This window comes from Sphingobacterium sp. UBA6645 (genome assembly GCF_002455685.1).
GTDB lineage: Bacteria > Bacteroidota > Bacteroidia > Sphingobacteriales > Sphingobacteriaceae > Sphingobacterium > Sphingobacterium hotanense.
Window position 1 is genome coordinate 1 of the sequence record NZ_DKLH01000085.1, and the last position, 57,671, is coordinate 57,671.

At 42.6% G+C, this 57,671-nt stretch carries 37 protein-coding genes; 14 read left to right on the top strand and 23 right to left on the bottom strand.

The features are described 5' to 3' along the window. Positions 1 to 96: 96 nt before the first annotated feature. The 7 genes from B2400_RS15310 to B2400_RS15340 form a co-directional block, all read right to left on the bottom strand. Positions 97 to 1,470: a putative oxidoreductase C-terminal domain-containing protein gene (locus B2400_RS15310; protein WP_286650154.1), complete on the bottom strand. Its 1,374-nt coding sequence runs from the start codon at positions 1,468 to 1,470 to the stop codon at positions 97 to 99. A 6-nt stretch (positions 1,471 to 1,476) separates the two neighbouring features. Then, positions 1,477 to 2,247, bottom strand: coding sequence for a glucosamine-6-phosphate deaminase (locus B2400_RS15315; protein ID WP_286650155.1), 771 nt, complete (start codon positions 2,245 to 2,247; stop codon positions 1,477 to 1,479). Positions 2,248 to 2,348: 101 nt separating this feature from the next. Beyond that, entirely contained in the window at positions 2,349 to 3,413 is a 1,065-nt protein-coding gene (locus B2400_RS15320; RefSeq protein ID WP_260038506.1) for a LacI family DNA-binding transcriptional regulator, read from the bottom strand. Between the two features lie 181 nt (positions 3,414 to 3,594). Continuing rightward, a complete protein-coding gene (locus B2400_RS15325; RefSeq protein ID WP_260038504.1) occupies positions 3,595 to 4,941 on the bottom strand; it encodes a Gfo/Idh/MocA family protein in 1,347 nt (448 codons plus the stop codon). Between the two features lie 11 nt (positions 4,942 to 4,952). Further along, positions 4,953 to 5,960, bottom strand: coding sequence for a Gfo/Idh/MocA family protein (locus tag B2400_RS15330; RefSeq protein WP_286650156.1), 1,008 nt, complete (start codon positions 5,958 to 5,960; stop codon positions 4,953 to 4,955). Further along, a complete protein-coding gene (locus tag B2400_RS15335) occupies positions 5,950 to 7,194 on the bottom strand; it encodes an AGE family epimerase/isomerase (RefSeq protein WP_286650157.1) in 1,245 nt (414 codons plus the stop codon). Before B2400_RS15335 ends, B2400_RS15330 begins: the two co-directional genes overlap by 11 nt. 11 nt (positions 7,195 to 7,205) lie before the next feature. Further along, complete coding sequence (locus B2400_RS15340; protein ID WP_286650158.1) at positions 7,206 to 8,675, bottom strand: sodium:solute symporter family protein; 1,470 nt, start codon at positions 8,673 to 8,675, stop codon at positions 7,206 to 7,208. Positions 8,676 to 8,876: 201 nt separating this feature from the next. Here B2400_RS15340 and B2400_RS15345 point away from each other — a divergent pair, with 201 nt between their 5' ends. Further along, positions 8,877 to 10,067, top strand: coding sequence for a M20 metallopeptidase family protein (locus tag B2400_RS15345; protein ID WP_293934696.1), 1,191 nt, complete (start codon positions 8,877 to 8,879; stop codon positions 10,065 to 10,067). Between the two features lie 26 nt (positions 10,068 to 10,093). On the opposite strand, the gene B2400_RS15350 is transcribed toward B2400_RS15345, so the two are convergent. The 8 genes from B2400_RS15350 to B2400_RS15385 form a co-directional block, all read right to left on the bottom strand. After that, entirely contained in the window at positions 10,094 to 11,158 is a 1,065-nt protein-coding gene (locus B2400_RS15350; RefSeq protein WP_286650160.1) for a dihydrodipicolinate synthase family protein, read from the bottom strand. Continuing rightward, positions 11,158 to 12,171, bottom strand: coding sequence for an NAD-dependent epimerase/dehydratase family protein (locus B2400_RS15355; RefSeq protein WP_246172499.1), 1,014 nt, complete (start codon positions 12,169 to 12,171; stop codon positions 11,158 to 11,160). The genes B2400_RS15350 and B2400_RS15355 overlap by 1 nt, the downstream gene beginning before the upstream one ends. Positions 12,172 to 12,180: 9 nt before the next feature. Next, on the bottom strand, positions 12,181 to 13,413 hold the full coding sequence (locus B2400_RS15360) for an Nramp family divalent metal transporter (RefSeq protein ID WP_286650161.1): 1,233 nt from the start codon (positions 13,411 to 13,413) through the stop codon (positions 12,181 to 12,183). An 8-nt stretch (positions 13,414 to 13,421) separates the two neighbouring features. After that, the gene (locus B2400_RS15365) at positions 13,422 to 14,861 is read right to left on the bottom strand and encodes a PQQ-dependent sugar dehydrogenase (RefSeq protein WP_293934701.1); all 1,440 of its coding nucleotides are present in this window, start codon (positions 14,859 to 14,861) and stop codon (positions 13,422 to 13,424) included. An 89-nt stretch (positions 14,862 to 14,950) separates the two neighbouring features. Next, the gene (locus B2400_RS15370; protein WP_286650163.1) at positions 14,951 to 16,657 is read right to left on the bottom strand and encodes a GMC oxidoreductase; all 1,707 of its coding nucleotides are present in this window, start codon (positions 16,655 to 16,657) and stop codon (positions 14,951 to 14,953) included. Positions 16,658 to 16,741: 84 nt separating this feature from the next. After that, positions 16,742 to 17,806, bottom strand: coding sequence for a prolyl oligopeptidase family serine peptidase (locus B2400_RS15375; RefSeq protein ID WP_293934705.1), 1,065 nt, complete (start codon positions 17,804 to 17,806; stop codon positions 16,742 to 16,744). 174 nt (positions 17,807 to 17,980) lie between these two features. Then, positions 17,981 to 19,705 (bottom strand): RagB/SusD family nutrient uptake outer membrane protein, encoded by a 1,725-nt coding sequence (locus B2400_RS15380; protein ID WP_286650165.1) that lies wholly within the window; start codon positions 19,703 to 19,705, stop codon positions 17,981 to 17,983. Positions 19,706 to 19,713: 8 nt separating this feature from the next. Continuing rightward, on the bottom strand, positions 19,714 to 22,869 hold the full coding sequence (locus tag B2400_RS15385) for a SusC/RagA family TonB-linked outer membrane protein (RefSeq protein ID WP_286650166.1): 3,156 nt from the start codon (positions 22,867 to 22,869) through the stop codon (positions 19,714 to 19,716). Between the two features lie 460 nt (positions 22,870 to 23,329). On the opposite strand from B2400_RS15385, the gene B2400_RS15390 reads away from it, so the two are divergent. The 8 genes from B2400_RS15390 to B2400_RS15425 all read left to right on the top strand — a co-directional run bounded on the left by B2400_RS15390 (position 23,330) and on the right by B2400_RS15425 (position 37,263). After that, a complete protein-coding gene (locus B2400_RS15390) occupies positions 23,330 to 24,364 on the top strand; it encodes a Gfo/Idh/MocA family protein (protein WP_286650167.1) in 1,035 nt (344 codons plus the stop codon). 32 nt (positions 24,365 to 24,396) lie between these two features. Continuing rightward, a complete protein-coding gene (locus B2400_RS15395) occupies positions 24,397 to 24,954 on the top strand; it encodes an RNA polymerase sigma factor (protein ID WP_286650168.1) in 558 nt (185 codons plus the stop codon). A 214-nt stretch (positions 24,955 to 25,168) separates the two neighbouring features. Then, positions 25,169 to 26,353, top strand: coding sequence for a FecR family protein (locus B2400_RS15400; protein ID WP_286650169.1), 1,185 nt, complete (start codon positions 25,169 to 25,171; stop codon positions 26,351 to 26,353). A gap of 166 nt (positions 26,354 to 26,519) precedes the next feature. Continuing rightward, a complete protein-coding gene (locus B2400_RS15405) occupies positions 26,520 to 29,894 on the top strand; it encodes a TonB-dependent receptor (protein ID WP_286650170.1) in 3,375 nt (1,124 codons plus the stop codon). A gap of 10 nt (positions 29,895 to 29,904) precedes the next feature. After that, positions 29,905 to 31,587, top strand: a complete 1,683-nt coding sequence (locus B2400_RS15410) for a RagB/SusD family nutrient uptake outer membrane protein (protein ID WP_286650171.1) — start codon at positions 29,905 to 29,907, stop codon at positions 31,585 to 31,587. A gap of 9 nt (positions 31,588 to 31,596) precedes the next feature. Next, on the top strand, positions 31,597 to 33,636 hold the full coding sequence (locus tag B2400_RS15415) for an FAD-dependent oxidoreductase (protein WP_293934713.1): 2,040 nt from the start codon (positions 31,597 to 31,599) through the stop codon (positions 33,634 to 33,636). A gap of 77 nt (positions 33,637 to 33,713) precedes the next feature. Continuing rightward, positions 33,714 to 35,276: a DUF4886 domain-containing protein gene (locus B2400_RS15420; protein WP_187773993.1), complete on the top strand. Its 1,563-nt coding sequence runs from the start codon at positions 33,714 to 33,716 to the stop codon at positions 35,274 to 35,276. Positions 35,277 to 35,310: 34 nt separating this feature from the next. Further along, positions 35,311 to 37,263 carry a hypothetical protein gene (locus B2400_RS15425; RefSeq protein ID WP_286650173.1) on the top strand — a complete coding sequence of 651 codons (1,953 nt, stop codon included), beginning with the start codon at positions 35,311 to 35,313 and terminating at the stop codon, positions 37,261 to 37,263. A 59-nt stretch (positions 37,264 to 37,322) separates the two neighbouring features. On the opposite strand, the gene B2400_RS15430 is transcribed toward B2400_RS15425, so the two are convergent. From B2400_RS15430 to B2400_RS15440, 3 genes are all read right to left on the bottom strand, one after another. Continuing rightward, positions 37,323 to 38,840, bottom strand: a complete 1,518-nt coding sequence (locus tag B2400_RS15430) for a RagB/SusD family nutrient uptake outer membrane protein (RefSeq protein WP_286650174.1) — start codon at positions 38,838 to 38,840, stop codon at positions 37,323 to 37,325. A gap of 17 nt (positions 38,841 to 38,857) precedes the next feature. Next, positions 38,858 to 41,968, bottom strand: coding sequence for a SusC/RagA family TonB-linked outer membrane protein (locus tag B2400_RS15435; protein ID WP_286650175.1), 3,111 nt, complete (start codon positions 41,966 to 41,968; stop codon positions 38,858 to 38,860). A 655-nt stretch (positions 41,969 to 42,623) separates the two neighbouring features. Next, positions 42,624 to 44,270 carry a sulfatase family protein gene (locus B2400_RS15440; protein ID WP_286650176.1) on the bottom strand — a complete coding sequence of 549 codons (1,647 nt, stop codon included), beginning with the start codon at positions 44,268 to 44,270 and terminating at the stop codon, positions 42,624 to 42,626. A gap of 105 nt (positions 44,271 to 44,375) precedes the next feature. On the opposite strand from B2400_RS15440, the gene B2400_RS15445 reads away from it, so the two are divergent. From B2400_RS15445 to B2400_RS15455, 3 genes are read left to right on the top strand one after another with little or no spacing between them, the layout of a single operon-like run. Beyond that, the gene (locus B2400_RS15445) at positions 44,376 to 45,761 is read left to right on the top strand and encodes a WG repeat-containing protein (protein ID WP_286650177.1); all 1,386 of its coding nucleotides are present in this window, start codon (positions 44,376 to 44,378) and stop codon (positions 45,759 to 45,761) included. 52 nt (positions 45,762 to 45,813) lie between these two features. Continuing rightward, positions 45,814 to 48,075 (top strand): ATP-binding protein, encoded by a 2,262-nt coding sequence (locus tag B2400_RS15450; RefSeq protein ID WP_293934719.1) that lies wholly within the window; start codon positions 45,814 to 45,816, stop codon positions 48,073 to 48,075. Then, a complete protein-coding gene (locus tag B2400_RS15455) occupies positions 48,072 to 48,710 on the top strand; it encodes a response regulator transcription factor (RefSeq protein ID WP_286650179.1) in 639 nt (212 codons plus the stop codon). Before B2400_RS15450 ends, B2400_RS15455 begins: the two co-directional genes overlap by 4 nt. Positions 48,711 to 48,821: 111 nt before the next feature. On the opposite strand, the gene B2400_RS15460 is transcribed toward B2400_RS15455, so the two are convergent. The 4 genes from B2400_RS15460 to B2400_RS15475 form a co-directional block, all read right to left on the bottom strand. Then, the gene (locus tag B2400_RS15460) at positions 48,822 to 49,007 is read right to left on the bottom strand and encodes a CsbD family protein (protein ID WP_286650180.1); all 186 of its coding nucleotides are present in this window, start codon (positions 49,005 to 49,007) and stop codon (positions 48,822 to 48,824) included. 77 nt (positions 49,008 to 49,084) lie between these two features. Then, entirely contained in the window at positions 49,085 to 51,214 is a 2,130-nt protein-coding gene (locus B2400_RS15465) for a catalase (protein WP_286650181.1), read from the bottom strand. Positions 51,215 to 51,362: 148 nt separating this feature from the next. After that, positions 51,363 to 53,894, bottom strand: a complete 2,532-nt coding sequence (locus B2400_RS15470) for an ABC transporter permease (RefSeq protein ID WP_286650182.1) — start codon at positions 53,892 to 53,894, stop codon at positions 51,363 to 51,365. Beyond that, positions 53,891 to 54,559 (bottom strand): ABC transporter ATP-binding protein, encoded by a 669-nt coding sequence (locus B2400_RS15475; protein ID WP_286650183.1) that lies wholly within the window; start codon positions 54,557 to 54,559, stop codon positions 53,891 to 53,893. The genes B2400_RS15470 and B2400_RS15475 overlap by 4 nt, the downstream gene beginning before the upstream one ends. 41 nt (positions 54,560 to 54,600) lie before the next feature. On the opposite strand from B2400_RS15475, the gene B2400_RS15480 reads away from it, so the two are divergent. Further along, positions 54,601 to 55,287 carry an arylesterase gene (locus tag B2400_RS15480; RefSeq protein WP_286650184.1) on the top strand — a complete coding sequence of 229 codons (687 nt, stop codon included), beginning with the start codon at positions 54,601 to 54,603 and terminating at the stop codon, positions 55,285 to 55,287. 159 nt (positions 55,288 to 55,446) lie between these two features. Here the strand turns inward: B2400_RS15480 and B2400_RS15485 are convergent, their stop codons facing one another. Next, positions 55,447 to 55,893, bottom strand: a complete 447-nt coding sequence (locus tag B2400_RS15485; RefSeq protein ID WP_286650185.1) for a hypothetical protein — start codon at positions 55,891 to 55,893, stop codon at positions 55,447 to 55,449. 204 nt (positions 55,894 to 56,097) lie between these two features. Between B2400_RS15485 and B2400_RS15490 the strand changes: the two genes are divergently transcribed. After that, positions 56,098 to 57,627 (top strand): SulP family inorganic anion transporter, encoded by a 1,530-nt coding sequence (locus tag B2400_RS15490; RefSeq protein WP_293934725.1) that lies wholly within the window; start codon positions 56,098 to 56,100, stop codon positions 57,625 to 57,627. Positions 57,628 to 57,671 lie beyond the last annotated feature (44 nt).

Genomic DNA, 57,671 nt, shown 5'->3' on the forward strand with positions numbered 1-57,671 from the left:
CTTACACCCTAAAGTTATTGCACATGCTGGGCACACAAAAATAAGCGGTCCTGAGGAGACCGCTTTATTTTTAGGTTTAGAATCGAATTACATCGTTTATCTTAATGTTTTGGCTTTTGCCAAAGCTTCTGTGGTTATATAGTATTTGGTAAGCATGAAGGATTTCTCCCATTCTGGCATCTCGCCTGCGCGCACATAATCAAAGAACTTGTTGGCGACATGGGCGAAGTGTTCTTCATGTCCTTCCAATAAATCTGCAGGTATTTCGACTACGTAGCCATTACCTTCCGGTTTCAGTGCAATACCTTTGTATTTATTAGCGATGGTTTCAAATCCCGCGGTGATTGCTTTTTTGTCATCTTCCGTAAATCCAGGAGCTGCAGCTGGCTCGATGTATAAGCGTGGTTTATAGTTTTGCTCCTTGCCCTGTTTGATCGATACAATAGATCGCGTTCCACGAATTTGTGAAAGATGGGTATCACCGGATCCTTCGGGAGCCTGATAATTCCATTGTACAGCCACCTTGCTGTGCACTCCCTTTAGGGAATAATTGATCTCGCCATTGGCGTAAACATTTAGTGTATCGTTTTTGACATCCTTTTGTAGGAAGCCCGGGAATGCGGCATCGCCAGTTGATTGCTCAAACTGTTCTAAGCTAATTTTCGTAGGATAGCGGTTCGCATTGAGCACCTCTACATCAGCCTTGTAATCAAAAACATTTTCGGGAAAGAGTTGCCATTGAATCAAGTCGATTGAATGCGTGGTAACATCGACAATACCTTCTCCCTCCTGCTCTACATCATAATACCAATCTGGACGAATCAAAGGTTTGCCCGACACCTCTTTATAAAAGTGGTGAACCGAATTCTTGATGATTGCCGGGTTATCAATTGTACCCTTCTCTAGTGTTCCAAATAGGTCGGCATTGTGGACCAACTCTTTTTGAAGAATAGAAAAGATATTATAACGCTCGGTCATGATATCATATAGCAATACTTGCTTTTCCTTCGCAACGTCAAAGGCGTCAATCAACAGGTTGAATCCTTCTTTGTTGATGGCCATGGGCTTATCCGAAAGTACGTTGAGCGCTGCAGAAACTGACTTATGGATATAATCTGTCTTTCTCTTATTGTTACCAGCTAACACGACGATGTTGCCAGGCTTTTCTTCCAGCATTTTCTCTAAGAAATCTGAATCGGTGTAAGATTCGACCTTCCAACCCGTCGGATTATCTTCACGGATATTATACTCATTCAGCAAAGCATTGTGCGCAGATACGCCTAACGACTTTGGTGCATAAACATAACATACGGAGTCAATGCCGGGCAACATACTTTTTTGAATTAGGGACGCATGAAAATGTCCTGGATCTAAAGTCATCAGCGTGAGTTTATCTGACGTTGTTTCTTTTTCTGTTTTACAGGAATTCAAAGTAGCGAGAACAAGCAAGGCGATAGCTAATTTTTTCATTTGAAATTAGTTTAGTTGTGCAGCACTATCCTTATCGATAAAGAGTGATACCTGTGGATGTGTCCGCAATATACTAGATGGTATTTCCGATGTAATTTCTCCGTTTAGGGTGGCATGAACTGCCGCCGCTTTGGTACTACCGGGCACCATGCAAAAAAGGTTTTGTCCCGCAAACAATGCTGGCACGGTCAGCGTAATTGCATGCGTTGGCACCTCCTCCAAGGTAAGGAAACATCCGTCGTTGACCTGCTGTTGTCTACTTGTTAAATCCAAGTCGACCAGTTTGACAAAATGAGGGTCTGCGAAGTCAGCTAAGTGTGGTTCATTGAATGCAATATGTGCGTTTTCCCCTATTCCCAAGCATACAATGTCGATGGGCGCTTCTTTCAATAATGCTTCATAGCGCTCGCATTCTGCCTGAGGATCCTCAGCAATGCCGTTGATGAAATGAACCTGTCCGATATTTACTTGATCAAATAGATTTTGCTCTAAGAAGCTAGCAAAGCTTTGCGGATGTTTTTTCTCGATGCCGACATACTCGTCCATATGAAAAGCGACTACCCGAGACCAGTCGATACCCTCGTCCTCACGTAAATAAGCCAGTGTTTCCAGCTGTGAAGGCGCCGAGGCAAATATCATACGAACAATTTTATCGGGTGTTTCCTGCAGTTCTTTAATTCGTGCTGCAGCTTTTTTTCCTGCATACAAACCTAGCTCCTCTCTATTTTCAAAAGTGTACACCTTTAGTGTACCAACTTCTAGTTCTTTAGCATCCATAGGTTTAGATAATTTTTGATAAATGGTTTTATTAATATTAGTGTAGGTACCCGATGAGAAAGCAAAGCATAATGAAATATGCTACCTTGCCATCGGCTTCCTTAATTCTTATAAAATTGTTGGTTTTCGCGATGTATAATATCTATCGGCATGAAATACTCTTTCTCCTGATCCTCTTCAAACATCAGAAAACGATATAGCGCTTTTATTCCGCGGTATGCCTGCTCCTGTGGCTTCTCACAGATCAGAAAATCAATCATGCCTTGATTTAAATATTCAATGTTGTTAGGCAGAAAGTCATAACCTATGAGCAAGATATCATTCTTACCGATCTCTTGCAGAAATTTTGCAACCAAAGCGACCCTAGAATTGGTCACGAAGATGAGATGCAAGTCCGGATTCGACTTTACGATCTTCGCTAAAGCCTTCTTGACAGCAGGGTAGTTCGTATCATAAAGATTTTCTTTAATAATATTTCGCGGTTTGTTATCGTTGAAATAGCTCATGAATCCTTCTTCCTTACGTAGGATGTGGTGATCGGAATCGATATCTTTCGCAATATTCAATAGCAGGAGCTGATCGGTTTCCTTCGTCAGGTAATGAATGAGGTGCGCTGCTGTTTGTCCACTATGGAATAGATTCGGGCCAAAATAACTTAAGCTTTTCTGTTGCGGGATATCCGAGTTGATGAATACAAAAGGAATATTCCTACGCTTGCATTCTTCGGTAAATGCTACGGCTTCCTCAACAAAGGCCGGCGCCAATAGCAGTCCATCGATATCCGTTTGTTTCAAAATGTTCTTCGTCTGTTCGATAAACGATTGCTTATCGTTCATGTCGTAGAAGAACTTTGATACTTTTACATTATAGAGCTTGATTTCATTTTCTGCTTGAAAAATGCCCTGCAAAGGCACGTCCCAGTAATCGGTTTCCTTGGATTTCTCCGGAATCAGCGTATAGAGATGCATCGTTTTTGACGATGCAAGGCGCCGCGCGAGTATATTGGGTTTATAATCCAACTCTTTGATGATCTCGAGAATTTTCTGTTTTGTTTTCTCCGAAACCCCCGGTCGGTTATGCAGCACCCTATCAACAGTAGCAATGGACACTTTCGCTCTTCTAGCGATTTCCTTGACCCCGTTTAACTCTTTTTGCTTTTTTTCCATATAAATCCAATGTACCCGTTTTGACGGATTGATCGACAATATAACTAAATAATCAGTAAAACATATTAACTTAAAAAACATTTTTTATGCTAATTAGTAGCTTACCGAATAGCGATTGTATATCAAATTAGCCCGATTCTGTTTGGCTTCACGCTTATGCTTTCAACAGCTCGCGTCTGTATTAGACGCGCGGCTCCCAACCTCTTTGATATTCGCGCTTCCAATATTTATTCATAGCCTCCTTATTATTAAGGATTTTACCTGTTTTCGGATCGATATCAAGCGCCTGGCCCGTACGCTGCGCTATATTACCCAACTGCACAAGTAGTGTACTTTGATGACCGCCGATAATATCGGAATTCAATGCAGAACCGTCTTTAATCGCCGAGAAAAAATTCTGAATATGGATAGCATCTAATTGTTGTGATGGATTCGTTAGGCTCGTTGCTTCAACTTTCGTTGTGTCGCGAACTTCCTTCACCAACTTGCTATTCAAATCAAAAATTTGGTAGGCATTATCGCCGTTGATCTGTAGTGAACCCTTCTCACCGTAGAAGACTACGCCTACGGTCGCGCCGTCGGTTTTCATACCATTACAGCTTCTGCCTTCCCAGGTAATCATGCTGTTGTTTCCAAATTCTAGACCGATGGTTTGTGTATCAGGCGTCTCCCAGTCATCCTTGTGTGCGAATCGACCGCCAACAGAAGTGACACGCGTCGGGTACTCGACTTGTAATCCCCAACGTGCTAAATCGACGAAGTGTGTTCCGTTGTTTAGCGCCTCACCCGTTCCCCAATGCCAAAACCAGTGCCAGTTGTAATGCAGAATATTGTCTTTATATGCACGACGCGGCGCTGGACCTTGCCATAGATCAAAATTTAACCAGTTCGGTACTGCTACTTCTTTTCCAACACCAATTGGTGCTCTATTGTTTGTGTACCATGTTTTCGCGAAGTATGCTTTTCCAATAGCTCCATTATGTACTTCACGAATTCCTGCAGCAACATTTGGCCAAGAACGGCGCTGGTTGCCCATTTGGATAACATTTTTGTATTTCTTTACCGCCTCGATTAGCAACTCGCCTTCGTGCGGGTTATGGCTACATGGTTTTTCCAAGTAAACATGCTTACCTGCCGATGAAGCAAGAATTGCAGCCGGTGCGTGCCAATGATCTGGCGCCGCAACTACCAATGCATCCACATCCTTATCTTCCAAGGCACGACGGAAATCGCCTTCCGTCTTCGGTTGATGCTTCTGGCGTTTCATCACTTCCGGCATACAGCGATCAATTGCTCCCGAGTCTACATCACAGATATAGGTAATCTGCGAGTTGGGCTGTAGGGCAAAGTTATTTGCTAAAGCCTTACCACGCGCATTAACGCCCATCATCGCGATATTGATACGTTCGTTAGCACCTATTATATTTCCATAGCTTTTTGCCGAAAACGACGGCAAAATGCCTCCAAAGGTCATGGCAGTAGTGCCGATGACCGCTTTTTTGATAAAATTTCTACGAGATTCTTCCATCTTATTTAGGTTTATGATGTTACTAATGATACAGGTTTTCCTTGTTGACGCTTGCTTTCGTCTGCCGCTTCGATAAACGCACAGATCTCTAAGGTTTCTTCGGCAGAAACAGGTGGATTTCCAGTTTCAAAGAATGCGATAATCTCCACAAGGAGGGAATCATAACCTTTAAACTGCCCCAGCGTAGTATTTCCTTTTTCACCAAAAACAGTACCGCCATAATCATGCTTACCCACACGAAGACCGCGGAACGTACCGATGCGACCATCTTTCCATTTTCCGACTACTACATCCGTACCTTCAGTATGCACGCGCGTTACGCTTTCACATCCAGTTCCCATCAATGCAAACAGGATTTCAATACCGTGGATACCATACCAGAAGAAGTCAGGGTGGTTTGGTTCTAATGCCGCAGGGCTGAATGTATCAGCACCTAAGACTTTGCCAACGCTACCTCCTTTTACTTCTTTTATTTTGTCCATAAACCGCAAAGACGAAGTAGAGAATACCGGAACATTGTTTTGTTTTGCTAAGTCGAATATCTGTTTAGCATCTTTATACGAAGCGGCAATTGGCTTATCGATAAATAAGGTTTTTTTAGCTTTGATTACAGGTATGGCTTGTTCTAAATGCACTCTTCCGTCGTTGCTCTCTAGCAATACTACGTCTACCTTCTTCAATAGAGCATTGATATCTTTAACGATTTCAACGCCATACTTTTTTACCTCTTCGATGTATTTCGGAACGCGCTCGACAGAGGATGGAATATCCTTGCTACCTTGCGCTACAGCGGCTACCACTTTATACCCTTTAAATCTAGGGTCAGGATTTTCTCCATTTAAAGATTTGGTAAATGCCGTCGCATGCGACGTATCTAATCCGATAATTCCGACGCGCTTTCCTTTTTGTACGGAGGAAAGGCCTTCAAAGAATTTGGTATTTGGACCGAGCATGCCGATTCCGAGCGAGGCCATTGCTGTAGTTTTTATGAAACCTCTTCTGCTAACATCATTTTTCATAGCTATTTAAGTTTAAGGTATTTCTGTTTATAATTTTTTGAAGGGTCAATATTCCGAATATCAAATGCCTCGGATGATGATAGTTTTCTATCCTTATTCCCTCCTCTTCTCGATTCATCTGTCTATTTCCGTTGATTTTCCAAGGTCTATAGGGTAAATGATCGAGTATAAATTGCTGCTGCAAATACTGCAGTGTTTTTTGAAACGTAAGATACGCCCATTCGTCAGAACGCTCCTCCATCAGGATTAAGCATCCCACCATAACTTCTTCTTGTGCCCAAAGCACTTTATCTAAGAGAAACCTATTTTCTTTAGCATGGTCCAAACAGTGGAAGAAACCACCAAATAAATCATCTTTCGCTACCTCAACATGAAACTTGAACCGGGATGCCGCAAGATCGAATAGTTCCTGATCCTGTCGGCGCTTCGCCTCATCCATGATCATCCATAAGGTTTCAATAGCATGCCCGATATAAACAAACTGGTCAAGACTTTCGCCCAGTCCGCTGCCCGCTTTGCTTCGCAGCTCGGGCATAAGGTTCAGTTCTGCATCATAATGTTTCTGAAGCAATGCTTCCAAACAATAATCTGCAATTTCTTCGAGTTCGGCATCAGCTTGAAGGCGAAGTAAGGTCGTACATAGATGCAATACAATCATGTAATGCCCCAATATTTCTTCTGCTTCCGGATAATCTTTCGTAGGTGAATACTCCAAAAGATAGCGATATTCTTTCGTTTGGTAAAGTGAAAATGCTTCCTGTAGAATATTTTTAGCCTCGTCCCAAGCATCTTTTTCACCACTGGCATCAGAATAGGCGGCCAAAGCTTCTGCGACAAAGAGATTTCCATAGATATCCCCTTCCCTTTCTTGGAGGTCATTGCCGGCTTGATCGTAAGCCCAAGGCCAGAAACGAGCACAAGTATCTTTGGATTTGAACAATAGTTGGAGCGTTTGCTTGGCACGCTCTAAGTATTGCGGATTAGGGTCCAAAACTTTGTATAGGTAAGAATAGACCCAAGTTCCTCTGGCGTCATACCAAGTTCGTTTGTGGCTGCTAAGCTGCTTGCCTTTATAGCTGGTATTCCAAAAATACCCACCATGCTCCTTATCATATACGTATTCATCGATAAAAGGCAGATAGTCGTCGAACAAGTATTGCTTATACTGTTCGAGCATCATATATAGCGTTTCATTTGTCAACGCTGTCTGCTTATTTATCTGTACGCTATTCATTTTATGTTCTGTTATTCTTCGTTAATGGCATCTAATAGTTTTTCTGTTTTCTCAGGAACTTCTCCTTTGGCAACAAAAGCATAGCCTATATAGAGCACCAAAGAAGCAATCAGTGGTCCTGCCAATTCCACTGCAAATCCCGTTCCTCCGATGAGTTTTAAGATGACAAACGTCGCTAAACCACCGATGATGGAGAGCAGTGCGGCTGTGCTTCCGCTATGTTTGAAATATGGTAATAGACCAAGGATCATCGGGATAGATATTGGGCCTAACAGTGCCGCAAACCAGGAAATGATCAATCCGATCACACCTCCAAATGTCTGTGCGTTAAAGGCGATGATTATCGTCATTACTAGAAAGCTAAAGGTCGTAATACGAGCAACCAGTAGCATCTTCGGTTTATCGAAAGTTTTAACCTTCTTGATCATGACCGGCAAAATATCACGGGTGATCACCGAGGAGATAGTATTCGCATCTGAAGAGGTCATGGATAGTGTTGTTGAGAATAACGATGCAACCAATAAACCTAAAAGTCCCGGAGGAAGAAACTCCATTGCCATTAAAGAATATGAGGTTTCTGGCTTTTCTAAATTCGGGAAGAATATAGGCGCCGCAAACATCGGATAGAAGAGGATCAATGGCCAAACAAGGTAGAGGATTGCTGAAAGGATGGCCGCCTTTTTGGCGTCTTTCCCTGAAGGCGATGATATAAAGCGCGTTGCGAGATTCCAGGTTCCACCACTGTAACTAAAGAAATTGATGACTAGGAATGCCATGGCAAAGCCCACTGTATACGGAGAATTGAACAGATTACTGTTTTCTGGTGGCAGACGATCCCACATCGTAAAGACGCCGGACGCACCATCGCCCAAGTGCATCAGGACGACGAAGAACATCACCAAGCCGGAGGCTACCTGAATAAGAAATGACATAAAATCATTAAGTACATCGGCCCATAGGCCTCCTAAGGTCACATAGAAAAGAGTAACTACCCCGGAAAGAATAATACCCGTAACGATAGGAATGCCCATGAAAGCGTTTAATAATATCCCTACTGCTGCCCATTTCGCTCCAACATCAAATAACTTAACGATTACTCCGCACCAAGCCATCAGTTGTTGAACCGGCAGGTTATATCGCGTTGCTAAATATTCTGTAGGCGATTGTATCCCCGTTTTAGTCCGTAGCCTTGCCCATCGAGGTGCGATAAAGACAATCGTTCCGATCATAGCGATTGCAATCGTAAATGCCCACCAAACGTACATCACAAATCCGTGGGTATAGGCAATTGACGCATATGCGACGAAGACTGCGCCGCTATAACCAGAGACATGATGTGATATTCCAGACAACCACCAAGGGAGTTTCCCTCCTGCGGTAAAGAAATCGGCGGATGAAGATACCTTGAAGTAACTGTAGATACCGATCCCAATCAGAAGGAAGAAAAATACGACAATGACGATATAATCAATGGACTGCATAAGGCTGATAATAATTTAAATTATAATTGTAGATACGTGCGACAATGATGTCTTACTGTGTACGTACCCGAATATAAGATTAATTTGAAAAGCTTGCAAGATATTTTTGAATTTATTTTTAAATTTACTTTGGCTTCGAAATACAATATACGTATTTACAAGTTCATCTACAACATTGAAAATCAGAAAACTACAAAACCCATGAACCCTATTGAGTACATTCAAAAGCAAGACAAGCATATATTAGAAAAAGTCGTTCAATGGCGCCGACACTTACATCAGCATCCGGAACTGTCTTTTGAGGAAAAAGAAACTACAAAGTATATCGCTAGTGTTCTTGATGGAATGGGAATTCCATATGAGCAGGTATCCCCTACCGGCCTCATCGGAATTATTCATGGCAACGGTTCATCAGAAAAAAGTATTGCCCTTCGTGCCGATATTGATGCATTGCCGATTACCGAAGAAAACCAACATGGATATGCTTCTTTAAACAAAGGTGTGATGCATGCATGTGGACATGACTTTCATAGTTCAAATCTCTTGGGCGTTGCTTATTTGCTAAATGAGATTAAGCATACTTTGAATGGCAATGTGGTATTGATTTTCCAAGCTGCCGAGGAAAGAATCCCAGGCGGGGCTTCCGCAATTGTGGAATCGGGTATTCTGGATCGCTATCAGGTTCAAAAAGTTATTGGTCAGCATGTGTCTCCACAGCTGCCATTAGGAACCTTTGGCTTCAAGTCGGGATATGCGATGGCATCGAGCGATGAGATTTACATTGATATTATGGGTCGCGGTGGGCATGGCGCTCAACCGCAGTTAAATATTGATCCAGTTATTATATCAGCACAATTACTGGTTGGTTTGCAGCAAGTAGTTTCTCGCTATGCTGATCCGAGGATACCATCCGTTCTATCATTTGGAAAAGTTATAGCCGATGGCGCAGCGAATGTCATTCCTACGACGGTTCATTTAGCAGGTACTTTCCGTACGACCGACGAGCAGTGGAGAGCCTCTGCGTTAGCAAAAATTGAGAACTTAATTGTTCAGACGGTGGATGCTTACGGTGCGTCCGCAAAGATCGAGATAAAAAGAGGTTATCCAACTTTATATAATAACCCTTGTCTCACGGCTGAAATGCAGCAACTTGCGACTAATCTTTATGGCGCTGAAAACAGCCTTTCCGTTCCAACCTGGATGGCATCGGAGGACTTCGCCTATTATGCGCAAAAGTATCCGGCTTTATTCTATTTTGTTGGGACGAGAAACGAAGAGAAGGGTATTGTTTCGGAATTACATACGCCGACTTTTGATATCGACGAAACGATCTATGAAAGATCGGTGGAGTTTATGTTTAAAGGAGCAGTTTCCGTCTTACAAGGATTGTAAGATGGAAACTGCAGTATTTACAAACACTAAGCGTTATCTTTCGCTAAGAAAGATTTCACGAATGTATCATCATTAAGTTCTGGGTAATTGTCGTAGACACGAGAAATCTCTTCGGCCTGTCCTTCCGACAACACTTCATCAGGGTTTAGACACCAAATGCCTTTCAATAATCCTTGACGGCGCAGTACTTCATGAATACCTGGGATGCAACCATGAAAATCATGTGCGGGGTCAAAGAATGCAGCATTGCTATCCGTAACTTTAACACCTTTGCTCAACAAAGCATTCAAATGGTGATAGTCTTTAGAAGCCTTTGCCTGCTTAACCTGCTGCATTAAATCTACAGCCTTTTTTGTCCATACCGCCCAATGTCCTAAGAGTCCTCCGCGGAAGTCAATTGACTTCGCCAATCCATCCACCTGGAAATCATAGGTCGTCAGTAGGTCAGCGACGATATTGTCGTCATTTCCGGTGTACATGGCTACATCATCCGCACGCGATGAGTTTGCCAATGCACGCATGACATCCAATGTTTGGTATCTATTGAAAGATGCACATTTGATTGCTTCGACACCTTCAATTTCAACAAATGAGCTCCAGAAGTCGTAAGAAAATATACGACCGCCCACTGAAGGTTGTAAATAAAATCCGAATACAGGAATAACTTGCGCCACTTTTCGTACGCGCTCTAGGATCGCCTCTTCGGTCCAGCCTTGTAGTCCTCCCATACTTAACAAACCTATATCATATCCTAATTCCACAGCGATTGCAGCCTCCTCAAGCGCTTGCTCTGTTGGCCCGCAGATTCCTGCGATTTTAAGGAAAGGACGATCTAACTTAGCCTTATCAATTTCATCAGCTGCGAGTTCCAAAACCTTGCGGAATAAGTTGATATTAGGATCACGAATCTCGAACTGCGTAGAGTGAACAGCTACCGCAACACCGCCCGCACCTGACTCCATGTAATATCGTGTCAAGCGGCGCTGGCTTGCTTCATCCAACGTCCGGTCTTCATTAAGCGCCAATGGATGTGCAGGAAAGACCTGCCCTTCCATTAAGAAATCTTTTAATTCTTTTGTCAGCTTTTTCATTAGAATTGTCCTCCTCTTTCTTGGAAATGCGTTGGTTTTCCAAACTCATCGCCACCGTTTTGAATCCAAGCTGCATTTAGCTCAATAACCTCTCTAATAGTAACCTTTGGATAACCAAATAAGCGATGGCATTCGGAAGCATTATTCAATAGGGCCGTTCCTTCGGCTTCATGAACAAACTTTGCTTCTTTTCCGAATATCTTAGCAAACTCCTTAGCAACCCATTTTGTAGATAGGGTTTCAGGGCCCGTCACGTTCAGTATCTTCGCAGGGGATTCACAGTGCAATAAGGAGCGGATAGCGATTTCATTGGCATCGCCTTGCCAGATCACATTTACATTCTCCGTGCGTAAATCAATAGGCTTTTCATTCCATACGGATTTACCGATCTCCATAATCACACCATAACGGAAGTCAACAGCGTAATTTAGACGGTAGATAAGCATTGGCGTATTATTCTTTTTGGCGAAATATTGGAATACGCGTTCGCGGCCTAAGCATGACTGCGCATACTCACCAATCGGTTGTGGGACTGCATCTTCGTCCACCCCGCCTTCATTTAATTTCACGAAAGGAAGTATATTTCCTGAGGAGAATGCCACGATCTTAGCATCTTTGAATTTCTCGGAAACACGGCCCGGCAAATAAGTATTCATAGCCCATGTGAAATCCTCATTTCCAACAGTTCCAAATTTATGCCCTGCCAAGTAAATTACATTGGCAACATCCGGTAAGTTAAAAAGCTGTTCGTCGTTCAATAAATCACATGCGATGGCGATTATACCGCTCTCTTCAACTTGGCTTTTTGCCTTTGGATCCGAGAAACGAGATACTCCATAAACTTTATTTTCTTTACCTGCTAACTTTAACGCATCCACAAGAAGCTTGCCCATGCTCACCCCCATCTTTCCTGCTATACCCAATAGCATGATATCACCCTCAATCTGCTTTACATCTTCAACTAATTCTCTGGAAGGTACTGCGTATTTCTCTTCCAACTTTTTTAAATCCATAACAAACATTTATGATAATACTAATACTTTAAAATTCAATACCGCTAAACCAATCACGAGAAACAGACCCAATAGTCCAACTATCTTTTGGAACATATTATTCTTATGCTCTCCCATGATATCCTCACTATTGGCAATCCAATAAATCGCTATTCCGGTGAATGGCACCAAGAAAATGGTGACACTTTGCGCTAATACGATAAGTTCTAATGGAAGCTTGCTGAACAACAGAGAAATGATAGCTCCGAAGATCATCACAGTTGCAATCAGCATCTTCACGTAATTGTTGTTCAAGTTCCCTTTCAATCCTAAAGCATCCCCGAGCATAGACCCACCAAGCGCTGCATTTCCGATAAGCGAAGAGAACGAAGCGCCAAACAATCCTACAAGGAACAGATGGCTAGCATTCGATCCAAATAGTGGCTCTAATGCCATTGCCATTTCAGATGCAGAGTTCACTTTGATACCTTGTGGATGAAGTACGGACGCCGCGCAGATTAAAACCACTGCACTCATGATTCCTAAGATCATTATCCCAATCGTACTGCTTAGTTGCGCATGCTTATCTGCCGAGAGGGGTTCACCAGGCGCAACACCATTCGCTTTTCTTTTTTCCTGCACTAAATAGGACTGATAAAATGCTCCTACCAATGAAAAACAAGATGCTATAAATGCAACGATCAATCCCGTCGAACCAGTCGGGATATGAGGAATTAAGCCATCAACGATATGGCTGAAAGAAGGCTGAATCAATATCAATGTCAGTACAAAGCTGAAAAGCATCAAGATCACCAACCCGAGCATTACTTTCTCCAATACCTGGTAGAAAGACCTGAAGAACAACAACAAGATACCGGCTAGATTGAATACAATAATCCAGATCTTCGCATCCGTATTTGTCGCTTCCCCCATCGCAATCCCGACACCCGTTGAGTTACCTGCTTGAAAGGATATGGCTACTAAAAAGATCCCCGCTCCAATGAAGACACTTCCAAACTTTCCGATCTTTTTGCGGATCAATGTTAATAGCGAGTCTGTGTTATATTGCCCGATTCTAGCACTCATGTTAGTAAAAATGAGCATGAAGAATATAGCAAGAATAATAACCCAGATGAGTTCGAACCCATAGTCTGCTCCCATTTTGGAAGTAATTGTCATCTTACTGGGTCCAAAAACAAGAGCGGCTGTTACAATCCCCGGGCCTAATATCGATAGGCCTTTTAATAACCAGTTTTTATTCATTTTTTAAGTTAATTTCTAAGTGCTTTTATCGCTTCCGGAGTCGTTGTTTTCTTATCTCCAAACTCTGTTTTTACGTAATTGATTATTGCGGCAAGCTCATCATCTTTCAGGAAAGAATAACTCGCCATATTTTGCTCATAGCTTACGCCATTAATTGGCTTCTTGTCTTTTGTTCCTTCTAGCAACAGTTTTGTAAATGCTGTTAGATCGTTTATGCGTGCAGAATTCACGAGTGGCGGAAAAGAGTTTGCGACGCCCTTTCCATCCTCCTTGTGGCAGGATGCACAGTAGTTCTTATACAATACTGCAGCATTTTGATTGCTGGAAGCCGCTGTAACTTTCGGATCCTCTTGTAAAAAAGACTGTGGCTTCTGATCGGTAATCCGCAGGCGAATAATACGATCGTCATTCTCTTTCGGGAATCCAGGCTGAGGGTTCCAATCCCTGTTGCTTGTAGAAAGTAACACATCGCCATTAGGCAGTACTAAAACCGCACGCATACGCCCAAAGTGCTTCCCAAAATAAATGTGCTCTTCCTTTATGCTATGCTGATCATCATTAAGGTTTAATACGCGCAACGTTTGGCTCTTAAGCGTTACGAGCAACAAGGAATTCTTCCATTCCGAAATCTCATCATGGTTGTAATAAGCCATACCTGCCGGGGCTATTACAGGTGTCCATGATCGGATAGGTTCAGTCATTTTGGTTTTTGCTGTAATGGCCAACTCCTGATCCGTGTCGTGTTTGCCCTCGATTAATGGCCAGCCGTAATTATGCAATGGTCGAACCCAATTGACTTCATCCTCAATGGCATCGCCATGCTCCGCAGTAAACAGATTACCATCTTTATCCAAGGTCATCCCCTGAATATTTCTGAAGCCCCAGGCATATACTAAGCTGTTGGGAATAGGATTATCCGCTGGCACAGAGCCGTCTAAATTCATGCGCAGCACCTTGCCATTTAAGGTCGTTGAATCCTGCGCCATATTATTGTCCGCGACATCCCCTGTTGCCCAATAAAGAATATTGTTCTTATCGATCAAAAGGCGCGTCCCATTATGCCCGTTCGCGCCTGCAACGCTAAGAATTTCCGTCGGATTAATGAGCTCCGTACCGTTATACTGATAGCGCATGAGCGTTGAAACCACCAAAGAGTCTCTCTTTTTCGTATAGTTTAAAAAGACGTATGGATCATCGGTTGTATTCTTTTGAATCGTTATGTCCAATAAGCCGGGGGTCGTTCTTGTAAAAACATCCTCTATCTCTAAAAGTGTCCTCACCTCTCCCGTCGTTAGATTCAGCTCTTTTACTTTCCCCGCGATCTCAGTAAAAAGAATCTTATTGTCTATATAGTCCATCCCCCATGGAACTGACAATCCTTCAGCGACTGTACTTACTTCTAAGTAGCTGTTATCAAGTTTAAGATATTCCGCATGAACATCTTTCACGGTGAAATTATGATCCGTTTGCCTGCATGCTGTAAAAAAGAGGCAAGAGAAGATTAAAATGTTAATAAATGGTTTAGGTTGAAATATCATTATAAATATCCGTTTTTCAATTGTTCCGCTGCATAATCGACAGCTCTGGCAGTCAATGCCATGAAGGTCAGCGAAGGGTTCTGATTACCAACACTAGACATACAAGCACCGTCAGTTACGAAGACGTTCTTACAATGATGCAACTGATTGTATTTGTTCAACAAGGAATACTTAGGATCCTCTCCCATACGAACGCCACCTACATCATGTACTTCCAAGCCAGGCTGCCTTCCAAAAGCGATATGCTGATCTAGCTTCTTAATATTCTTACAACCTGCTTTCTCTAAAATGGAAGTCCCTTCTTTAAAGAAATCCTCCATCATCGCTACATCATTATCCGAATAACCGATAGACGTAATGAGCTGTGGCAGGCCGTACTTATCCTTTTTATCAGGGCTTAAGCGTACATGGTTCTCATAAATAGGCAATACCTCTCCTTGCATCATCATCGAAATCTTCCATCCTCCCGGTTCCAATATGGCATCCTTAAAGGTAGCACCCAAGGTATTCAATCCCGGATTGCGACCCCAGCCATCACGATTCGCCGAATAGGCAATCAGATAAGAGCCCTTAAAGGTCTCCGCATCGCTGTGAATATTCCTGAAAGCAGGAATAAAAACCTGAGTTGGTCTGCGTCCGTAATAATAGGAATCTTCAAATCCATCGATTTCTGCCGTAATCCTTCCTCTATAATTGTGGAAGGCAATATATCGCCCTAAGAGCCCATTATCATTCCCTAAGCCATTCGGAAAACGCTCCGATTTGGAATTCAACAGGATTAAATTAGAATTCAATGTTGCTGCATTCAGAAAGATCACCTTCGCTCTGTATGTTTTCTTTTCTCTGCTGTTCGCGTCGATTACTTGTACGCCCGCTGCTTTTCCAGTCTTTTCATCGTAGATAATCGACTCGGCGATGCTATCCGTTACGATCGTTAGATTCCCTGTTTTCTCGGCATAAGGTATAGTCGAAGAGTTAGAACTGAAATATCCCCCAAACGGACAGCCACGCTCACAAAGCGATCTTGCCATACATTGACCTCTGCCCTGCTTCTTTTGTTCATCCTTAATCACAGCAAGGTTTGCAGAACGACCGATGATAGCTTTACGGTCTGTAAAGTTCTGATCGATAGAATCCGCGATAGCCTTCTCTACCTGATTCATTTCAAAGGCACCCACGACTTCCGAGTCTGGCATATTTTCAATACCATCACGGTTACCGGAGATTCCTACGAACTTCTCTACATGCGAATACCAAGGTGCCAGATCAGCATAACGAATCGGCCAGTCTATCGCATAGTCATATTTCTTCGGCGCATTGAATTCAAAGTCGCTCCAGCGTTGCGTTTGTCTGGCCCATAATAAAGATTTACCCCCTATCTGAAATCCGCGGATCCAATCGAAAGGCTTCTCTTGAATATACTCTTGATCTTCGTCTTTTATATAAAAGTGCTTAGTCGCCTCGCCATAAGCGTAGTGCTTACTGATAAGTTTATTTTCTGCAACATCAGCTTTGGTCTTTTGCCCTCGGTGTTCAAATTCCCAAGGATCCATATTCGCCGTTGGATAATCATTAATATGCTTAACCATACGCCCTCTTTCGATCAAGAGCGTCTTAAATCCCTTTTCGGTAAATTCCTTCACTGCCCATCCTCCACTGATTCCAGAGCCAATAACAATTACATCAAATTCGCTGTTTAGGTCCATGTCGTTTATTTAAGGTTGTTGATACTTACGATTCGATTCTTTCCATCGTGCTTTTCGATCTTAAATCTAGCCATTTTATCCCCCTTACTTCAAGAAATATTCAAAAAATAGGTTTGCTTGACGATTAGATTCAGCATTCGGAGAATGCTCTGGTCTATTGGTCATCGCGACTCTATTTTCATATCCCAATAATTTGTTCAACTTAATAGTGTGATTCAATGGAATCCATCTTTCGATAGGATCCGACGAACCACCGGATACCAAGAATGGTCGCGGAGCCATTAAAGCATGTAGCTCGTGCAAGTCTTGCTTCGATATCATCAGCTTAGGATATAAGCCTTTTGCTCCATCAATCATTCCGGTCTGTCTCCACGCATTTTGCCAAGGCGGTGGATAATACCCCAAATACCAAGGTTCCCAGTAATTTACACCAGAACCTTTTGTTTCATCAAATACGATCCCCGGATCCGACCACACCGCACATGCAAACTTATCAAACAAACAGGAACCAAACATCGCCCATTTGCCACCATAAGAGTGCCCCATAATTCCAATCCTGTTGGAATCGACTTCTTTATAATTTGCCAACACATACCATGCATTTGCAGCAGCATATGCTAGTGCAGACAGTGGCTGTATTTGTGCGTTATCTATCGATGGATAGTATAACGAATAAGTTTTATTGTTCGTTGTTTCGGTTGTACCGATTGATAAGGTTACAAAACCCTGCTTACATAATTGCAATGCAAAGTCACGCTCCGCTTTACCACGGCCGATGGCCGTTTCAGGCTCGTAAAACACGGTCAAAACCGCTGCTTTCTTACCTTTTGTATGTGGGACCAATAAGTATCCCTGTGTTTCTCGATTAGGCAACCAGTCAAAAGCCACTACATATTCGGTATAGCCCTCGCGAACGGTGGTATCTAAAAACTGAAGCTTCTGATCTTCTAAAAATGAAGGCCATTGCCCCATCTGATCCATCCACTTCGCCTTAATCTTTTCTCTTTGTTTTAACCAAGCTGATTTGCTCTGAATTTCGTTTCCTCCTTCATCGATGAGCACAGATGTATAATCGCCATACTGGTTCTCGAACGCCGCAGGAGCTTGGAAATATGGACTTATTTCTGCCCATACAGCTTTTTTATCCATCTTTTTCTGCGCGAGCAGAGGATGCAGCATACCAATAAATAGTAAAGTGCAAATACAATAATATGGAAACGATTTTTTCATTATACTCATTCTTTCGGTCAAAGACCAAAGTTAGGTGGCAAGCTGGCACTTACCACCGCTTTGGACATTCAAACCTATATTAAACGAAAATCTTTACCATCCTGGATTTTGTGTTAACTTGTCATTTAAGACAATCTCACTCTCCGGAATGGAGTTTAAATAATCTCTACCTAACTTAAATCCATAACCATTTGGAATTGCTTTCTGGAAAGGATCAAGGAAACCGTTTTGATCTACAGGGAATGGATTAGTTGTTATCTGACTCGCTAAGAATCCATGCGGGCGCTTGCCCACGATAACTTCATCCGCTGCAGCCCAACGTGCGATATCATCCCAACGGAAACCTTCGCCAATTAACTCGATGCGACGCTCACGTCTGATCTCGTTCAACAATGGAGTTAAAGTCGGAAACTCCCATTTAGCATCACTGGCAATGCTTCCGATCACGATATTCGGCATGCCTACGCGATCGCGCAATGGCTTGATAGTTTTGTCGATATCAGCTTGTGTAGCACTTCCCAACTCCGCTTTTGCCTCAATATAGTTCAAGAGAACTTCGGCATATCGGAAAAGAATAGAAGGTGTTTCTTCATATTGCTGTACATGATAAATCACATGTGGATCGTATCCCTTTTGAATGATATAACCTGTCGGCGCATTTAAATCCGTCTTCGTATTCAATGTATTATATACAACCGACCAATTCTGCGTTGTCCCATTGGCTGCAATCTTCCATACCTGCGCTGGTGTCGCAATAGTTTGCTTCAACCTTGCATCTCTATTTTGAAACTCTTGAGTAATCGTAGTGTAACCACCAAATAGGCTGTTACCTGTAATAGGTCTACCATCGGTCATTAAATATTGATCGATTGCTTCTTTAGTCATCGAACGACCCAATGGCTGAGACATTCTGAAGTTACGGTCATTTGTAAAGTCGGTATCTCCTCTCGAAAGATCATTATCATAACGTCTCCAGAAAAGAACCTCGGTATTCGAGGTATAATCCCGACGCGTGAAGAGATCAAAATAGTCTGATTCTGGTTTTCCAGTATTATATACGCTGTATAATCCGGAATTCATTACCTCTTCACTCGCCTTTACAGCTATCTCAAAATACTTATTCGGATCAGCGTTCTGCACTCCAAATGGAGTTCCGTTATGATATTTCTGCCAAGTGCCTTCATAGAGTGCCACACGACTTTGCATCAATAAGGCAATCCATTTGTTGATGCGACTATAGCCATTAGTACGGTCAGCATTCAAGTACATCGCAGCGGTATCTAAACATCCAAGGATACGGTCTGCAACGATATTACGCGGCGTTCTCGGACTATAGAGTTCTGGCGAAGTCGTTCCATATACCTGATCTACCCAAGGTATATCACCATATGACTTTAATAAGTTAAGGTAGGTAACAGCTTTAAAATAGTAGGCTTCACCGACATATTGCTTGTAGGTATTGAAGTCATGATTACCTTCCAGTTTTTTATACTCGGTTAAGAAATAGTTTAAGCTACGTACGTTGCCAAAACCTATGGTTCCTGTTGTGGCAACAGTTCTTGTGCCTTGTAATCTTACATCAGGCGTTGAAGCGACCATATTGTCGCTGTTGTAGTCGCCACCATGGTTAGGGTATTTTGGAAAAAATGAAGCGTTGTAATATTGGTTCATATAGATTTCCAAATCCATCGGCTTGGTGAAATAACTCCCCGCTCCCACTTCATCTAAGGGCTGACGCTCTAAGAAATCGTCGTTACAGGATAGCAAGGTCATACTGCTTGCTAATAATATGCTGGATAATTTTAGAAAGTTCTTCATAATCGTCATTACTTTAAGGTTAGGTTTAAACCGAATGATAATATGCTGTTCATGGGATAGATAACCCCACTGGTTAAGTATCCACCTTCGCGGCTATCAGAAGCGATGGCTGTTTCCGGATCGAACACTTTCGGTAAGCTTGAGAAAGTCAACAAGTTTTCACCTGAGAAATAAACCCTAGCACGACTGAACATCTTACCAACTACACTTTCAGGCAAGGTATATCCCACCTGAACATTCTTCAAGCGGATATAAGATGCATTCAACATATATCTAGATTGCGCAAGTCTGTTTTTTCCAGTCTCCACCGTAAAATAAGGCTTCGGTAGATAGGAATCGGTATTCGGGCCCAGGATATTTGTTTCATCTGCCGGTCTCCAATAGTCTAAACCTGGTGAGTTTTTGTAAAGACCTGAGCTTGCCCATGCATTCGTCAAGCCCCAGAACAAAGGTGTCGACGACTCAGGTAAGAAATCACGTTTTCCAACCCCTTGCCAGAACATATTGAAATCAAATCCTTTCCAGTTCATGCCGGCAGTAATACCGAAGTTGTAACGTGCTTGGTCATTGCCGATTACTTTTAAATCACCGTAGTCATCCAATGTACGCGTTCCGTCATTGATAATACCGTCTCCATTCTGATCCACATATTTGATATCTCCAGGTCCCCAGTTCGCATGATATTTCGACTGGTCTGCCATTGGCTCACCTTGTGTCTGAATAATACCATCCGTCTCAAATCCCCAAATCTCACCATATTCCTTACCATTATACCAAGTATCGATACGACCTACCAAGTTCAGGTATTCCAAAATCTGAGTACGGCTATCCCCTAAAGTCACTTTAAAATTATAACCGATACCGTTATTTAATTTATCGTTCCAAGTAGCCACCAATTCAAAACCCTTCGTTTGTAGTTTTGCATTATTGGTTCTTGGTGTTGTCGCTCCTAACAAGAAAGGCAATTCGATCGAAGGACCTAACATCTTGTCTGTCGTCCTATTGTACCAATCGAATGAAACGCCTAGTCTAGATCTCAAGAAAGACATGTCCAAACCTAAGTTTAACGTCGTGATATTTTCCCAAGTAATCTGATCGGAAATAATCGCCGGAATACTAGCATATTGCGGTCTAGAATCGTTAATAATCCAGTTTGTTTCAGGATTAATTGGGATTTTTGAGATATACAGATAGTTCGCAACATTCTGATTTCCTAGCGCACCATATGAAGCGCGAAGTTTCAGGTTATCGATCTTATCTCTTAACGGTTCGAAGTAATTTTCTTTAGATATCACATAACCTACCGATGCTGAAGGGAAGAATGCAAATCGAATATCCTTCGGAAATCTGGAAGAACCGTTGTAGCGACCCGCTACTTCCACCAGATACTTTTCTTGATAGTTGTAGTTGATACGGCCAAAGGCTCCTCTTGTCGCCCAGTGGCTCATATTATCGTCGGCAATAATTCCGCCCAATGAAGTTCCAATCGAAGGGTATTCATCAACAACAGGAGATGTACCTGTAGCATTCAAGCCGGAGTAAACATTCTCCTCTTGCTCAAAACCCAACATTCCTTTGAAGTAATGATCGTCTAATTGCGTTTCGTATGAAGTAACTGCGTTCAATACTTTATACACATACTCGTAATATCCGGAAGTGTAAGATGCTTGTGGCTTACCGATATTTCCGAAACCACCTGTTCCAAGCTCAACCATTACTGGTTTAGGATTCAAACTAGTTTTGGTGTTTTTGATGTTGTAGTTGTAGTTTACGGAAGTTACCCAGCCTTTAATTGGTTCCAACTCTCCACCGATTGTTGCAAGGAAATCGTTGTTACTTTTCTTATCGCGTCCTGAGTCTTGCAATAAACGCACTAAAGGACTTTGAATGGTTCCGTTAATATTGTGGAATGGCATCATCGGAGCGAACATCAACATCTCTCTGAATGTATGCTCGCGACCTACGGTCGTTTCACCCATTGGAAAATCCGTCGCTGTATGTGCCCATTTTAAACTTGAATTGATCTTAAACCAATCCGTCAACTGAGTTGACACATTCGACATCAAGTTATAGCGCTTGAAATAGTCATAGCCAAATGCGTAGGTACCATTTTGCTTATTATAACCTGCCGATAAGAAGTACTGCGTTTTCTCTGAACCGCCTGAAACGTTGATGTTATGCTTCTGACTGAAAGCATTCTTGCCCATCAAGATATGTGGCCAGTCATTATTTGCATTACCATTTCTACGGCCAGCCCAGATATTGTCGATTGGATTCTCCGGGTCATATTCGTAAGGAAAAGTTCCATCGATATATCCTTTAATACGTTCCATTTGCTCATCACTATAAACTGGCGTCAATCCTGCATTCGCATTTGCCTGATTATAAGCAGTTGCCCAAGTGTAAGAGTCGATAAAGCTTGGTAATCTCAATGGCGATGAGAACGAAAGGTTATTGCTGTAATCAAATTTCGCGCCCTGCTCTCTTCTACCTTTTTTCGTCGTAATCAAAACAACACCGAATGGTGCTCTAGATCCATAAACTGCCGATGCAGATGCATCTTTTAAAACCGATACATTGTCTACAGTTTCGGGATCGATAGCATTTAAATCCATCTCCACCCCATCAACGAGGATCAAAGGTGCGCTGGATCCAGAAATCGATCCAACTCCGCGAATGTTCCAAGAGCTTGTTGCACCAGGTTCACCACCGCGCATACCCATGCCGATATTAACGTTGGGCGATGCTCCTTTAATTAAATCAGCAACATTTGTAGCTGGACGATCCGCCAATTGCTTGCTCGAAATAACATCCACGGAAGCCGTTAACTGTCCTTTTCTTTGTGTGCCATATCCCACGACTACGACTTCATCCAAATCGGTTGCATCATCTTGAAGGGTCACATTAACCGTTGTGCGGCCATTGATTCCTACACGCAATGGACTGTACCCGATAAATGAAAAACGTAAAGAATCATTTAGGGAATTAACATCTAAGCGGAAGGCGCCTTTGTCATCTGTTTGAGTCTCCCCGCTCGAACCGATGTTGGACACACTAACGCCCATCAAAGGTACTCCTTGTGAATTCCGAACCGTACCAGTTACAGAACTCCGCTCTTGTGCTCTAGCAGTTACCTCAAACAACAGGAGGAAAACTATTAGCATTAAGGGTCTAATTGATATCATATAAGTGTTTAATTTGGTTATTGATTCACTCTTAAAATCGGCAAGAATCTCGAACTTTTGTTACAATTTCCAACTCACCGTTAACGTTTACAGTCTAGCACTCAAGACTAGGTTTTTCGCACTAATAGACACAAAATGACGTGCCGAATATGTTATTTTATTTTGATTTTAGGATTATGATTTCGACCAATATAGGGCAAATCAAAATTGATTACAAGAAATTTCTTTAAATTTTTCTATCTTTCGACCTAAATCGCTGACTAGACAATAATCTAACGTCATTACACAGGGGTACGTTAACGGAAAATGTAACAAAGTCCTTCAACCAACAAAATCCAATGTGGAAAACGATTATATTAGCCCCAAATCAGCGAAACGATTTACCTAAGTGAACATCAGCAGAACGCTGAATTTTCGAGTAACCTAAAAATATGATAAGATGGATCAAAACAATTTTGGATTTGCAATCATAGGAACCGGCGCCATTGCGGCGATACATGCCAAAGCAATAGCCGATATCCCGAACGCTACGCTGCTCGCAGTTTATAACCGCACAAAAGAGAAAGCTGAAGCTTTTGCATCGACCTATGCTTGCAAAGCTTACCATTCAATTGATGAATTGTTAGCGGATCCGAACATCCATATTATCTCCATATGCACCGCATCGGGGGCACATTTGGACGTGGCGGAGAAAGCGCTTCGCGCTGGAAAGCACTGCCTCATTGAAAAACCCCTGGAAATTACGACTGAACGATGCGATAGCATCATCTCCTTGGCTGAGCAAAACTCACTCCAAGTAGGCACCATCTTCCCCACTCGATTCTATCCGAATAGCATCAAGATTAAAAAACAACTGGATGAAGATGGCTTTGGCGACTTGGTCATCGGATCAGCCTATGTAAAATGGCATCGAAGTCCGGCATACTACCAATCAGCAGCATGGCGAGGTACATGGGAACTCGACGGCGGTGGCGCCCTAATGAACCAAGGCATACACGCTGTGGATATGCTCTTGTGGTACATGGGCGCTGTAGTACATGTTACTGCCCTTACAGCAAATAGATTGCATCAGGAAATCGAAGTTGAGGACACTGTGGTAGCGCAATTACAATTCAAAAACGGCGCATTGGGAACAATTGAGTGTTCGACCGCAGCTTATCCCGGCACCGCCAAGCGCGTGGAGATTATCGGGACGAAAGGTTCCGCTATTCTAGAAGAAAATAGCCTGACGCTTTGGGATTTTCAAGATCAGGAGTCCGATGACAGCGCTGAAGAAACTGCAGTAGTTTCAGGCGGTGTTAGCGATCCAATGGCCATTGGCCATTATGCGCATCAATTACAAATTGAAGATTTTATAGACGCTATCGAGAACAAGCGCCCGCCATTTATTGACGGTGCGGAAGGCAGAAAATCGGTAGAACTTATCTGCGCTATTTATCAAAGTGCAAAAGAAGGTAAACGTATCTACTTATAAACAACCCATAAACCGTTTCATCGAAACCGATAATGCAAAAAGAAATACAAATAGCTCAACTCATCACGGCTCTGCAAAAGGGTGACGTGACGGCTTTTGATCAGCTATATTTTGAGTATGCACCGCTCCTCTACAACCGAATTTTCAAATTGATCAAGAGCCCCGAAATTGTAGAAGAAATCTTGCAAGAGGTCTTCCTTAAGGTTTGGAATATGCGAGCACAACTGGAAGTGGACCGGGGTCTGAAGACGCTTCTTTGCCGAATCGCCGATAACCTGGCCATCGATCATTTCAGAAAAGCGAGCCGGGATAGGGCCCTACAGGAAGAACTGTGGACATCTTCCGTTGGCTTCTATTTACACACGGAGGAGTCGATTTTTGACAAAGAAAAACAACGAATCCTAAACGAAGCCATACAACTTCTTTCGCCTAAACGAAAGGAAATATTGACGCTATGCAATATTGAAAACAAAAGTTATAAGGAAGTTGCCAGCATGCTCGGTATTTCGGCAAATACCGTCAGCAATCTGCTGGTTAGTGCCATGAAAGACATTAAAAATTATATACATTCCAAGTACGAGGGCGCATAAAATCTTCGTCGCGCTAAAGCCCTTTCAAACCCAATACAAACCCCTTTCTAAGCCGTATCAAACCTCTTTTCAAAGGGCTTTGTATTGGGTTTGAAAAGGCTCTGATTGGGTACCTCCTCGAACAAGGTAAAAAAAAATGCATTTCTCAATAGTGCATTCTATATAGTCGTTCGTATATAGAGATAAGTAAGTAACCAAAACTTAGACTATCTAAATGAATGACACAAACAAAGAACGGATCAACATCCTTCTGAACCGATATATAAATGATAAGCTATCCAAATTAGAATTTGACGAACTCATGCATTTAGTCGACGCTTGCGACGATGAACCTTTCCGTGATTCTGTGCGTGAAATTATCGATCGGAATACAGCAGAACTTCCTCGCGAGTTTGTTGATAATCGGATTTCGACAGTCCATGCAAATCTCCGTAAGCTTATTGTTCAAGATATTCAGGAGCAAGAAGAGGCGCGAGTTCGAAGAATTAAACCGCTGTGGTATTGGGCGGCGGCAGCCTCGCTCGTCCTTGTAGGTTTGTTCACCTATCAACGATTCCAACAAACGCCTGTTCCAGAGCTTGCACAAACGGCACCGCTAGACGACATTGAACCCGGCAGCAATAAAGCCAGCATCATCATCGATGGTCAGGAACATATCCTGAAAGATGGGGAGCAGGGGTTGATTATTGGAGACACTAGCATCAGCTATAAAGACGGGGATGTAGCGCTTGCAGGAATACAGACCAATAAAACCATCAGAATTGTGACTCCCTACGGCGGACAGTATAACCTCGTATTATCCGATGGTTCTAAGGTTTGGCTAAATGCGGGGAGCGAAATCAGCTATCAGACAGACTTCGCCAGAGAGAACCGAACTATTGATCTGAAAGGCGAAGCTTATTTCGAGGTTCAAAAGAACAAAAACCTACCTTTTATCGTCCGCAGTCGCGAGCAGGAAATACGTGTTTTGGGAACAGAATTCAACATCAATGCCTATTCGGATGAGAAAATAATAAAGACCACCCTAAAAGGGGGCTCACTTCGGGTGAGAGCGAACAAGCAGCAAACGGTTTTAAAGCCAAATCAACAAGCGCAGTTCAATACAGGCTCCAATGCCCTAGCAACCAAATCGGTCGATGCGGATGCCGCTATTGCGTGGAAAGAAGGGATTATCGATCTGCATGGCATGAGTTTGCAGGAATGTATGCGCAATATTAGTCGCTGGTATGATGTGGAGATTGTTTACCAAAACGATATTCCGTCTATCGAAATGGGAGGTAGAATGAGCCGTGGACTCAAACTATCCACCTTTCAGAAGTTCTTGGAAAACAACTTTAGTATCCATACCAAGTTAACCTCCGACAGAAAGCTTACCGTAGCCTACGCTAATAACAAATAACCAATATAATAACCTCAGGAATTACCATGAAAACGAACGCAAACCCACCATAGAAATAATCGATAGACTAGCAAAGAAGGGAGATGTTGGCCCATCTCCCCAGATAATGTCTAGTATAATTATTGGGAGTAATAACCAAACTTAAAACATTATAGATTACAATATTATGAAAAACTATCAAGGATTGATAAATCCTTATCCAATTCGTTTTATCAATACTTTTTTATCCCGTATTCGATATCAAATTATGATCTTTAAAATCCTATGCATCTTCCTTGTCATCGGAAGTTTCCAGCTGCAAGCGAAGTCATTTTCTCAGCAGCTTTCGTATAAAAAGAAGGCCGCAAAAGTAGAAAGTGCATTTAAATACCTCGAAGACAAGACCAGCTTTGTGATCTTGTATGATCTGAAAGAGCTGAAATCACTCAAACCAATGGATATCAATATCTCCAATGCGAGTGTAACGCAGTTCCTAAACACACTGTTGAAGGATCTTCCTTATGATTATACGATTGAGGACAAAACTATTCTTATCAACAAAGTTAATAAACCAGCAAAGCGAGTGTCAACGGCAAGCAGCAAGGTTACTAATGTGGCTCCGATACAACAAACGCTTCGCGGAGTTGTAAAAGCGGAAGACGGCTCGGCTCTGGAAGCGGTTAGCATCGTGGATGTGAATAGCAAACAAGGTGCAAGCACAGACGCTAGCGGTAATTTCCAGATTACGATCAACTCCTTCCCTACTACGTTGCGCTTTAGCTTGGTAGGCTACGCTACTGCAGAAAGACAAGTAACTTCAGCTTCGCAGGTTCTTAACATCAGCTTGGCTCCACAGGTAAGCGACTTAGATGAAGTTGTTGTGGTTGGTTATGGTACGCAAAAGAAAGTAAACTTAACGGGGGCAGTTGCCGTTGTTAAAAGTGAGCAGTTAACAAAACAACCGGTCGGACAAGCATCCACTGCGCTACAAGGTGCGGCTCCGGGACTGACGGTGACACAAGGTTCCGGACAGCCAGGACGCGATGATGGCGGTCTGCGTATCCGTGGTATCGGGACTTTAGGCAATGCCAACCCATTGGTATTGATCGACGGTGTTGAAGGAAACATCAACAACGTGAATACCAATGATATCGAGAATATCTCGGTGCTTAAAGATGCTTCTTCGGCTGCTATCTACGGTTCTCGTGCCGCAAACGGAGTTATCTTAGTAACCACCAAGCGTGCGAAGAACGAGGGCGTCACAGTAGATTATAATAACTATGCGGGTTGGCAGACTCCAACACAAATGACGGACATGGTTAGCGGCTTGGATCATATGAACTTATTGAACGAGGCTTATACCAATACCGGCAAGAGCCCCATCTTTACGGAGCAGATGATCAAAGATTATACAGCCGGCATGGAAAGCAATCCTGACCGCTTCCCGAATACGGATTGGCAAAACCTGACTATGAAAAACAATGCTTTCATGCAGAACCATTATATTGCGGCGCAGGGTGGATCGGAAAAGGTAAAAGTTTTAGGATCCTTAGGTTTCTTTGATCAGGACGGTATCTTGGAAAACACCAATTTCAGACGTTATAACTTTAGATTGAACAGTGATCTGCAGATCTCCAATAAGGTAAGCGCAGCTTTAGACTTTTTCTTCACCAAATCGGAATTGAAAGAGCCGGCAGGCGGAACTACTTCCATTTTCCATTGGATGCGTCGTATTCCGGCAAATCAAGCGGGGATTCTATCGACAGGTCAATATGGCGAGGGATGGAACGGCGATAACCCAATTGCAAAAGCAAGAGATGGCGGGTTGAACCTGGAAAATCCTTTGAATTCCGTTTTTAATATCGATTTAAAGTATAAGCCTATTGACGGAATGACCGTTAATTTGGTTTATTCTCCGAAATACGAGATCAATCATGAGAAGTTGTTCTACAATACCGTGCAATCCTATTATTGGAATGGCGATAAAGCATATTTGACTCCTCAGAAAAACAGCTTGACGGAAAAATATGAACAATATTGGTACAACAACCTACGTGCAGTTGTTTCTTATGAGAAAACATTGGCTTCAGACCACAACTTCAATGTGATGGCAGGTTTCCAACAGGAAGACCAACGTGATAATTTCTTATCAGGCTATCGTGAGATTTTCTTGATCCCTGAATTACAGGAGTTGAATGCTGGAAATCAAGAAAATAATATAGCGCGCGGAACCTCCTCAGAATGGTCGCTACGTTCGGTTTTTGGACGCTTAAACTACGACTTCCAAGGGAAGTATCTATTTGAAGCGAATGCTCGCTATGATGGGTCGTCAAGATTTGCTGTAGGGAATAAATTTTCATTCTTCCCCTCTTTCTCCGCCGGATGGCGCGTTAGTCAGGAGCCTTTTATGGAATCCTTGAGCTCGGTTGTTTCCGACATGAAGATCCGCGGTTCTTGGGGTAAATTAGGAAATCAAAATATCACAGGCTTATATTCATTTGCCTCTTATTTCAATATTGGTGCTACAAACTATGCTTTTGGAGAGAATATCAGTACCGGCGCGGCATTGACGACGATGGCAAATTCGGATATTCGATGGGAAACGACAAATGTGAGCAATGTAGGTCTTGATTTGACTCTTTGGAGAAATCTGAACATTACAGCAGATTATTTCTATAGAAAAACCTCAGGGATTCTACTACAATTAGACATTTCAAGATATCTGGGTTTCTCTACGCCACCTTTCCAAAATGCTGGAGTTGTTGAAAATAAAGGTTGGGATGTGTCTGTTGCATACAACAACGCTATCGGCGACTTTAAGTACAATGTGGCAGTCAATCTTTCTGATGTGCAGAATAAAATATTGGACATGCGCGGCGTATTACGTACTGGTCTGACAGTAAACCATGAGGGACATCCAATCGGTTCGCTATATGGCTACGAAGCGATTGGTTATTTCAGCTCAGCGGAAGATGTGGCTGGCTCAGCAACACAGATCGGTAACATCGCGCCGGGGGATATCAAATATAAAGATCAGAACGGGGATGGCAAGATTGACGCAGCCGATGAGATCATTATGGGAAGCCCGATTCCTCGCTATACTTACAGTGCTAATTTAGGTGCTTCGTATCGCGGATTGGATATCGCGTTGTTCTTCCAAGGTGTAGGAAAGGCAGATGGATACTTGTATGGACAAGGAATTATGCCTTTCTATCAGGGCGGAACGATTCAAGAGCAACATAAAGATCGTTGGACTCCGGACAACCCGAACGCGGCATTCCCTCGCTTTGCTTTCAATGAGAATAACAACATTCAAAACTCTACTTTCTGGATGAAGAATGCGGCGTACCTAAGATTGAAAAACGTGACTTTAGGATATAACGTACCACTTCCGACATCAGCTAATATGCCAGTGCGTGCATTGCGCATTTTCGCTTCCGGACAGAATTTATTTACGAAAACAAACTTCTGGAAAGGATATGACCCGGAAGGTCCGATCAGTACCGGTGGATGGTATCCGCAAATGAAAGTTTACAGTTTTGGATTAAGTGCCAAGTTTTAATTAAAGAATCATGAAAAGAAAAACATTATCATATACGTTAGGACTGCTACTCAGTATTTCGCTCTACTCTTGTAAGGAAGATTACCTGATTAAATACCCTCTGGATAGCCCTTCTACGGAGACTTTTATCTCGAATGAAGAGGAACTCAATATGGCGATTACAGGCGCGTACAACGCGCTATATCAAGCGCCAAAGGCAACGCCTATGCCTTTCCCCTTGACAATAGACTATGCATCTGATATTGGTTGGGAAAGAAATACCAATGCCTTACAAATACTAGGCTTAGGAAATGCGGATGCGAACAATGATTTCACTTCTGATTTCTGGAACTTACTGTATGTGGGGATACAACGTTGCAATACCATTTTGGATAAAGCCGAAGGCTTGAATGGCGTGGTTCCGGCAGAAACCCTGAACACAAGAATAAGCGAAGTAAGATTTCTGAGAGCATATTATTATTTCTTTCTGAACGAGCTTTTCGGCGGAGTTCCATTGCTTACCACGACCATCTCGCTTGCTGACTCGAAGAATGTGACTAGAGAATCAAAGGAAGCGGTGAACGACTTCATTATGTCGGAAATAGATGCAATTGTTGGGTTTCTTCCAGAGACCGTTACAGGCAATAATCTAGGTCGCGCGACACGTGGCGCTGCGTTGGCTTTAAAATCAAGATCAGCTCTTTTCAACAAGAAATATCAGGAAGCGGCCGACGCGGCAAAGGCAGTCATGGAATTGAATCAGTATCAATTGCATAATAACTTTGAACAGCTATTTAAATATGCGGGCGAGTCTTCTAAGGAGATTATTTGGGCAATTCAATATAAGCGCGGCTTAGCGACGCATAGTATCTCATCGCAGTTTTACTCGAGATTGATGCAAGGCTTTTCGAATAAAATACCGGTTCAATCTTTAGTGGATTCTTACGAATGTATTGATGGTTTGAATATTGATAAATCACCTTTATTTGACCCTACCAAGCCGTTCAAGAATCGCGACCCTAGATTGACGCAGACCGTGGTATTGCCGCAGACACTTTCCTTAGGTGTGATCTTTGAAACGCATCCGGATAGTACCATGACTTGGGATTATAGAGAGGCAACACCTAAGCGTATTGCCAACACGGATGCGACGAACGCCTATGCGACTTTCTCAGGTTATCTATGGCGCAAATACGCGGATCCTGCGGATTTCGTCGACCGTTCGAATTCGGAGTTGAATGCGATCTTATTCCGATATGCGGAAGTACTGTTGAATTACGTAGAGGCGAAGACTGAGCTTAATCAGATTGACAATTCGGTTTATGAAGCGATCAATCAGGTTAGACAACGTCCATCTGTTGCGATGCCAGCCATCAGTACCGGCAAGTCGCAGGCACAGATGCGTTCCATCGTGCGTAAAGAAAGAAAGTATGAGCTAGCGGCTGAAGGTCTTCGCTTATTCGATATCCGCAGATGGAACATTGCGCATCAGGTGATGCCGGGCGATCTGCTAGGTCGTATCCGAACCGGATGGTTAGCTAATGCACCGACAATTGACGAGAATGGTACGCCGAACTATAGCCAGGTGACCAATAGAGCAGAGATGCGCGTCATCGAGAAACGTAATTTCAATGCAGATCGTGACTACGTGTGGCCTATTCCTCGCATTGAAACGGAAACTAATCCTAACCTTACACAAAATAAGAACTACTAATATTTACCTATGAAAAAGCTATTATTGATATGCTTTATGGTCTTCAGTATTTCCAGCTTTGTTAAAGCTGGAAATAAGACTGTAGAGGTCGACATTTGTATTTACGGCGGGAGCTCCGCTGGAATTATCGCCGGGTACACAGCGAATAAATTGGGCAAGAAAGCGCTTGTTATTGAGCCGCGCAACTACTTGGGCGGTCTTACGACCGGCGGTCTAGGTGCAACAGACATTGGGAATAAGTTCGCGATTACCGGATTAGCGCGTGATTTCTACCGCCGATTAGGCGCAGAATATAATCGCTTTGAACAATGGACATTCGAGCCGCATGTGGCAAGCAAAGTCTTTAATGATTATATACAAGCTGCGAAACTTGACATTGAAAAGAACTACCTTTTAGAAGAAGTCATCAAAGAGGGAAATACGATTAAAGAAATTGTAGTTCGTAAGAACGATGCTTCGAATCAGCAGCTTAGAATTAAGGCGAAGATGTTTATCGACTGTACTTATGAAGGTGATTTGATGGCAAAGGCTGGTGTTAGCTATGCTGTGGGTCGCGAAGCAATTTCTCAATATGGCGAAAGTCAGAATGGGGTACAATTGCAAGAAATCCACCAATTCCCTGATGGAATCGACCCTTACAAGATTCCTGGTAAACCAGAAAGTGGCTTACTGTGGGGTATCTCTAATGAGAAGCTAGCACCACATGGTTCCGCGGACAAAAAGATTCAGGCATACAACTTCCGACTGACGCTGACGCAAGATAAAAGCAATCAGATTCCTTTTACGAAACCAGACAACTACAATCCAGAGCAATTTGAATTGTTGTTAAGACAAATCGCTAAAGAGAAATGGACAACGATCTTCAGCAATCTGGATATTGTTGATCTTCCGAACGGAGAGAAAGAATACAGACATACAGGCGGCTTTTTGATTAAGTACATGCCTAACGGCAAGACCGACTTCAACAACTTTGGTGCTTTCTCAACCGACATGATCGGTGAGAATTACGATTACCCCGAGGGTGATTTTAAAACAAGAGAAGCGATTTGGAAAAAGCATGAGGACTACACAAAAAGATTGCTGTATTTCTTAAGTCACGATGAGCGAGTTCCTGCACATATCCGTGCGGAAATGAAGTCATGGGGATTCTGTAAAGATGAATTCAAAGAGACTAATGGTTTCTCCAACCAACTATATGTTCGTGAAGCACGCCGTATGATCGGACGTAAGGTCATGACTCAAAAACACTGTGAAGGTGAGGAAGTAATCGACGACCCGATCGGCATGGCGGCTTACCAAATGGACTCTCATAATATCCAACGTTTGGTAGTGAACGGCATGGTGAAAAATGAAGGTGATGTGCAGAAGCCAGTACCTGCACCCTACCCTATCTCTTACCAAGCTATCACTCCCAAAGCTGAAGAATGTTCGAACCTGTTAGTTCCTGTTTGTATGTCATCTTCACATATCGCTTTTGGATCTATCCGTATGGAGCCTGTATTCATGGTTTTAGCGCAATCGGCAGCTACTGCAGCAACACAAGCTATTGATAATAAGCAATCTGTTCAAGATATCGATGTTCAGAAATTAATCAACAAGCTTCAGACAGACCCTCTTGCAGATGGCAGCACGCCAGAGGTCTTGGTTGACAACCTAGATAAGGAAAATGTCACAGTTACAGGCAATTGGAATACGATCCGTGGAGGATATGTTAAAAACAAATATGCCTTAGATCAAAAAGATGAGAATGCTTCTATCAGCTTTCATGCGAACATCGCGGAAACAGCAAACTACCGTATCTATTTTTACATCGCTGAAGACAAGGCTCTAGCCGAGCAATTAAGCTTTGAGATTTTTGATGGAAAGTCAAAAAAACAAGTCAAAATCAATAAATCGGATATCAAAAGCCTAGGCTTGGCATCGGGTGAGTGGGTTGATTTAGGCGAATATCAAATCAATAAGAACGCAAAGAGCTATGTGAAAGTTAAGGCTGTACAGAACTCCGGCAGAGTGATTGCCGATGCGGTGATTTGGAAAAAAGTAAAATAAAGCAATAAGTTAAACTCACTTAAATATTTGATATGAAACTCAAGTGGATAGGTCTATGTATAAGCCTTTCAATAACCATGCTATCGCAAGCTGTTCAAGCCCAAGAAAAGGATAGCTTGGTGTTCCTAGGCGACACGCTAAGCCTAACACCGAAACAAATAGGTGAATGGGAAAAATCCGGAAAGCAGTATCTGCGACCGGTTAATGACCAACCTTCAAAATTTATTATCAACAAATTAGGTACCCTTTCATTCGAAGGTCAGCGATTCCAAATCGCTGACCCATTGGATGATGGAGTAACGAAGGTGCTAGTTATCGGGAATAGCTTTTCCGACGACGGTGTGGAGTATTACCTGCACGATCTGGCTAAACAAACCGGCAAGCCATTAGTAATTGGCAACCTTTTTCGTGGGGGTGCTCCATTAGACTTCCATCTAAAAAATGCACTGGAAGATATAGCCATCTACGACTACCGCAAGACCTTTATTGATGGCGCAAAGATCAATACCCGAAAGACTTCTATCCTGTCGGCATTGAAAGATGAGAATTGGGATATTATCTGCTTTCAGCAAGCGAGCGTCTTGTCAGGAGATTTGACCTCTGTTCAAAAAGATCTGCCAGAACTCTTCAATTACGTTCAAGCGAATTACCCGATCTCCAGCGTTCGCTATGCATATCATCAAACTTGGGCATATGCCAAGAATGCATCTACAAAGAACTTCGAGAAGTATAATCGCGACCAGAACTATATGTTCCAACAGATCGTCCAAGTGGCAAAGGAAGTGAAGCACATCATGCCTGTCGATATCCTAATCCCTTCAGGAACAGCAATTCAGAACGGGAGAACGTCCTATATCGAGGATAACTTCACCAGAGAAGGATATCATCTGGATCTAAAGATTGGCCGCTTCACGGCAGCATGCGCCTGGTATGAAAGTCTATTTGGCGATTTGGAAAACAATAGTTTTAAACCTTTCAATCTGAGCAAAACGCAGGCTGCGATAGCGCGCGAAGCTGCTATCAACGCCGTAAAAAATCCTTTCGTAGAAACAGTATCTGCAGAACGACTCAAAAAGATAGAGAAAATAGCATTTGCAACCATACAAGTCAACTTTGGAGCTGACTTGGTTATGCCAGGATGGAACTCTTTCTTATTTGAAAAAGCGAATACAAAGCTTTCCGACCTCAGCGATAATCAGAATAAGAATACCGATGTATCCATCCGCTTGCTGCAGAACTTTGATGCCCGAGCTGCCAATGGACCGCAACGGACAGCTACGAATTTCAAGATGCCGGCGGAAGTGTCCAAATCCTATTTTATTGTAAGAATTGATAAGGAAAATCAGAAGAGCCCATTCTTAGAAATTGCAGGACTCGACAGTTCAAAATCCTATAAAATCAACATTTACGCTGCTCAGAATAGCCAACAGAATCCTTTATTTTACTGGATAAAATCCGAAGCTATAAAAGGAAAAAAGTCTTTAAATAGCAGCTTCAATTTGGATAAAACCGCTACTTTCGAAGCAATAAAACCTACAAAGGATGGCAAACTGTTCATCGGCTTTGAATTGACAAAAGGAATTCAAGATGCAACAGCCGTAATCAATGCTTTAAGCATCACAGAATCACCAAACAAATAAGCGCTCTGACCGCTTAAGAACACGCGAAACTTACATGAAGACAAAATCAATTTTATTAGCTCTATCCCTTTGTTGTTTATTAACACCCAGCCAAGCCCAGTTTCAGAATCACGGCCCTCAGGTATTTGCGAAAGCAGTGCAAGGAAGCCATTTCATGAAGGATAAGCAGGGTAAAGAATACCTATTTACTGTTGTTCGAGGAATTCCAGGTAGAATATTGGGATATGAACTAAGTACTGGAAACAAAATATTAGAATCCGAATTAACGGGTACTGACGGCTCTTGGGACATGACGGTGTCGACGGATAATATCCTATATGCTACAGGAAATGGACATATTTATTCCTACAAGCTTGGCGATGCTAAACCTACCGCCCTACCGCTAAATGAACTCCATCAGAAAGTCGTTTGGGATTTACATCCCGCTGAAAACGGCGTAATTTACGGTGGAACCTATCCGGATGGCTTGGTATTCAAGTATCATCCCAAGACGGGTTTCGAAGAAGTTTCGGGCGGACCCATTTACGAAGGCGAAAATTACGTACGCGGATTGGTGTATAACAAAAACGATAAAAAGATATACGCTGGTACCGGATCGAATGCTAAGTTTATCCTACTCGACCCGAAGACGAAGCAAAAAACAACTTTGCTTCCTCATGTCAAAGACTTCAAGGAGTTCTTCTATGACATGGATATTGTGTATAACATCAATGGAAAGGATCTTATCCTAGGTTATATCAACAGTAATACAAACTCGCAGAACTTTGTATATGATATACAATCCAAAGAAATCCTGCGCTTCCTCCCTCCTTTCGACATGAAATCTGTGGTCAAAGATCCGAAGTCTAATACCATTTATTACACCTCGAGATCTCAAGTTTATGCCTTAGACTTAGGAAATAAGAACGCGGAACCTATCGCAATTAGCGATATCAAAGGTGCTGGCAAAGCCGGGACATGGACTAACAAAGGCGAATACCAGGTTTTCAGCAATGCGCAAATCGTCTATCGTATCCAGCCGAAAACAAAGCAAAAAGATAGCCTGACCCTGGAAGTACCAAACTCGCCTATTCATATTCAAACGATCTATTGGGGGCCGGACGATAAAGTCTGGAGTGCCGGATATCTTGCAGGGCAGCATGGAAGCTATGACCCAAAAACGGGAGAGCATCAAGAGTATCCCGGTCTCCATCAAACGGAAGGTATGAGCAGCCTGAACAACAAGCTGTATTTCGGCATCTATACCAAGGCGCATATCTATTCATATGACTTGACGAAACCATGGAAAGTAGGCTCCGGAAACCCTAAACATCTAGGACAGATCAAAGATCAAGACCGACCATTTGCAGTTATTACGCTAGCAGACCGAAACGAGCTGATCTTCGGAACAGTGCCACCATATGGCGAATTAGGCGGTACGATCAGCCATCTTGATGCAGAAACCGAGCAGATCAAGACGTTCGAAAATGTCATTCCCAACCAATCGATCATTTCATTACTTAACCATAATGGACGCGTATTTGGTGGATCGTCAATCTCCGGAGGCTTAGGTATTCTACCTACAGAAAAAAGAGGGAAGATCTTCGAATGGGATCCTGAGCGCAAGCAAGTATTATGGACAGATAGCATAGCAAATTACTGGTCTATATCCGGGTTATTTTCCGGACCGAACGGCCATATCTGGGGATTCGCAGATGGTACGTTGTTCGAATACGACCCGGACCAAAAGAAAGTGATCTATGAGCTTCCTGTCTATCGTTATCCGAAATATCCTAGTCATATTTGGCGCAACGGTTTAGGTGTTTATCATCCGAACGGGATGATTTATTTTACGCTTTCCGATAGCATGTACAGTTTCGATCCGAAAAGCAAGAAGCTTACAAAGCTAAGGGATAATGCATCCCTGATGATCCTTGGAAAGGATAATAAATTATACTTCCGAAGGGATACCGACCTCTGGAGCTATACGCCCGAGGAAAAGCACTAAAATAAAAAAAGGCAGCGACTTCAAAAGTCGCTGCCTTTTCTCTTATCTAAAGCAACAGCTTAATAGCTATAATGCTGATTCTGCTCAAGCGCTTTATTTCTATCCCATGCATCTCGAGGAATTGGGAATACGATCGGCGTGGTCTTCAACCAAGGTTTCTGCGCCACATTTAGATCCGCATAGTTAGGGCGTTCTTGTTCAATGAATTTCAAGAAGCGACCGCTACGGTTCAAATCAGAGAAACCGCCTGTAGGTTCCCAAATAAACTCCAGACGACGCTCTTTAAAGATTGCATCCAGTGTCTGGCTCTTGTTAAGGGTTGTTGGAAGGTTGTCCAATCCGGCGCGCGTTCTAATTTTATTCACCTCGCCAATCGCCTTTGCCGACTGGTTCAACTCATTCAACGCCTCAGCATAGTTCAACAAGATCTCCGCAAAACGAATAACCGGTGGATTGACCCCTGAGTTGTTTAACGTCGGCTTCTGCCAATACTTCGTCATAATAAATCCCGATCTGGACCAACCTGCAGGTACATTGGTCGGCATTACAAATGCAGGCATATCCTGATGCTTCTCGCCAGGACCAATGATAGAAGCCCAATAGCGCTTATCTTTTATTTTCCCGCTGGCATCTTTTTCATGCGCATTCACCCAGTGCTGCTGTGGTACGAAGTTACTCCATGCCGCGCCGCCGGTAAATTCCGCAGGAGCCCCACGAGGTGCCGTACGCTTCACTAAGTTATTGCCCTCTGCATCCACACCTTCTTTAAATTGCGTAGAGAATAGAATCTCCGCATTATTCTCGTTCGTCTCCATGAAAACCGAGCGATAATCTGGTAACAAAGAGTAATGCCCTTCAGCAAACAATTCCTCCGTCACGCTAACCACCTCCTGATATTTCTTCTGCCACAAATACGACTTATTCAATAATGCTTTACAAGCGCCGGACGTCACTTTACCCACATTATTGCCTTCCCATTTTACAGGCAAGTCCGCCTTTGCTTCCTGTAGATCCTTCTCGATCTGTCCCCACACATCGGTAGAACTTGATCTCGCAATCTGCAGATCCGAACTCGCATCCAGAGGCTCTAAAATCAAAGGAACACCGCCAAAATAAGTTACCAAACGATAGTAGAATAAAGCACGAACAAACTTCGCCTGCGCAATGATTTTCTTCTTCGCATCTTCCTCGCCGTCCGTCATGCTTGCCACTTTAGCTATAACCGTATTCGCGCGGCTGATCCCTAAATAGGCTGCGGTGTACACATCGCGCAAGATTGTATTTGTTGAAGGAAAAGCTAAGGAGTGCAATTCGATACGGTTTGCACTACCGTCCATCTCATACATATCTCCGGAAATAGCCCATTCTATATCTGCTGCATCGCGAACATTGGTAAAAGCTTCCTCTTTCTGCAGCGACCCATAAACACCGATCAGCGCAGCCTCCGCATCGGAGATGCTGGTGAAAAACTTATCCTCCACTAGTATATCGGTAGGTGATAACGTTAAAAAGCTATCACTGCACGCTGTTGCTGAACTCAACAAAGCAAACAACGCTATATTTCTTATTATTTTCATTGTTATTCTTCTTAAGGTTAGAATCCTACTTTCACTCCAAACATAAAGGTTCTCGGCATTGGGTAAACCCCATCATCCACACCCGATGCTAACGGGTTTGTCGACCCTACTTCCGGATCGAATCCTGAGTACTTCGTAAATGTTAATGCGTTTTGAACCGAACCATATACGCGTACGCGCTTCACCATCTTACTGTTTTCGAAGATATTCGAAGGCAAGCTATAGCCTAGCGTAATGTTGCGAAGGCGCAGGTAAGAACCATCTTCAATATAGAAAGATGATAAATTCGCATAGTTCCCATTAACATCGGTGTACTTTAAAATTGGCACCGAGTTACCCCCATTTTCAGGAGTCCAACGGTTCAATACTTCTGCGGAAGCATTGATTACCCCACTACCGCCAAAATATTTAATCGGATAGGTCGAAAACTTAGCCACATGGAAGATCTCATTCCCAGCAACGCCCTGCCACAACATATTCAAATCGAAACCTTTGTACGATAGATCCATGTTCATACCGTAGGTTAAGCTAGGCCAAGGTGTCCCCAACATTACGCGGTCTTCATCCGTTAAAGCATTATCGCCATTTACGTCGCGGTATTTAAAATCTCCAGCGGAAGCATTTGGTTGGAAAGCCTTGTCGACTTCTGCATTCGTCTGATAGATACCATCCACGATATATCCTCTAAAGTAACCTATTGGATTTCCAACTTCCGTATACGAACTGTTCATGCTCGTAAAGCCTACAATCGGTCCCGAAATTGGGTTTCCGGCACCCATTGAAATCACTTCATTCTTTAACGTTGATAGGTTCACACTCACATCATACTTAAATTCATTACCGCTAGCATAACCCAATAACAACTCAAAACCCGAGTTTCTGATCTTACCGCCGTTTACAGAAGGAGCTGATTCAAAACCCGCCTCCAACGAAACCGGTAGACTCACGAGCATATCGCGCGTATCTTTGATATAGTATTCTGCTGTTAAATACCCCTTGTTGTTCAAGAAAGTCGCATCCACACCAAAATTGATCTGCTCACTGGTTTCCCATTTCAAGTCCATATTGCCCGGACGCATCATACTCGCTCCAGTCACCAAAACTTGGCCTGGACCTAAAATATAGTTGTCTGAAACACGACCTAAGCCGTAGGTGCTCGAATACCCGAATGCTCCGATTGCATCATTACCCAACTGACCCCAGCTACCGCGAAGCTTTAAGCTGTTGATAGGCCCAGCCTGATTGAAAAAGCTCTCCTCAGAGATATTCCATCCCGCAGATACCGATGGAAAGTTACCCCACTTATAAGATGGTCCAAAATTGGACGATCCGTCACGACGGATACTTGCCGAGAAGAGATACTTATTATCGTAGGAATAATTGACACGGCCAAGGTAGGAAGCCAAAGTGTAGACCGAACCTGTACCCGACCCACGACGGTTGGCTTCGGAACTCGTATTCACGACGCGGATTGTTTCATTTTGGAATTCGCGTGCTGTGATTGAAATCCAATCGCTCGCATTGCGTTGAGCGGTTTGACCTATAATTGCCGATAGGTTGTGCTTATCAAATTGTTTTGTATAACTTAAGGTATTCTCGATCAACCAATTTAAACCTTGGGTCTGTGTTTCGCCCAATACAGCCTGCGGGTTGCTATAGAATCCGCGTTGCACCTTAGGTTCCCAAGTGCTCGTACGATTGGAATTGAAATCCAAACCTACACTCGACCGGAATTTTAATCCTTCCATAATGGTCAACTCTCCGAAAGCATTACCATAAAGACGCATATTTCTAAGGTAATTTTCATCCGTCTTCGCACGCAAATAAGGGTTATCACCCTGCGTAGAATAGTATGCTGAAGAACCATTAACCACATCCTCCAAGCCTAAGGTAGGGTAGAATTGCTGCGCGAGGTTGAAGACACCCAGACGGAAATCCTCATTCTGCTGTCCTTTCCCTTGCGTGTATGTGAAAGCCATGCTACCACCGAATTTCAAGCGCTCATTGGCTTGGATATCGACATTCGCACGACCAGTATAGCGTTTATTCCAAGTCTCCATCAAGGTACCGGTCTGATCGCGATAGCCTAAAGATAGTGCATTCTTAATCTTTTGGTTGCCCCCTGTCATAGAGACATCTAAGTTATACATTGGCGCCGTACGGAAGACTTCGTTGATCCAGTTGGTACCCTCGCCCAAAGAAGCCGGATTTGCCCATTCAGGATTAGGAGCCATATTTGAGTTCTTGTAAAGCTCATTGGCAAGCGTCGCAAATTGCTCAGCATTTAAGAACTTCGGCTTTTTCCATAAACTCTGAAATCCGGTATAGGCATTCACATCTACCGACGTCATCCCTTCTTTACCACGCTTGGTCGTAATCAAAATAACCCCGTTTGCTGCGCGAGCTCCATAGATGGAAGCGGCAGCGGCGTCTTTCAATACTTCGATGGACTCAATATCGTTGGGATTGACGATCGACATACCATCCACTTGATCCGAACTCCCACTGATCCCGATGTTGCCACCGCCTACAGGGAAGCCATCAATAACGTATAGCGGTTGGTTTCCACCCGTCGTCCCTACCCCGCGGATACGAACCGAACTCGAGCCGCCCGGTGCACCACTGGTTTGTGTAATCGTCACTCCAGGAACTTTACCCTGAATCGCAGAAGTGAAAGAGTTTGTTGCTACTTTCTCCAAATCGCTCGCCTTCACCGAGGATATCGAACCGGTCAATTCTTTTCTGCGTTGCGTACCATAACCTACAACGACTACTTCTTCTAAATTGGCCTGTTCAGATTCCAAAATAACTTGTAAATTGCTGTTATTAGCAACAGTTACTTCTTTTGGTACGTACCCGACATAGGTGAAAACCAAAGTCTTCCCTTGGAGTTGACCTGCGATCTCAAACTCGCCGGCGTTATTCGTGCTAGCCGAAGCCGAACCGTCCTTCACTCGAATAGTTACCCCCGCCAGTGGTTGATTATTTGAATCGGTCACCCTTCCCGATAGTTTCTCCTGTGCATACACCTTTAAATAAGACATCTCCGTTGCATGAGCATACAAATTGGTTTGACTTAATAAAGGAGAACTCAAAAAGAAACATAGCATGTAGATTTTTGATCTCATAATGTTGAATTTATAATGTTGATTGTATTTTTAATAACAATACCATGCTGGACTCGTTCGAAACCAGGTAATTAGCGAGCTTGATCTGAATTTATTGAGTAACAATAAAATCCTCTATCCTATCGGCTAGATCAAGACAGCTAAGTATGTAATGTTATAGGCTTTAAGTTTTTCTCAGTTAGTACAGCACGATTAGGAACCCCTAAACGCTCACAACATGACTCATCGTCAATTGGGTACGTTAACGAATATACAAGTTTTTTGTAAAAAAGAGATAATATAGCCAAATTTTTGTTCCCCTAAGGAGGAAATTTCGTCCTGAACCAGTCGAGTTTAGAAAAGAACTCCTTTTGTCTAGTTCCCTTTCAAAGCCCTTTCAGAACCCTTATAAACCCCTATCAGAACCCTTCTCAAAAGGCTTTAATTGGGGTAAACAAGGGTTATGGAAAAAGTGAGAATAGACGAAGGTATCTTTGCAACAAAACCTTCCTGTCTCCATAGTAACAGGAACAGTGATAATAGATCTTAATCGTCATTAAAAGAATATACTTTCTGAAGAACAGAAGGACACGGACGGGGCAAAATTGGAGGCAAAAAGAAATCCACGACACTAGTTCGTGGATTCGAGGTTAATTGATTTGGTTGGTGAGTATTTTTAATCTGCTTGATTTAAAATCTTTGCAGCATCTTGATCGTCGTATTGTATTATTAAATCTTTTAATGTGTTTTTTAAGCCCTGTATTGTCTTTTCGTATTTCTTCTGCCCGTATAAATTATCCAGCTCTTTTGGATCCTTCTTCAGATCGTAAAGCTCCCAAGCTTCTTGCCCTTTATAAAAACGAACCAGCTTATAGCGTTCTGTGGTTATCCCAAAATGCGGAGACACATGGTGCGGTTGCGGAAATTCATAATAATGATAGTAGCTAGCTTCACGCGTCACTACATTCTTTCCGTTCGCTTTCAATAGACCAAGGAAAGATGTTCCTTGTATATCCGAAGATACGGAAACTCCGGCAATTTCCAATAAGGTCGGTGCCCAATCTATATTTAAAACATGCTGTTTGAATTTTGTGCCTGGCTTAATGACCTTGGGATAGCGTATGACAAAAGGTGTCTTCAAGGATTCCTGATAAATGAAACGTTTGTCGAACCAGCCGTGCTCACCGAGGTAGAATCCTTGATCGGAGCCATAAATTACAATGGTATTCTCTGCTAACCCATGCTGATCCAAATAGGCCAGCAGCTTTCCGATATTGCGATCCAGCGAATGCGCAGTTGCCAGATAATCTTTTAGATAACGTTGATATTTCCATTCGGTCAATGCATTGCCCGTTAGTTTTTTTGCATCAAAATCTTTTGCAATTTCATCATAATATGCTTGCACCTTGGCAGCTTGCTCTTTATTCAGGCGTTCGTACATACCCTGATAGACCAAGCGTTCGACGACCTGCTTCTCACGATCGTTCAATACTTTATTGCCATAGCGCCGCTGTGTTATTCTTTTGCGCTTTGCCGCTGCCTGTTCATCCGACAGTCCAAACTTCGCATGTACTTTTAGATCGTCTGAAATACGCATGCTTTTTTCGATGGTCATGTCCTGATCGGCGGCCGCTTTTCTACCTTCATAAGAATCATAAAATGTTTCCGGCAAAGGGAACTCGACATCATCATAAACGCCTAAATCTTCAATTGCAGGCAACCATTCGCGATGGGTAGCTTTCTCACCCACAACCAAAAAGAAAGGCTTGTCTTTATCTCGCTTATCCATCCAATCTGTCGCAAACTCGGTTATGAGATCCGTCACATAACCCTCATATCGCGCCGTATCGTTCTTCGCATCAATGAAATCGGGATTATAATAATATCCTTGTCCGGGCAAAATTTTCCAATCATCGAATGCATCGCCAGGCAATGAACCTAAATGCCACTTCCCTATCCAAGCGGTTTGATAATCTCCTTGTTTCATCAATCGGCTGAACAGCGTTTGGTCCATATCAAACTTACCTTCATTGGCTAAGTAGCCATTTTTATGACTGTACTTTCCGGTAAGCAGATTTGCGCGCGAGGGTCCGCAGATGGAATTGGTGACCAGAAAATTTTCAAATAAGCCACCCTCTTTCGCTATCCGGTCAATGTTTGGCGTTTTCACGAGTCTATTACCATAAGCACCGATTGCCTGATAGGCATGATCGTCAGAGAAAATAAAGATGATATTAGGTTTCTTCTCCTGTGCATAGATCTGCATGACGCCGAAAGACAGTAAACTAAGAGCAGAAAATAGGAAGGAAACGTATCTTTTCATAGCTAGCGGATTGGGTTTATTTATACGAAGGTAGCAAATTAGCCATAATCAGGGATATGGAAATCTAGAAGAATTTGGCAACTTTGTTTTAGATAAATGCGAACTATGAAATCATTATTTCTTTCCCTATCCCTAAGTGTATTTTCGCTTGGGTCTACCTATGCTCAGATGCACAAATTTTTCAAATTAGACTACCAATTTGTTGCTTCTGAAATGCCGAGCGATGCCGAGATGGCCGAGATAGAAGCCTTCCAAACAGTCTATGTTAATGACAAACTGATCAAAGTAACTCCAAGCACTTTGGAAAGCCCAATTTATTTAATAAACAAAGAGTCGAACAAGGGTTCTATCCTATTCCCAGAAGAGAAACAATTTGTTGAGGTAAGCACGGGCGGTACAACGATGGAAGCGGTTGAAGGCATGAGTTTTGACTTTGTGGAGGGGAAGACCAAAAAAATTGCAGGTTATGATTGTAAACTAGCTCAGCTGCGTATTGAATCTTTCGCAGAAGGTGTTGAGGCAAGTATTATTGACTTTTGGTATACCGAAGCTATCCCATCAATCTATTGGGGCGAATTTGAAATGCTATCATTAATTCCGGGCGCGGTATTGGAATTTACGAGTGCAGGAAATGGATTTGTTGTAACGAAGGTTTCGAAGGTTGATGTAAAGCAATCGGAATTTGAAGTTCCGAAAGACTATACCCTATTAGAATTAGATGAAGAGGAAGCGAATGAAGTAGATTCAATCGGTAGTTTGACAGGCATGCAAGTGGCGGACAGCCGCTTTATCTATTCAAATGATGAGGGCACGCTATATGGTTTGGCAGACCATGATGACCAACATATCACTGGTTTGGAATTCACGTTTATCGATTACTATCGGGATGACGTTGCTATCGCATCCGATCCAAATAACAAGTTTGGTTTAATTGACATCAACGGAAAGCCTGTTGTTCCATTGAAATACGAATATGTAGCGGTGGATTATAATTCGGGAGCGTATCTTTTTAGTGAAGATGGAAAAGTAGGTTTATTGAATAAGGAGGGAAAAATATTAGTGAAACCAGAATATGATCAGATTGCAACGATGATCGATGGAAAAGCCGCAGTTTCGAAGGACGATCTTTGGGGAATCATCGATGTAAATGGTAAAATCGTTATTCCTTTTGAATACGAAATGATTACCGAACTAAATAAGACGAATTTCGTTGTTTACCACGAGGGAATAATGGCGCTATACAATTTAAAAACGAATAAATTGGTGAAAGAGGGTTACGACTATATCTCGCTATCGCAAGATTCGCCATTGATTACCGTGCAGCAAGGTGCAAAGTTTGGTTTCATCAATCCATTGGGAGAAGTTGTGATCCCGATCAAATATACGGCGGCCGGTACCTTCGCTAGCGGCGAAGCTATTGTTGCAGAGGATCCCGATGGTGAAGACCAATATATCATTAATATGAGAGGCGAGCGCGTGGAGGAAAACTAACTCAAAAAAGAAAGACTTATCTTCGCCCAAGAATAAATGCAGTTAACCGTTCATGTTGAGATATTACGCCATATTTATTAAATACGTTCCTCGGATAATCATTTTATCTGTAATGCTTTCCTTGGGGAAGTCTGTGATGGCTCAAGATCTGCTTAACAGTTTAGCATCGCAGTATCATAAAAGTGCAGAGAATAGCGCCGAACGATATTTATTGACCGGCAAATATGCGCAGGCAATGTTTTTTAATGATCAGGTCGACGAAGCATTTAAACTTTTGCATGATAATATTGCCTCGGCATCGAAACTTAAAGAGGCTAAATATGTTGCCTATCTGCAGACCGTATTGGCTATTAATTTTCAGATTGCAGAGAACCCGGCGCAGGCGAATATCCAAATCTCCAAAGCTAGAAGCAATATGGCTCGAACGCTGGACAACGAGACCAAAGGCTACGTGATGTATGGGCAAGGTTGGATTCAATCGCGACAGTTGAAGGAAGCTGAAGCTGTGCGTAGTTTTGTCACAGCGCTAGAATATTTAGATAGAGCGCCGCATTCGAATACTTTGTTAGGCCGGAAATCGTCCATCTATAAGGAATTAACGGCAATATATTCCAACTGGAATGAAACTGAATTGCAGGATAAATACTCTAAGTTATCCTTGGACTTGGCGATAAAGCAAAAAGATCCGTCTTCCATATTTGATGGGTACATGTCTTTAGGATACTTACATGAGCAGCAGTTTTTAAGAGATGAAGCAGATTTGAAGCATCGGGATCTAGCAGAAAAATACTATCTACAGGCACTAGAAACCTATCAGAATAATAAAGCTGAGATTCCTTTTTCCTCTAATTTATCCTTTGTTTCCAGCAACTTAGCACATCTTTATTTGCGGTCATATCCAGCCTCCTATCGCGCGAAAGCAAAGAAATATGCTGAATTAGCGAAGCAGCATGGGCAAGAAAGCAATGAACATAATCATGTATCATCGGCATATGGTATCATGGCGGAAATGGCGATGCAAGAGAACAACCCTACCCTAGCTAAGGAATATCTGTTGGCATCGCTTTCCGAGATCAACAACTCAAGCAATCAGGATCAGAATGTTTTGATGAGCATCTATGAAAGTCTTTCGAATATTAGCGAGAAGGAAAAGAAATTTGATGAGGCGGTAAATTATTATAAGCGGTATATCGAGATTTTCAAGCGTGTTTACGATCAGGAACAATTAAATTTAGGGAAGCGACTGGAAGCGCAGTTTGAGAAGGGTCGGCAAGAGCAACAAGTGCAGAATTTACAGTTAGAATCAGAAAAGAAAGAACAGCAATTGAGTTTAATGGCAGCTCTTGGTATTCAACAGAAGCAAGATCTGGAAAACATGAAGCTTATTCAAGATAACCAATCAAAGGAATTGGAATTAGCGAAACTAGAAACCGAGAAACAGAATCAGGAACTGCGGATGTCTAAACTCGAGGCACAAAACAGAGCCGCGGAGATTAGCAATTATCAGCAGGAAATCAATTTCAGGGAAAAAGTAAACACTTATTTCATTCTATCGTTTGCCACCATATTTCTATTGTTCTTGGTGTTGTTATATGCTTATCAGCAACGTTCCAAACATATGAAACAGAATGATGCGCTGCATCAATTAGCGCTCGAACAGGAGCGTCAGCATTCAAAAATATCAACACTGACCGCCATGCTGCATGGGCAAGAATTGGAAAGAGGCAGATTAGCTCGCGACCTGCACGATGGTTTAGGTGGGTTACTTTCAGGTACGAAGCTTCATTTATCACAATTAAATGATCGCATTACAGATAACAACAAGGAAACTATGGACAAGACCATGGGGCATTTGGATTTAGCGGTGGATGAGTTGCGGCGTGTCGCCCATAATTTGATGCCAGATCTGTTGCAAAAGTATGGATTGGGGGAAGCTTTATCAGACTATGCGACCCGCATGTCAACCGATACATTGGATGTGGATGTGCAGTTTCTACATTACGATAAGCAGCTTCCGATCGATAAACAACTTATCGTCTATCGAATTATCCAGGAACTGGTAAATAATGCGATTAAGCATGCCAAGCCAGCACAAATCTTGATCCAGGTAGTGGAAGAAGAGAACAGCTATCAGATTACGGTGGAGGATGATGGCGCAGGATTCGACCCTAAAGCATTAAAAAATAATCAGTCTGCCGGACTGCATAATATCCAATCGAGAGTAGAATTCTTAAAAGGATCAGTCCAAATTAACTCGGAAATTAATCAAGGAACGAGCATAGAGTTTCAGTTTCCCAAATCTCAAAACGTATGATAAACATTGCGATCGCGGATGACCACCCTTTATTATTAGAGGGTCTACGAAATATACTATCCAAGGAAGAGGATCTAACGGTTGTCGGATGCTACCCTAGTGCTGAGGCGCTACAAGCGGCACTAAAGTATGAAAAGATTGATATTCTCTTATTGGACATCAACCTTTCTGACACCAATAGCTTAGAACTTATTCGTCCACTGCGTGCGAGTTATCCTAGCATGCACATCATCATTATTAGTGTGCATAATGAATATGCAGTTATCAATTCTGCCTTTGAGGAGGGCGCGGAAGGGTATATTCAAAAGAACTCCTCTATTGATGAGATTCTCACAGGAATTCAGTATATCTTGCATGGTAAGCGCTTCATGTGTTCTCAAACGAAGAGCATCGTTGATAAAAAAAATCAGAGCGAACTGAAGAGCGTCCCGAAATTGACACGCCGCGAGAAGGAGATATTAATAGAAGCGGCAATGGGATTAACAACTATTCAGATTGCCGAAAAACTATTCATCAGCCACCATACGGTTGAAAGCCATCGAAAGAATTTAATTGAGAAATTCAAAGCCTCAAATTTGAGTTCGGCCATTAAAATGGCTTATGAATATGGGCTTATTTTGGAGGTCAAGTCATAAATCAAGAAGGGTTGTCCAAATTGAACAACCCTTCTCTTTTAAAAAAAACTTCTATTCGTTTTCATCCGAATTTCCGCTTTTCAATATCTGACTACTCAGAAGTCAAACTGATTACATTTCATCTAACCAAGATTCAACTTCTTCTTTAGTCTTCCCTGTTTTCTTTTGAAGTCTTCCTAATAACTCATCTTCTTTTCCTTCTGCATAAAGTAGATCATCATCAGTAAGATCTGCATATTGTTGCTTTACTTTTCCTTTGATTTCGTTCCAACGGCCTTTCCATGTTAACTTGTTCATACTTTTTCTCCTTTTTAATGTTTATTCATGTGATTTATATAGAGAACAACTCAAAAACAAAATAGTTTGCCTTTTTTTTAAACTGGTATTTTTCTATCGGCTTCTCTTTCCCAAATACGATGACCCTTCATGACTTTGATGAAATCACCTGTTAAATCGTTAGCCGATTCCAGCACGACACCTTTGTCCATGCCCTTCATTTTAATATAACTGAGATCAATCAAAGACTCCGCACCTTTCGCAAATGCCAAGGCTTTGCAATGTCTGTATCCCTCGTTAATAAATTGAATATAGTCGGGTTCCGATTTTAACACTTCTATCGAGTCTCCCTCTGGCGTATAGAAGGCATCAAAGCATACGGAAGCGTCGGTTAAGTAAGAATGCTGAACTTCTTCCGTATCTCCTTCTTTATACTTCAGCGCGCCTACTTTTGTCGATATCAAAACTGCTTGCGCTTTCTCAGCTTTCAGTGCTTTTCTCATTTTGTCAACTGATTTCTTGCTCACGCCGTCAGCGACGAGGAACGCGACTTTTCGTGTTTCAATACTGCCCTCTCCTGCTTTCGTCTCCATGCTCAACGCTGGCGATTTTTCGATTTCGGGTTTATTCGGTTTAATTGGGTAGTTTGGATGATTTTGACGGGCAAACTGCAAGGTCAATTCATCCAATTGCTGAGGGGGATCAATCCCTAGGTTTTTACCAACGCCATTTGCTAATTTCTTATCGATCTGATTTAAGATTGCCAATTCTCGCCTACGCACGGCAACCGAATTGACCTTGGACAATTCAAAGCTAAAGGCGCTGATAATATGTTGTTGCTCGGCTTCAGACTGTGAATTGAAGAATAAGCGAGCTTGCGTAAAATGATCAGCAAATGAGGTAGAACGTTCGCGGATCTTCTTCGCATCTATTTTTTCAGCATGCGACTCAAACCCTTTTTCACCTTTCAGCATCGCATGATATGGACATCCCCCACCTAAACTATTTGGAAAATAGCTGACATTGCCTTTCAGAACATCCGTTCTATGGAAGCCATCTTTTTGATTGTTATATTTCCCATTAACGGGTCTATTGATCGGAAGTTCATGGAAATTCGGTCCTCCAAGGCGATAGTTCTGTGTATCGGCATAAGAGAACACTCTACCCTGCAATAGCGGGTCGTTACTGAAGTCTATACCGGGTACTAAACGGCCTGGGTCGAATGCGATCTGCTCGGTTTCCGCAAAGAAGTTCTCCGGGTTTCTGTTCAGGGTCATTGTCCCTATAATTTGAACGGGTACAAGCTCTTCCGGGATTATTTTAGTAGGGTCAAGAATATCAAAAGAGTATTTCATCTCATCTTCTTCAGGAATCAACTGCACACCTAAATCCCATTGCGGAAAGTCTCCATTATCGATGGCTTCCCATAGATCACGACGGTGAAAATCAGCATCGTATCCAGATATCTTTTGCGCTTCTTGCCAAGCTACCTGATGAACGCCCAATTTAGGTTTCCAATGGAACTTAACGAAAGTCGCCTTACCTTGGTCGTTGATGAATTTGAACGTATGGACACCAAAACCCTCCATCATTCTTAGGGAACGAGGGATAGCACGGTCGGACATAACCCACAACGACATATGCGCTGATTCGGGCATCAAAGAGATGAAGTCCCAAAAGGTATCGTGTGCTGAAGCGGCTTGCGGAATCTCTTTGTCCGGTTCTGGTTTCACCGCATGTACGACGTCGGGAAACTGCATAGCATCCTGAATAAAGAAGACCGGGATATTGTTTCCGACAAGATCGTAATTCCCCTCTTCGGTATAGAATTTTACAGAGAAGCCACGTACATCGCGTGCTAGATCGGTAGATCCTTTAAAGCCCGCTACCGTAGAAAATCGAGTGAACAAGGGAGTTACTGTTCCTTTTTGTAAGAACTTGGCTCTTGTGTATTTGCTCATATCCGCCGTAGCTTCGAAAACACCATGGGCACCCGATCCACGCGCGTGAACCACGCGTTCGGGAATACGCTCGCGATCAAAATGGGCTAGCTTATCCTGATAGATAAAGTCTTCCAATAAAGACGGTCCGCGTTCTCCAGCTTTTAACGTATTATTATTATCATGAATAGGAACCCCATCATTGGTTGTCATGGTCCGATTTTGATTATCAACAACATGAGCATCAATCTGAACAGTCTTAGGATTTGGCTTATTCTGTTTTTTCATAGTTAAGAGGATTGAGTGTTTAATTAATACGTTGTAACAACAATCCATCATGAAAAAGGTTCATGGGAAATAAAAAAATCTAGCCTCTATATAAGTTTATCAACGTATATACAGACTAGATTTGAGGGTTTAATTGCGCGTCTTAGCTTTACGACGTTCTCAATACTTCCAGTGGCGATCTGCGCAACACCGAAAGGCTGTTCAACAATCCGATTATGACCGTCATTGCACTGACCAAAAGGATGAGCAGCAATACAAAGCCGATATTTGGAACAAATGCGCTTTCGAAGACAAAGATAGCGAGGATATTACTTGCTATCAGCGAGATAAACAGTCCAGTTATTGCCGCTAAAAGGCCGAGAAACATGTATTCGCTAATGGTGATAAGGAATATTTGTTTTCGGCTCGCTCCTATCGTACGTAATAGCACATTCTCACGAATACGCTGGTACTTACTGATCCGCACTGAAGAGATCAATACGACGATTCCTGTAAGAATGCTGAACCCACCGATAAATTGAATAATGAAACCGATTTTCTCTAGAATATTGTTTAGAATGACCAGGATCGCATTCATATCGATTACCGACACATTTGGAAACTGATTGACTACTCTTTGTTGAAACTGGCTGGCCTCCCGCTCTCCCGACACCTTGGTCATCATAAGATAAAATTGAGGGGCTTCATCGATACTCCCTTTCGCAAAGACCATACGAAAGTTTGACTGAAAGCGGTTCCAATCTACTTGCCGCAAGCTGCTCACTTTAGCGGGCAGACGCATTCCTTGGACATTCATCGTTAAGATGTCTCCGACTTTTACACCAATTCCTTCAGCGTAGCGTTCATCCAAAGATACGGAAGCCGTATCGCCGGCAGCCACCTGTCCTACCCACTTTCCGGCTGTTACTTTCTCAGATGCAGAGAGGCTATCTCGATACGTCGCCCGTATCTCTCCGCGAAATGCACGATTAGAAATCTCAATGGTCGTATCTTTCAACACATCTTTCAGAGAGGTTCCATTAACCTCTTCCATGAACATTGTTACGATTGGCACACTTTCTACAATTGGATAGCCTGCCGCCGTCGCCATATTTTGAAGGGAGTCCCGTTGAGATGGTTGAATATCAAACATCAGCATGTTAGCCTCATTCTGCTCCGCAGAAACAGAAATGCGCTTCAGTAGAATATCCTGAACGAAATATAGGGTTGAAATTAACGTGGTTCCTAAGCCAATAGAGACGATCAGAATAACTGTTTGGTTGTTCGGTCGCCAGAGATTCGAAAGTCCCTGACGCCAAAGATATGGCCATTTAGATGGAAAGAACTTACGTATAAGCCAGGTAAAACCTTTCGCTACTCCATAGAGTAAAAAGAAAGTCAAGGCTATCCCGAGGCTAAATAATAGGGTCTGTGTCCAATTCTCCATTTGTATCCTGGCAAACATAACGATGAAGCCAGCAATCAAAAGATAGATCCAACCCTTTAACGGATCCTTAAAAAGCCCCTCTTCATCATCTTGGACGCGCAAGGAATTTAGCGGAGAGATGTGCCGGACGGAAAGTAATGGCAATAACGCAAATAATACCGCGATCACTAAACCGATGATAATTCCTTCAAAAATAGCAGGCCATACGATCTGTGTAGTCAACTGAACCGGAAGCACATCCTGCATCACAAAAGGGATGGCATACTGAATCGCCGTACCGAGCACAGCGCCGATAATTCCTCCGATCAATCCTATAGCAGCAAATTGAATCAGAAAGATAAAGAATGCTTGTTTTGCCGTCGTTCCTAAGCAACGGAGGATAGCAACCGACATCAACTTTTCCCGAACGTAGATCTGCACGGCAGAAGAAACTCCAATGCAGCCCAACAACAGTGCAACAAAACCTACCAATTCCATAAAACTGGCCATGTCGGCAAACGACCGTCCGGTGTTTTCTTTTGTCGTCGCAATGGTCGAACTCCGAAGCTGAAGCGTGCTGAGTTTATCTTTCCAATCCGCTATCTTCTTATCGACAGCAAAATTCTTAGGTAACTTAAAATAGAAATGATATTCAATGCGGCTACCTTGCTGTTGTAGTCCCGCATCTTTCAACTGTTCCAAAGGGATAAATAGGCTCGGAGCCATTGCGCCCGAAAATGCACTCTGACCGGGTTGCGACGTCATACTGCCCAAAATAGGATAGCTTTTAGTCCCTAACTGTACTGTATCGCCTAGGGAAGATTCATATTGCAAAAACAGCGAGTTGTCGATGTATAGCCCTTCATGCTTTCCAAATTCTTTAAAAACGTGATCCGGATGTGTTTCTACCGCACCGTAAAATGGATATGGCCCTTCCAACGCCCTGACCTGAACAAATCGGGAAGCATTTGCCTTTGGAATGCGTAGCATCGACATGAAGCGCTCCTCTTTCGCGAATCCTAAGCTGAGATCTTTAAGCGAATCAATAAAGGCTAAGGTCTCCGCCGTAGGTTTGCGATTGCTCTCAAATGCTAAATCAGCACCGATCAACTCTGCCGCCTGATTGTCAATATCAACTTTCAGGTTGCGATTGAACGAATTCATGGAAACCAAGGAAGCAATACCTAGGATAATTGAAGATATAAATAGAAATAACCGAGATCTGTTCTTTCGACTATCTCGCCATGCCATTAAAAAGATCCATCGCCAATTCATTGAATCTGCCCTCCTTTAATGGGAATAACCTGTTGTGTTTTTGCAGCTAATTCAAGGTCGTGGGTCACAATAATTAGCGTCGTACCGGAAGCCCTGTTGAGTTCAAAAAGCATCTCTTCGATAATTTGGCTTGTCTCTGCATCCAGATTTCCAGTTGGTTCGTCGGCAAATAGAATCTTGGGTTTGTTTGCAAAAGCACGAGCAAGCGATACGCGTTGCTGTTCACCGCCGGAAAGTTGCGAGGGGTAATGATTGGCTCTTGCATCAAGACCAACTCGTTCCAGCAGCTCCATAGCAACTGCTTGATTGTTGCGAATCCCCTTCAGCTCCATCGGAACCATAACATTTTCCAAAGCTGTCAAGGTTGGCAATAGTTGAAAGTTTTGAAACACGAATCCCACATGTTCATTACGTATCTGTGCCAGCTTATCCTCGCTTAACCCAGTTAATTCTATCCCATTCAAGCGAATTGAGCCTTCGGAGGCTTGGTCAAGACCGGCACATAGGCCTAGCAATGTCGATTTACCACTGCCCGAGGGTCCTACGATAGCTACCGTCGCCCCTTCTTCCACTTGAATATTAATATCTTTTAAAACTGGAATATCCTTTCCTTCTAAGCTGTAGTTTTTGAAAACATGCTGTAATTCTAAAATCATAGTAGACATATATCACTAAAAGTATATCTTTTTTTGGTTAATTTAGTTCCATGAACTATATCAAAACGACTTTTTCGACATTATCAGCCATAATTTTACTTACGGCTTGCAATAATCCCCAAAAGCAACAAGCGACTGAACAACAACAGGATACTGTAGTCCAAGAAGCGACACCCTCTGAGAAAAAGCAGAATATTGTTTTCTTTGGTAATAGTTTAACTGCGGGCTTAGGCTTAGAAAATCAAACAGAAGCATTCCCTGCATTGATTCAACAGAAAATAGACTCCTTAGGATTGAACTATACTTGCATTAATGCTGGTTTAAGCGGTGAGACAAGCGCAGGAGGAAAGGATCGTATTGATTGGCTATTGAAAGAACCTATCGACGTTTTTGTGCTGGAATTAGGAGCAAATGACGGGCTGAGAGGAATTAAACCTGAGGCCACGAAGAAGAATTTGGGGGAAATAGTCGATAAGGTTATCAAAGCTTATCCCAATTGTAAATTGGTATTGGCTGGGATGAAAGTTCCGCCGAGTATGGGCGAAGCATATTTTAAAGAGTTCGAAGCAATCTTTCCAGCATTGGCTCAAGAAAAGAACATGACCTTGGTCCCTTTTCTACTAGACAATGTTGCTGGAATTACCAAGCTCAACCAACAGGACGCAGTACATCCGACCAAAGAGGGACAGCTTATCCTAGCTGAGAATGTTTGGAAGCATTTAAAAGGCATTCTGTAATGCTGAATGCAGCGAGTACGAGCGCGCAGGGTTCATCATCGCTATTAGTTCGAGGTATCCCGATATTTGATTGGCAGCACATCAGCTACAGAAAATATTATTAATAAAAAAGGCCACCTACATCAGGTGGCCTTTATATTTTAACGTATTACCGTTCGGCTACTTCACAAAGACTTGTTGAGTTTGCTTTCCGAGTTGCACATGAGGAAACTGCTTGTCAAAGTCGATCATGACATCACCTTCTTCAATCTTCCCATCCGCATTGGAATCCCATTCGATAGCTACATAATATTTCACCGAATCACCTTTCCCCAGCTCAGGTTTAATAAGCTTTAGGTAATCTTTCGGCAATTCGAAATCCACGTTAAATGGGATGGCTTTTGCATCAAAATCTGCCACAGCAATTTCCGTTGCTGCAACATCAGCTAGGTTTGCTGCCACTGCAAATAAGGTTGCTTTTCCTTTTGTATTTGAAATGGTTGGCGTCGTTGTTCCGATAAACTCAACCCTTAATGCCTTTTCTTCTTTGAAAGATTCCGATGAGTTCTTCAAACCGCAGCTTGAGATCAACATCGAAACACCTAATATTAATAATAATTTACCCATAAATAATTTAATTTTCTTATTTAGATAAACGTGTAAAATCGTATTACGCTACATAAAAGGAAACAACCGTGCCAAAAATCTTTTCACTTAGAAAATTAACCATTAACTAGACCTATAAAACATTAAAAATTATCAGAAATTGAAATCTCTTAGATTTCGAAAACCTATCTTTGTCTGTTTTTAATTGCCCAACTAAACACATTCATGTTCAAATTCTCGATTCAAGACGTAAGACAAATCAATTGGAAGACGGAAATTCTCGCCGGCTTAACCGTCGCGATGACGATGATTCCGGAATCCTTATCCTTTGCGATCTTGGCAGGTCTAAGTCCGCTGACGGGATTATATGGAGCATTTTTAATGGGTTTAGTGACGTCGATCTTAGGAGGTAGACCAGGCATGGTATCCGGCGGTGCTGGAGCTACCATCGTCGTCTTGATCGCTTTAATTAGTTCGCATGGGGTGGAATATCTATTCGCAACGGTCGCACTCGCCGGAATATTACAGATAACAGTAGGTGCATTCAAACTGGGCAAGTTTGTGCGATTGATTCCTCAACCGGTTATGTTCGGTTTCTTAAATGGTCTCGCCATCATTATCTTTATGGCACAACTTGAACAGTTTAAAGTCGTCGAAAACGGTGTAGCACATTGGATGACAGGCTCCATGCTTTATACCATGTTAGGATTAACAGCCTTGACCGTTGCAATCGTTTTAATCGTCCCTAAAATTACTAAAGCGGTGCCATCTTCTTTAATAGCAATCTTAATCGTATTTGCCGTAGTCCAGTTTATTGGTATCGACACGAAGAAGGTTGTAGATATTGCAAGTATTGCCGGCGACTTCCCTCCCTTTCATATCCCGGCAGTTCCATTCAATTTAGAGACACTGCAAATCATTTTCCCATATGCGTTGATTATGGCTTCAGTAGGTTTAATCGAATCCTTATTAACGCTTAGTATGGTGGATGAGTTGACCAACTCGAAAGGGTCCTCGAACAAGGAAGCCGTTGCACAAGGAACGGCCAATATTGTCAATGGATTTTTCACCGGTATGGGAGGATGTGCGATGGTCGCGCAGACCCTAGTGAATATCAATGCAGGTGCGAGAACAAAACTATCCGCATTTATTGGAGCAATAACTATTCTAATTATCATCCTGGTAGGCGCTCCGTTTATCGAACTGATCCCACTTGCAGCTTTGGTTGGTGTGATGATGATTGTAGCCATTACCACCTTCAAATGGGGATTCTTTAAGATGCTGAGCAAGATGCCGAAGTCCGATATCTTCGTTGGCATTTTGGTTGCAGCGATCACCGTCGTGCTCCACAACCTAGCATTAGCTGTACTCGTAGGTGTAATTATCTCTGCGCTCGTCTTTGCTTGGGATAGTGCTGTACGGATACGCGCAAGAAAATCAAACGATGAGTATGGCAACAAAGTGTATGAAATTTATGGGCCGCTGTTTTTTGGTTCAGTGACTCACTTCATGGACAAATTTGAAGTTGACCAAGATCCAGAACGCATTATAATAGACTTCCGAGAATCAAGAATTGTCGACATGTCAGCCATAGATGCAGTCAATAAACTGACCTCTCGCTATGCTAGCCAACAGAAAACCGTTGTACTTCGTCATTTGAGTGAAGATTCAATCAAGCTATTAGACAATGCCAAAGGAGTTATCGAGGTTAATATTCAGGAAGATCCGACTTACAAAGTGATGCCCGAAAAATAAAAAACCGACTCTTTCAAGTCGGTTTTCCTGCATCAATATCAGAT

Bases quoted from the DNA above. Each gene is read 5' to 3' on its own strand.
- B2400_RS15310 (WP_286650154.1), bottom strand. From the start codon at position 1,470: ATGAAAAAATTAGCTATCGCCTTGCTTGTTCTCGCTACTTTGAATTCC.
- B2400_RS15315 (WP_286650155.1), bottom strand. From the start codon at position 2,247: ATGGATGCTAAAGAACTAGAAGTTGGTACACTAAAGGTGTACACTTTT.
- B2400_RS15320 (WP_260038506.1), bottom strand. From the start codon at position 3,413: ATGGAAAAAAAGCAAAAAGAGTTAAACGGGGTCAAGGAAATCGCTAGA.
- B2400_RS15325 (WP_260038504.1), bottom strand. From the start codon at position 4,941: ATGGAAGAATCTCGTAGAAATTTTATCAAAAAAGCGGTCATCGGCACT.
- B2400_RS15330 (WP_286650156.1), bottom strand. From the start codon at position 5,960: ATGAAAAATGATGTTAGCAGAAGAGGTTTCATAAAAACTACAGCAATG.
- B2400_RS15335 (WP_286650157.1), bottom strand. From the start codon at position 7,194: ATGAATAGCGTACAGATAAATAAGCAGACAGCGTTGACAAATGAAACG.
- B2400_RS15340 (WP_286650158.1), bottom strand. From the start codon at position 8,675: ATGCAGTCCATTGATTATATCGTCATTGTCGTATTTTTCTTCCTTCTG.
- B2400_RS15345 (WP_293934696.1), top strand. From the start codon at position 8,877: ATGAACCCTATTGAGTACATTCAAAAGCAAGACAAGCATATATTAGAA.
- B2400_RS15350 (WP_286650160.1), bottom strand. From the start codon at position 11,158: ATGAAAAAGCTGACAAAAGAATTAAAAGATTTCTTAATGGAAGGGCAG.
- B2400_RS15355 (WP_246172499.1), bottom strand. From the start codon at position 12,171: ATGGATTTAAAAAAGTTGGAAGAGAAATACGCAGTACCTTCCAGAGAA.
- B2400_RS15360 (WP_286650161.1), bottom strand. From the start codon at position 13,413: ATGAATAAAAACTGGTTATTAAAAGGCCTATCGATATTAGGCCCGGGG.
- B2400_RS15370 (WP_286650163.1), bottom strand. From the start codon at position 16,657: ATGGACCTAAACAGCGAATTTGATGTAATTGTTATTGGCTCTGGAATC.
- B2400_RS15375 (WP_293934705.1), bottom strand. From the start codon at position 17,806: ATGGATAAAAAAGCTGTATGGGCAGAAATAAGTCCATATTTCCAAGCT.
- B2400_RS15380 (WP_286650165.1), bottom strand. From the start codon at position 19,705: ATGAAGAACTTTCTAAAATTATCCAGCATATTATTAGCAAGCAGTATG.
- B2400_RS15385 (WP_286650166.1), bottom strand. From the start codon at position 22,869: ATGCTAATAGTTTTCCTCCTGTTGTTTGAGGTAACTGCTAGAGCACAA.
- B2400_RS15390 (WP_286650167.1), top strand. From the start codon at position 23,330: ATGGATCAAAACAATTTTGGATTTGCAATCATAGGAACCGGCGCCATT.
- B2400_RS15395 (WP_286650168.1), top strand. From the start codon at position 24,397: ATGCAAAAAGAAATACAAATAGCTCAACTCATCACGGCTCTGCAAAAG.
- B2400_RS15400 (WP_286650169.1), top strand. From the start codon at position 25,169: ATGAATGACACAAACAAAGAACGGATCAACATCCTTCTGAACCGATAT.
- B2400_RS15405 (WP_286650170.1), top strand. From the start codon at position 26,520: ATGAAAAACTATCAAGGATTGATAAATCCTTATCCAATTCGTTTTATC.
- B2400_RS15410 (WP_286650171.1), top strand. From the start codon at position 29,905: ATGAAAAGAAAAACATTATCATATACGTTAGGACTGCTACTCAGTATT.
- B2400_RS15415 (WP_293934713.1), top strand. From the start codon at position 31,597: ATGAAAAAGCTATTATTGATATGCTTTATGGTCTTCAGTATTTCCAGC.
- B2400_RS15420 (WP_187773993.1), top strand. From the start codon at position 33,714: ATGCTATCGCAAGCTGTTCAAGCCCAAGAAAAGGATAGCTTGGTGTTC.
- B2400_RS15425 (WP_286650173.1), top strand. From the start codon at position 35,311: ATGAAGACAAAATCAATTTTATTAGCTCTATCCCTTTGTTGTTTATTA.
- B2400_RS15430 (WP_286650174.1), bottom strand. From the start codon at position 38,840: ATGAAAATAATAAGAAATATAGCGTTGTTTGCTTTGTTGAGTTCAGCA.
- B2400_RS15435 (WP_286650175.1), bottom strand. From the start codon at position 41,968: ATGAGATCAAAAATCTACATGCTATGTTTCTTTTTGAGTTCTCCTTTA.
- B2400_RS15440 (WP_286650176.1), bottom strand. From the start codon at position 44,270: ATGAAAAGATACGTTTCCTTCCTATTTTCTGCTCTTAGTTTACTGTCT.
- B2400_RS15445 (WP_286650177.1), top strand. From the start codon at position 44,376: ATGAAATCATTATTTCTTTCCCTATCCCTAAGTGTATTTTCGCTTGGG.
- B2400_RS15450 (WP_293934719.1), top strand. From the start codon at position 45,814: ATGTTGAGATATTACGCCATATTTATTAAATACGTTCCTCGGATAATC.
- B2400_RS15455 (WP_286650179.1), top strand. From the start codon at position 48,072: ATGATAAACATTGCGATCGCGGATGACCACCCTTTATTATTAGAGGGT.
- B2400_RS15460 (WP_286650180.1), bottom strand. From the start codon at position 49,007: ATGAACAAGTTAACATGGAAAGGCCGTTGGAACGAAATCAAAGGAAAA.
- B2400_RS15465 (WP_286650181.1), bottom strand. From the start codon at position 51,214: ATGAAAAAACAGAATAAGCCAAATCCTAAGACTGTTCAGATTGATGCT.
- B2400_RS15470 (WP_286650182.1), bottom strand. From the start codon at position 53,894: ATGAATTGGCGATGGATCTTTTTAATGGCATGGCGAGATAGTCGAAAG.
- B2400_RS15475 (WP_286650183.1), bottom strand. From the start codon at position 54,559: ATGTCTACTATGATTTTAGAATTACAGCATGTTTTCAAAAACTACAGC.
- B2400_RS15480 (WP_286650184.1), top strand. From the start codon at position 54,601: ATGAACTATATCAAAACGACTTTTTCGACATTATCAGCCATAATTTTA.
- B2400_RS15485 (WP_286650185.1), bottom strand. From the start codon at position 55,893: ATGGGTAAATTATTATTAATATTAGGTGTTTCGATGTTGATCTCAAGC.
- B2400_RS15490 (WP_293934725.1), top strand. From the start codon at position 56,098: ATGTTCAAATTCTCGATTCAAGACGTAAGACAAATCAATTGGAAGACG.